We start from the raw sequence: 53,804 nt of genomic DNA, 5'->3' as shown, positions 1-53,804 counted from the left end.
TAGGCACGCCGCCAGCGTTCGTCCTGAGCCAGGATCAAACTCTCCGATAAATCGTCGAAGTTTGAACTTCTGACATCGCGAAGCAGGATGCTTCGCTTGCAAAACGGAATCTGGCTAAAGATTCTTTTTAAAAAAATTGACAGAGAATGATTCATTCTCTTTTTCCTTCACAATCGTCTTTTGTTTAGTTTTCAAAGGGCAAATCATCGCGCCGCCGTTTTTGGCGACTTAATTAATATAGCATTTACTGCTTTTGCAGTCAATAACTTTTTATAAAAAGTTTTAAATGCTTTTTTCAGCCGGCCGCTGTGTCTCTTGCGGCGACAGATAATAATATAGCACGCTCAATCCTGTACGCGCAAGTATTTTTAGAATTAATTTTTATATTTTTTATCCGCTGTATTCTCATCTCTGTATGTTGTTAAAAATCTTAATGAACACTCTATATGTAGATACACCGATTGATTAATGCCAAATATTTTCTCACTGCATTTCCGTTAAAAAACTTCCGCCTTTAGTAAAAATAGTTCTCTCAGTATTTAATATTGTTATTCAGGAATACTGCGGCAGAAAAAGAATTCGGTTTTTCTTACGTCCGGGAGGGACTTTACACCTTTTTCTCCTCGTATTAATAAATGGATGCAGAAGTTTGTCGAGTTGAAGCTGAGTCTCCTTCAACAACCAACAATAACCTTTTACACAGATATTGAAATAAATGAAATCTTTACTCTGAGCGAAAACTCGCCTCCACTGAATACTCTTTACAGAAATAAGAAGCTGCCCTGCAATCAGGACAGCTTCATTCAATACATTATTCTTCTGTTGATTCCTGACCATGGGCTCTGTCACGCATCTGTGGGAAAAGAAGCACGTCGCGGATAGAGTGGGAATCCGTCAGCAGCATCACAAGCCGGTCGATTCCAATTCCGAGTCCCCCGGTTGGAGGCAGGCCGTATTCCAGCGACTCGAGGAAATCTTCATCCATCATATGAGCTTCTTCATCTCCCTGCTCCCGCTCCAGAAGCTGCGCTTCGAAACGCTCCCGCTGGTCGACTGGGTCGTTCAGCTCGGTAAAGGCATTCGCATGTTCCCTTCCGACGATAAACAGCTCGAAACGGTCTGTAAAGCGGCCGTCTTCTGGATTTTTCTTTGCAAGCGGGGAAATATCCAATGGATGACCGTATACAAATGTCGGCTGAACGAGTTTTTCTTCTACAAATTCTTCGAAGAATTCGTTAACGACGTGTCCGAACTTCATCGTTTCTTTTACCGGCACGTTATGCTCTTTAGCAAGTGCCCGGGCTTCCTCATCAGTCATTTCCTGCCAGAAGTCCACCCCGGTATATTCTTTAACGATATCAACCATGTGTACCCTCTTCCACTCCGGTTCCAGATCAATGTCTGTACCATCGTAAGTTACTTTCGTTGTTCCAAGCACTTCGCGGGCAATATGTGCTACTAAATTTTCTGTCAGACTCATAACATCCTTGTAGTCAGCGTATGCTTCGTACAGTTCGATCATTGTAAATTCCGGATTGTGTCTTGTAGAAATACCTTCATTACGGAATACCCGGCCGATTTCGTATACTTTTTCCAATCCGCCGACGATCAGACGCTTTAAGTGCAGCTCGATCGCAATCCGCATATACAATGTCATATCAAGCGCGTTGTGATGTGTAACGAACGGCTTGGCAGTTGCCCCGCCCGGAATAGCATGCATCATTGGTGTTTCAACTTCCAGATAGCCGCGGTCATCGAGGTAACGGCGCATAGACTGAAGAATCCGGCTTCTTGTAACAAACGTTTCCCGGACTTCCGGATTCACAATAAGATCCAGATAACGCTGGCGGTAGCGCTGCTCTACGTCTTTCAGTCCGTGGTATTTATCAGGAAGCGGGCGCAGGGATTTAGACAGAAACTCCAGCTCCTGAGCTTTAATAGAAAGCTCTCCTACTTTCGTTTTAAAAATAACACCTTTGATTCCCAGAATGTCACCGATATCTGCTTTTGTAAAAAGGTCGTACTGATCTTCCCCAACTTCATCTTTCCGCACATAAATCTGGATCTGTCCGGACAGATCCTGAATGTGGGCAAACCCGGCTTTACCTTTTCCGCGCTTCGTCATCATACGTCCGGCAATCGTCACCGGCACTTCTTCCTCTGCCAGTTCTTCTTTTGAAAGGCTGTCGTACTGGGAAGTAATCCCGTCAGCATCATGTGTACGTTCAAATTTGCTGCCGAACGGGTCAATTCCCAGATCAAGCATGTTCTTTAATTTTTCGCGCCGGACTTCTATCTGATCGGTAGTTTCGATTTCCTGGCTCACGTTCATCATCTCCTGATAAATAAAATTTGAGGGCTTATATAGGCAGTTAAGTACTTAAGCATGAAGAAAAACTGCCGGCACGCCGGCAGTTTTATTGTCTCCACGTATTATAGGCAACTATCCCGGCTGTGTCAACCTGACAGTCGGCCGGAAGATCCTGCAGGATATAAGCTGCGGAAGTGTTTCCCTTCATCACCGCAGCACCCGTTCACAGCCCATTCAATTTTCAGCAGACGGGACCTTGTCAGTCGATTCTGCGGACGTCCTTTGCGTCCTCCAGCTCTCCAGTGATTTCTTTCAGCGGACGGCCGGCGATTTCAAGCTGCGGAGCAATTTCCTCGAGCGGTACAAGCACAAACGCCCGTTCCTGAAGGCGCGGATGGGGGACAATAAGTGACGCCAGGTTTATTTGCTCCTCGGCATAAAGAAGAATATCAATGTCTATTGTTCTCGGTCCCCATTTCTCTTTTCGCTGCCGGCCGAGCTTTTTCTCAATCGACTGGGTGACGTGAAGAAGGTTTTCCGGGGAGAGAGACGTACGGATGGCAGCGGCCATGTTCAAAAAATCCGGCTGATCCGTCACGCCGACCGGTTTTGTTTCATAAAAAGAAGAGACGTGGAGAAGTTCAATACTCTCCTCGTCCTCCAGAAAGTGCAGCGCTTTTTCCAGCTGGGCTTTTCGTTCACCAATATTGGAACCGAGACTCAGATAGGCAGTTACCGTCACTTTTTTTCAAACCCCCGCTCGCGGCGGATTTCCACTGCCACCCCGTCATAGTGCCCGGGGATCGGCGGATCGGGTTTTTTCACTTTAACTGTTACCGCATCAACGATAGCAAAGCGCTCCAGTATGAGGCTGGCGGTGCGGGCTGTTAATGTTTCCACGAGCTTGACCGGTTCACCTTCCAGCACTTCCTTCGCTGCTTCATACACTTCCGCATAATTGACGGTGTCATCGAGGTCGTCGGTGTTTCCTGCCTGCTCTGTATCAATCTCCATCACGACGTCGGCGTAAAAACGCTGGCCGAGCTTTGTTTCCTCTTGAAAAGCACCGTGATAACCGTAAAAACGCATACCTTCCACATAAACTTTATCCATCTATTCCGCCTCCTGACATTCCATAAGCTCCCTTGCCGATCATGGCATCCATCATTTTTGTCATCCGGCTGATCTCCTTCACGTCATGCACCCGTACAATTTCACACCCTTCATCGATCCCCCGGCAGACCGTCGCTCCCGTCCCTTCCACCCGCTCATTTACGGGCAGATCGAGCGTTTTTGCTACAAGCGACTTGCGGGAGGTGCCGATAAGTACAGGGTACCCGAGCGTCGTAAATTTTCTCAGATGACGCATGACAAGCAGGTTTTCTTCGTAGGATTTTGCAAAGCCTACTCCCGGATCAAGGATTATCCGCTCCGGCTTAACACCGGCCTGGAGACAAATGTCTACGGATTCCTGAAGGTCTTTCTTCACATCTTCAAGGAAGTTATTATACTCCGCCTTTTCCCTGTTATGCATTAAAATAATCGGCACATCGTACGCTGCTGCGGTTGCAGCCATGAGCGGATCGGCCTTTGCCCCCCACACGTCGTTAATCATATCCGCTCCGGCCTCCAGCGCCTGCTCGGCAACGGAGGCTTTGTATGTGTCGATGGAAATAGGAACGTCCACTGCTTTCCGGACCGAACGAACGGCCGGGACAGCACGGGCCGCCTCTTCTTCTGCTTCGACTTTCACGGCTCCCGGACGGGTGGATTCACCACCGATATCAATAATGTGCGCTCCTTCTTCCACCATTTTCCGGGCTCTCGACTGCGCTGCCTCCAGCTCGTTAAAACTGCCTCCGTCTGAAAAAGAATCCGGTGTTACATTTAAAATGCCCATCACGTAGGTTTTGCTGCAGAAATCCAGTTCCTTTCCGTTCCAGGTCATTTTCTGTATTTTATTCATTGCTGCCTTCCCCCTGCTTTCCCGGCTGCTTTTTAACTAACTGTACAGCCTCTCTGTAGGCAGACTGAAGCTCCCGGGTGATCTTTCCTTCTTTTCCTGGAAACGGCCGGTCGTCCCATGAAAAAACGGACACGATTTCCTGGATGGAGTTGGTTACAAATATTTCATCCGCATTCCACATATGTTTTGGATAGAAGCTTCCTTCCTTTACCGTATACCCGAGTGCGGAGGCAAGCTCCCGTACGAAACGGGATGTCACTCCAGGAAGACAGCTGCAGGAAGTGTCCGGCGTATGAATTGTTTTCTGCTTTACGAAAAACAAATTCGAGACGGTTCCTTCCGACAGCCGGTTTTTTTCCGTAAGAAACAGGCCTTCCACATTTCCTGAAGCCCCTGTTTCCCGCTTGGCAAGAATATTATTCATATAATGATGTGACTTTCTCCGTACGCTGCCTTCCGGGGTGTTTCTTCTAATCTTCAGCGTCTGCAGCTTTTTTTCCTGCATCTGTACCGGCGGGAGCGGCTTCACGTATATGATGATACGCGGGTTTTCATAGACTCCCGCCGTCAGACCGATACCTTCTGCTCCCCCGGACACGTTGAGCCGAAAATACCCATCCTCAAGCTCATTGGTATGCAGCAGCTCTGCCACTGCCCGGTGAACTTCCTCTTCCAGGTCTTCAGGAAGACACAGGCCGTACTCTTCGGCCCCTTCCTGAAGACGGGTGAGATGATCCTTCAGCAGAAAAGGCCTGCCGCCATAAGTCCGGAACGTTTCAAAAAGTCCCGCCCCGTAAAGAAAACCGTGTTCATACGGAGAAATGACGGCGGCACGATCCGGCACAATTTCCCCATCTACGTAGAGATACATGCCTGCTCATCCTTTTTATAATGATCCAGAAAATTACGAAGCATGATTTTACCGGTATCTGTCATGATCGATTCCGGGTGGAACTGTACTCCTTCGACCGCGAGCTCTTTGTGACGGATACCCATAATCTCCCCTTCGTCCGTTTCTGCGGTAATGTCGAAACAGTCCGGCAGGGTTTCTCTTTTGACGATCAGGGAATGATAGCGCGTCGCGGTAAACGGGTGCGGCAGAGTCTCAAAAACAGTTTTACCATCGTGGTTAATTTCCGAGGTTTTACCGTGCATCAGCCGCTCCGCCCGGACAACGTCCCCGCCGAAAATCTGGGCGATGGACTGATGACCGAGACACACGCCAAACACTGGAATCTTTCCGGCAAAGCGCCGGATTGCCTCCATGGAAATTCCTGCTTCATCCGGTGAGCACGGCCCCGGGGATATCATCAAGTAGTCAGGATTCATTTCTTCTATTTCCTCCAGCGTAATCTGGTCGTTGCGGCGGACGACGAGCTCCTGTCCCATCTCCCCCAGATACTGCACGAGGTTATACGTAAAGGAATCGTAGTTATCAATCATTAAAATCATTTCAGCATCCTCCTCTGCTCTGTCTCTTCTTCACTCTGCTCTTTTGCTTTCCATAATGCCCGTGCTTTTTTCAAACATTCGCGGTATTCCGCACGCGGCTCGGAATCGATGACGATACCGGCTCCGGCCTGTACATGGGCCGTCCCGTCTTTCGCAATCATCGTCCGGATCGTAATATTCAGTTCCATGTCACCGTTAAAACCGATCCAGCCCATCGAGCCGGTATAGGCGCCCCGGCGGACTGGTTCGAGTTCTTCAATAATTTCCATCGTCCGTATTTTCGGTGCCCCGGTAATTGTCCCTCCCGGGAAAGCAGCAGCAATGACATCGAGTGTATCACAGCCGGGTGCTTTTTTCCCTTTCACATTGGAAACGATATGCTGGACGTGGGAATATTTTTCAATAACCATCAGTTCGTCCACTTCGACGGTACCGTAGGCGCAGACCCGGCCGAGATCATTTCTTTCCAGGTCCACGAGCATAATATGCTCTGCCCGCTCCTTTTCGTTGTTTAAAAGCGTATCTGCAAGTTCACGGTCTTCAGTGTCCGTTTTTCCCCGGGAGCGCGTGCCGGCAATCGGTCTCGTACTCACTTCCTCCCCGGCCACTTTTACAAGTAGCTCCGGGGAGGCCCCGATATACTGGAGTTCCGGTGTATGCATATAGCTCATGTACGGAGAGGGGTTGATTTTCCGGAGACAGCTGTATATATGCAGCGGGCTCGTCCTTAAAGGGCGTGATTCCCGGACGGAAAGATTCACCTGAAAAACGTCCCCGCCGGCGATATAGTCTTTTGTTTTTGTAACTGCTTCAGTGAACGCCTCTTCTGATAAAGAACGGACGGGGGTTTCCTCAGACATAGCTTCCCCCTCCGGCGTGGGAGGGTCCTGCTCTTCCGCTTCCATCCACTGCCTGTTCATTTTTTCCAGCTTCCGCTCCACTCCTGCTGTATCTGTATCGATGACGATGTCCCACCGGATATCCTTTTCATGGTCAATGACATACAGCTCGTCGAAAGCAAGCAGAAAAACATCCTCTGTATCCAGGTCATCCGCAGCATGTTCCGGAAGTTTCTCAAATTCCCGGACAAGGTCATAGCTGAACTGCCCCGCTATTCCCCCCTGAAAGTCCGGAAGAGAGGCGTCTTTTTCCGCTTTATAGTGATTCAGCCAGCTTCGTATCGACTCGAGAAGCGGTCCTTCGTAAACAGTTATTTTCCCATTTTCCTCCGCCGTAAGCCGTCCGTTTTTCCCAAGCAGCCTCGCAAATGGACGCAGGCCGATAATGGAGTATTTCCCGCCTCTTCCGCTTTCAAGAAGCAGGTGGTCTGTTTCAAGCTGAGATAAAATCCGATAGGTGTCAAACCAGTGCTGTCTGCTTTCCTTAAGCGAATGCTGGACAGCATACGGCCTGCGTATATCTTCCATGTTCCCCACTCCCGACTGTAGATGAGCGCTTATTTTTTCTCCCATCATTATAAGGCCCAGACACGGGAGGTGCAAATAATGTTTCCCGGGGCATAACCGCTGTGATTATATGAAATGTGTTCAGAGCAGAAGAAGATATCTGCCGTCCACCCGGCTTACATACAATGTTTTCCCAATGTACAGCCCTCGTTTTTTCTTGGTCGTTCCGGCAGCTGCAGCAGCGTTTTTCTTAACAGTACCTATTTTGGATCAAAAAAGCTTCGAGAGGCGGCTGCACCGTTCTCGAAGCTTCGATTATTAATCTTCAAACTGGTAAAGCGGCGTGCTGAGGTAGCGTTCCCCATTACTTGGGATCACTGCAACGACTTTTTTACCGCTGCCGAGCTTTTCCGCCTGCTGGATGGCAGCATAGATTGCTGCACCGGAAGATACTCCTCCGAGAATACCTTCTTCCCGGGCGGCACGGCGGGCATATTCGTACGATTTTTCTGTGGAAATTTCCATTACTTCGTCGAAAATGTCCGTGTTCAGAATTTCCGGCACAAAGCCGGCACCGATCCCTTGAATTTTATGCGGACCGGGGCTTCCTCCGGAAAGAATCGGAGAATCTGCCGGCTCGAGGGCCACGATATGAAGATCAGGAAATTTCTCTTTCAGTACTTCCCCGGCACCGGTGATTGTACCGCCCGTTCCAATACCGGAAACGAAGGCATCAAGCTGATCTCCAACCTGCTCGAGAAGTTCTTTCCCTGTCGTTTCCCGGTGTACTTTCGGGTTGGCTTCGTTTTCAAACTGCTGCGGCATAAAGTAGCCGTGCTCCTTCTGCAGTTCTTCCGCTCTCGCGATAGCCCCTTTCATCCCCTTTTCTCCTGGGGTAAGAACGAGTTCCGCTCCGTAGGCTTTTAAAAGGTTGCGGCGCTCCATGCTCATCGTGTCCGGCATAACGAGAATACTTTTATATCCTTTTGCCGCCGCGACCATAGCGAGGCCGATACCGGTGTTACCGCTCGTAGGCTCGAGAATCGTATCACCCGGTTTCAGGTTGCCTTTTTCTTCTGCTGCTTCGATCATGGAAAGCGCGATCCGATCTTTTACACTTGCTCCCGGGTTCTGGAATTCCAATTTAAGATAAACGTCTGCATATCCTTCCGGCACCATACGCTGCAGTTTCACGAGTGGTGTATCCCCGATAAGTTCTGTAATGGAGTTAACTACTTTTGCCATTCAAAAACGCCTCCTTTTTAATCCTGAGTATTTTAATTGGTTTAGTTATATTTAGATAGTAGCAGAGCCTTTTCTAAAAAGCAACTCCGAGCTTTAATTCATTTTTTCCGTTTCATAAATTTCCTGAAGCTCCTCTTTCGTGATCCAGTACTGCTCATTACAGAAGTGGCACGTTGTTTCTGCTCCTCCGTCCTCATGGATCATGGCGTAAATTTCATTTTTATCAATGCTGTACAGCGCATTAATAATCCTTTCCTTGGAACACTGGCATTCAAACGCTGTTTCTTTCTTCTCCAGAATGCGGTAGTTATCCGTTCCGGCGAGCTGTTCGATAATCTGCTCCGGTGTATCACCGCGCTTAATTAAAGAAGAGACCGGCGGAATGGTCTGAAGGCGCGCTTCCACTTCGTCCAGAATTTCGTCGGAAGCCCCGGGCATAATCTGCAGGATGAATCCTCCGGCTCCTTCCACTTCATCTTCGGCACCGACAACTACACCGAGTCCTACGGAAGATGGCGTCTGTTCGGATGTAGCAAAATAATACGTAAAGTCTTCCGCCAGTTCTCCGGACACAAGCGGGACGCTGCCTGTAAAATGATCCCGCATCCCAAGATCTTTTACGACAGAAAGAGAACCTTCTGTTCCAACTGCTGCCGCAACGTCCAGCTTTCCGTTTTCCTTTCGTTCCGGATCGACCTGGCTTTCGCTGATATAGCCTCTTGCCGTACCTTTTCCGGTAGCGTCGATAATAATCGGCGCAGCGGGACCATTTCCTTCAATTTTTATCGTGAGTTTCTCTTCTCCTTTGAGCATGCTTCCCATCATTACTCCGGCAGTCAGGGAACGGCCGAGTACAGCCGTTGCCGTGCGCCATGTTTTATGGCGGCGGGAGGCCTCCCGGACCATTTCTGTGGAACGGACGGCGTAAATACGGATTTTGTCGTCGTAGGCGAGTGCCTTTGCTAAATAATCAGTCATTTGATATTCCTCCTCAGGAAAATAATTCATTGTTTTTATTATAAATAATCTGAAGTCCTTCAAGTGTTAAATAAGGGTCTGTACTTTGAATCAGGGATGTTTCTTCTGCTATCCATTCTGCAGCGGGACCGGTCGCAGCCACTGCTGCTTTTTGTCCCGCCTCCTTTTGAATGCGGCGGATCATTCCTTCCACTTCACTGACAAAGCCGTAGCGGAATCCGGACTGCAGGGCTTCCACCGTGCTTCTTCCAATCACCCGGCTCGCTCGCCGGGTTTCTACACGCGGAAGCTTGGAGGCTTTATGTGCCAGTGCCTCAGCTGCAAGCTCCATACCCGGGCTGATCGCCCCGCCGAGGTAACGGTTTTTTTCATCAATATAACAGTAGGTGGTAGCTGTTCCAAAGTCTATAATGATCAGCGGTCCTCCGTATTTTTCTTTTCCCGCTACGGCATTTGTTATGCGGTCTGCTCCAACTTCCCGGGGGTTTTCATACAATATGTTCAGACCGGTTTTTACTCCCGGACCGACAAACTGCACCGGCAGATGAAAATGCTCCTTCAGTGCTTCCGAAAGGAAACTGTCTGCTTCAGGAACAACCGAGCAGACCATTACCCCCCCGCAGTCTTCCGGGGAGATACCGTGCATATCCATCATCTGATAAAGCAGCAGGGCATATTCGTCCGCCGTTCGTTTCGAGTCTGTTTTTACTTTCCACTGGGAAAGCAGTGTCTCTTCTTCAAACACGCCGAACGCAGTGTTCGAGTTGCCTGCGTTGATCACAAGATTCATCAGCCCGCTCCCCTTTCTGCTTTCAGGTAAAAAAGAGGAGCCTCCATGTGCCGCAGCTTTTCTGCCGTGCACATGAAGCGCCCCTCCATCTACTATTCGTCTCTGCGTCGTTCTGTTTCTTCGCTTTCGGGAGGTGCTTCTGCTGGCTCATGTTCTGATTCAGCTGTTTCGTCCGGTGTTACAGCATCTGCTGCATCCTCTGCCGGCTGTTCCTCCCCATTTCTTGTTGCATAGTGGTCGTCCGGAAGCTTCCCTTGATTAACAAGAGATTCGATCTGCTTGGCATCGAGCGTTTCGTATTCAAGCAGCGTTTCTGCAACGAGCTGCAGGCTGTCTTTGTTTTCTGTAAGAATCTGCTTACACGTTGCATAAGCCTCTTTGAGAATACGCTGAACTTCCAGGTCGATTTCGTGGGCAATCGCATCACTGTAGTTCTGCTCGTTATTAATGTCGCGTCCAAGGAAAACTTCTCCCTGGGAGCTGCCGAACTGGACCGGGCCGAGCTTTTCACTCATGCCGTATTCCATAACCATTTTCCGGGCAATTGCTGTTGCCCGCTGGAAGTCGTTGTGAGCACCGGTGCTCACTTCGTTAAACATAACTTCCTCTGCTACACGACCGCCGAGAAGTCCGATAATCTTATCGATCAGCTCCGGCTTCGTCATGAAGTAGCGGTCTTCTTTTGGAAGCATCATGGCATATCCGCCGGCCTGGCCGCGCGGTACAATCGTCACTTTATGCACAATATCAGCATTTTCAAGCTTCACGCCGACCACCGTGTGTCCTGCTTCGTGGTGGGCCACAATGTTACGTTCCTTCATCGAAATAACACGGTTTTTCTTCGACGGACCGGCGATAGTCCGGTCAATCGCTTCATCAATCGAAGCCATGTCAATTTTCTTCTTATCCGACCGGGCCGCAACGAGTGCCGCTTCGTTCAGAAGGTTTTCCAGATCTGCCCCGGCAAATCCAGGTGTTCTCTGGGCAATAGCCTTCAGATCGACATCGTCTGCAAGCGGTTTGTTCTTAGCGTGTACACCAAGTACCGCTTCCCGTCCTTTAACATCCGGACGGCCGACAGTGATCTGACGGTCAAATCGTCCCGGACGAAGGAGGGCAGGGTCAAGAATATCTGCACGGTTTGTTGCCGCGATCAGGATAATTCCTTCGTTGACGCCGAACCCGTCCATTTCTACGAGCAGCTGGTTCAACGTCTGTTCACGCTCATCGTGACCGCCGCCGACTCCGGCTCCCCGACGTCTGCCGACTGCATCAATCTCATCGATAAAGATGATACACGGAGAATTTTTCTTCGCGTTTTCGAACAGGTCCCGTACCCTGGAGGCACCGACACCAACAAACATCTCTACGAAATCCGAACCACTGATAGAGAAGAACGGTACTCCGGCTTCCCCTGCCACCGCGCGGGCGATCAGCGTTTTACCAGTACCAGGAGGCCCTACAAGGAGCACCCCTTTTGGAATACGGGCACCGATTTCGGCGAATTTGCGCGGATCCTTCAGGAAGTCAACGACCTCTTCCAGCTCCTGCTTTTCTTCATCCGCACCGGCTACATCTTTAAAGCGGGCTTTTTTGTTGTCCTCACTGACAAGCTTCGCTTTACTCTTTCCGAAGTTCATCATTTTTCCGCCGCCGCCGCCCTGAGCCTGGCTCAGAAGGAAGAAAAACAGAATAAAGATAATAACAAATGGAATGATGGCTACCATGAAGTTGACCCATCCGCTCGGCTCGTCCGCCTCTTCCACCATTAACTCATTTATGCCTTCTTCTCCAGTCGCTGCGACTACATCTTCGAGAAACACCTGCAGATCAGGTATATTCACCGTAAAAAACTCGTCTTCTTCTGCTCCACGGAGCTGACCTCTTGCTGAATATACTTCTAAATTCGGCTGAATCGTCAAGGATTCAATATTATCGTTTTCAAGTTCCTGCTGGAACTCGTTGAACGAAATCTGGGTTGTGTCATCCGTATCCGCCTGAAAAACACTGACGATACCAATGATTACCAGAAAAATCAGTAAATAAAATATCGTATTACGAAATATCCGGTTCATCCTGAACCTCCTTCCACATCAAATACACTTTTTTCATAGTACCATAACCCATGTTTTATGCACAACGAATTTACTTTTGGTAAACTTCCGGTTTTAATACTCCGATGTAGGGCAGATTCCGGTAGCGTTCAATGTAATCGAGACCGTATCCGACAACGAATTTATCCGGAACGACAAAACCGGCCAGATCCGGGTAGATATCAACTTGCCGCCCGTCCGGCTTATCGAGAAGCGTCACGATCTTGACTGACTTTGCTTTCCGGTATCGGAAAAGGTCCGTTAAGTATTTCAGCGTATTTCCGCTGTCGATAATATCTTCTACAATAATAACGTCCCGGCCTTCAATGGAAGTGTTCAGGTCTTTTTCGATTTTCACTTCCCCGGACGTCACGAAACCGTGGCCGTAGCTTGATACATCCATTACATCATATTCAAGGTGGGCATCGATCTTTTTCATCAGATCTCCCATAAAAGGCAGGGAGCCTTTTAATATTCCGACTACGAGTGGAAAGCGCTCAGCGTACTCGTCTGTAAGCTGGGCACCGAGATCGGCAATTTTTTTCTGAAGCTCTTCCTCCGAAATAAGTACTTCCAGAATGTCGTCTCTCATATTTGTCTGATTCCTCCTAGTGATATCACCGGTTTTCATGCTTTTTTATGTAAGCAAGCTGGACCGTTTGTTTGTTTGTTTGACCGAAGTCCGTAGTTCCTTCTGCTCTATAAAGAAAAGGAACCCATAATATTGTACCATGTCTGTTTGTAATAATGGGCCATCGTTCCCGTTCTTTTGCCGGAATTTTTTCATCAATGAAGATTTTTTTCAGCTTTTTAGTTCCGGCTGACGTCCGAATCCGGTCCCCTGGTTTACGCGGACGTACAATAAGCGGCAGCTCCTCTGTCGAAACGGCGATAGAGGTGGAAACATCTGCGTCCGCCGGTGCTTCAGCACCGGCAAAAAGCACCCCCCATGGAAGTTCTGTCCGGGATGGTACATCGGCTTCCCGGGCTGTCCACGGCTGTTCTGATTCAGGAGACCCCTTTTGAAGAAGCACCGTTTCGTACGCTGTTTCTGCATGAAGATCATGTGCGGTAAACGCAGCATGAGGCCTTTTTTCCGATATGAAAAGATCCTGTACAGCCTGGACGTGAGAACGTGTCCACAGCGCCTCCGGCCGAAGATATGTCAATAGTAGATGAACCGCTCTTTTTTGTAAAGCAGCAGGCACAGCTGCGAATGATTTCTTTTGAATCAAAACAGTTCCGTCTTTTTTTTCGAGGATGACGGAGGCAAGGGCCGCTTCTGCCTGCTCATTCAAATAGCTTTCTTCCTCCGCCCGTATTTCCGCCTGCCACTGAGCTGCTTCGTGAAGCCGGGGGTTTTCCTTTTTCAGCACCGGAACGATTTCGTGCCGGATCCGGCTGCGCATGTACTTTTTGTTCTCATTGGAAATATCCATTCTGTAGGGAATCCGGTGTTCTGCACAATAGGCTTCAATAGCGTCTTTTGTTACTCCAAGCATCGGCCGGATCACTTCTCCGGCGCCAAGCGGACGCCTTACCGGAATTCCCTTCATTCCCTGTATGCTCCCGCGGGTAAAACGCATAAGCATCGTTTCAATTTGATCATCCCCGTGGTGGGCCGTTGCCGTTTTCCGGGAGCCGGTTTCCTCCATTACTTCCTGAAACAGCCGGTACCGCTCTGTCCGGGCTGTCTGCTGGAGCCCCGTCCCGGATTCTTTCATCATATCTTTAACGTTCACACGCCGCAGAAAAAATGGAAGGTCCAGTGCTTCTGCTGTTTTTTTTACCAGCTCTGCCTCTTCTTCCGCTTCCTCACGCAGCAGATGGTGCACGTGAAGCACCGAAAGTTCTATAGGCTGCCGGCTCAAATAGTGAAGCATCGCCATGCTGTCCGGCCCTCCGGAAACGGCCGCCACAAGTTTTTCTCCTTTTTTTAAGAGATCATGACGGGCAGTAAACTGATCAATTTCCTGTTTCATAGCGGTTGCCTATCCCTTTTCCGAATGAAAACAAGGAGAGAGCGAGAACCATTCCCGCAGCAATCGCTCCAGCCTGAAGCATCGTCTGCACCCCGTTTTCCAACCCGGTAATATATTCCCCTTCCACAAATGCAAGCATCGTAAAATAAGCAAGACTTCCCGGTACGAGCGGAAGGATACCCGGAATGGAAATCGTTGTTGCCGGGATATGCAGTTTTTTTGCAAGAAAGTGGGCCATAGCTGCAGCGGTAAACGAAGCGATAACCGTCGCGACGACGTTGGTGATACCCATCTGAAGACTCATCTGCAGCGCAAACCAGGTCCATCCCCCGACAGCTCCTCCAATAAACAGCACCCGCTTCGGCACACTGAAAATAACACCGAAGCCGAGAATAGCGAAAAAAGTAATAACAACTTCCAGCAGAAGATCCATCAGCGTCCTCCTTAGTAAAAATAGTATACAACGGTCTGTTATTTAATTAACGGCATCCGCTGCAGAAATTTCTCTTCCCCCTTCTGATAAAGAGGACTTTCCTTCCCAAATTGCTTCTACAGGAAAATAGAAATAGAAAGTGCTACTCCACTTGCAATGGAGAGAGAGGTCAGAAGCGCCTCAACCCCACGGCTCATCCCGGCAAGCAGATCTCCGGAAAGAAGATCCCGCACCGCGTTCGTCAGAGGAACACCCGGCACGAGCGGCATGAGGGAACCGATAATAATCTGGTCAATGTTGTTGCCCAGTCCGAGCATAACAAAAGCGATCGCGGAGGCACTTCCGATAAAAGCCGCCGCAAGCTCTGACGCAAAACGGACTTTTAAATATCCTTCGATCTCCACGAGAGCGAAACTGGAAATAAACGCCGCAAAAAAGGCCGGGATCAGGTCAAACAGCCCGCCGCCGAAAAGGTAGGAAAAACCGGAACCCGCTACCCCGGCTGCGATATGAATAACCCAGATCGGGTACTGGATTTTTGCTTCGTATATTTCTTCCAGGCGGCGTTCCGCCTCCTGTACAGTCAGCATGCCGCTCGTAAATTCCCTGGACACCTGATTGACTTCTGTTACTTTGTTCAAATCCTGCATCCGGTCATCGACCCGGACCATCTGCATCAGATCCCCGCGGCCCTTTCTCTCTTCAAAAGAAAGAAAAATCCCGGTGGTTGTTGTGAAACAATGAACATTCGTAAACCCGGCGGCGCGGGCCATTCGTTCAAGTGTTTCTTCTACCCGGTAAGTCTCTGCTCCATATGTAAGCATGATTTCTCCCGCCCGCAGGCATACGTCCATAACTTTATCCGCTTTTGCTCCCATCCGGTTTTCTCCTTTCTTCTGTCTTCTGACCATAAGAAAAGATGTGCCTCCCTGACAGAAAGGGCTGGTCACATCTTTTGCCGGTACTGCTTTTTATGCTTTCCTATTGCTTTATTTTCGTCTGCCTTCTGTTTTTTTGTTCAGTGCGTTCAGCCGTTCTTCACTGTCCTGAAGAAACTGCTTCATTTTATTCTCAAACGAGACGGGACTTTCCTGTTTCCTGCCCGCCTGCCTCGTTTTTTCTTCTCCATTGTGTGCTTTCCGGATCGACAGAGCAATTTTTCCGTCTTCCTGGATTTGAAGCACTTTTACGGTTACTTCATCTCCTGTACTGACGTGGTCTCCCACCTGCTTTACATAACCCTCTGCGATTTCACTGATGTGTACCAGGCCGGTTTTATTTTCCGAAAGCTCTACGAAAGCTCCGAATTTTGTGATACCCGTTACCTTTCCCTGGCAGATGTTTCCCACTTCAATGGCCATGTCAGCTGACGTTCCTCCTTCAGTATTATATCGGAATAGCAGCCCATCCGAAAGCGGATTATACAGCCGCTATTCTTCCACTTCCTGGCTGCGTGGCAGCTGGAAAAGTGTTTCGCCGGGCTTCGACATAAAGAAATCCCGTCTGGCAAGCTCTGCAATGTAATCCGGGTCATGGAGGGCCTCTACTTTTTCTTCCAGCGACTCTTCCTCATCTTTCATATCGGCCAGCTGCAGCTCCAGCTGGGAGTTTTCCTGCTGCTGATCCTGAATCGCACTATGCTGCTGGAACAGCGTTATAACTGCAAAAATAATAAAAGCTCCCAGGAACCCTCCGAAAACACTGAGTCTTCGTTTAACGCCTTTCATACGGCGTTCGCGTTCTTCCTTCTGGCGTTCCTGGTGCTCAATATATTCTGAAGTCAATCTGCGTACCTGCGGACTTCGCTTTTCCTTCATAGGCCGGCCCTCCTTCTCCCTTTTCTCCTATCATATGACAGGAAGCGTTCGGGTACAAGGGGGAAAAGCTTGTTTTATCAGCTTTCCGGGCGTTCTTCCGAAATAATTTCGTAAAAGGAGGCTGCTTCTGCTTTTTTTGCACTGTCGTCGGTGCGTTCCACTTTTACTTTGACCGTTTTCTGACCGTAGCGGATCGTCAGCTCGTCTCCCGGATTCACATCTGTGCCGGCTTTCGCTTTATTTCCATTCACTTCCACTCTTCCCTGGTCTGCTACTTCCTTCGCCATCGTCCGGCGTTTAATGAGACGGGACACTTTTAAAAATTTATCGAGCCTCATGCTCTCACCTTCTTTCTTCGGATTTTGCTTCTTCCCACAATACGTCCAGATCTTTCAGTGATTCTTTTTGAATGTCGCGGTTTTCTTCCTGGAGGCGTTCTTCGATATAACGAAAGCGCCGGGCGAACTTCCGGTTTGTCTGCTGAAGCGCCTCTTCCGGGTCAATTTTATGGAAGCGGGCAGCGTTGACGATCGCAAACAGGACATCTCCCAGTTCTTCTGCGGAAGCTTCCTGATTACCTGCTTTCAGTTCTTCTTTCCATTCATCAATTTCCTCTTCTACTTTACCCCATATCGGTGCTGCTTCATCCCAGTCAAAACCGGTGCCGGCTGCTTTTTTCTGCAGCTTGGCCGCCCGCAGCAGTCCGGGAAGGGCCGCCGGAATACCGTCAAGCGCTGACTCCCGTGCACTGCCCTGCTTTTCTTCCTTCTTGATTTCTTCCCAGTTTCGGAGTACCTCTTCAGCATCTTCTGCTTTTGTTTCACCAAATACGTGTGGATGCCTTCGGATCATTTTTTCCGTGACGTGTTCAATCACATCCGAAGCGTCAAAATAACCTTCATCTTCACCTATCTGCGCATGAAGCATTACTTGAAGAAGCACGTCTCCGAGTTCTTCCACAATGTGATCGTCGTCTTTCTCGTCGATCGCTTCAAGCAGCTCGTATACTTCCTCCACGGCGTACCGCTTCAGCGATTCATGGGTCTGTTTTTTATCCCACGGGCAGCCGTCCGGTCCGCGCAGCGTGCGGATCACTGTCCGGAGTGTGGAGAATTCCCGGTACAGCATCCGTTCCTCTGTCACGGGCGGAACGTAAAAAGCCGTAAGATTACTGACACCGCTCATCCGGTCCGTTTCGAACAAAGGAACGGTCAAAAGCGACTCTTCCTTTGTTCCGGCAGCTGTAACGACAGTGATCGGATAATCATCCGGGTAACGTTCCATCAGCGCAATTTTCACCTCGGAAGCACTCCGCTCGTCAAACACTTGACTGATGATAATATGCTGGGTCATTACGAGTTCCTCCGGACGAAGATCGGTGCCGTCCACGAGCTGAAAGCCGTCGTTCGGGTCAATCTCCAGTGCTGTAAACATCGGATCAAGAAAACTCTGGCCGCCTTCGATTGTTACCGGTACTGCCGGCTGATTAAGAAGCAGCTGTACTGTCATTTCCGCAACGAGCGGATGTCCAGGCACGGCATAGATGATCGTCCCGTGCTGCTCTGCTTCATGCATCAGTGCTTCCGCGATCGCCGGGTACACTTCGTCGAATGATGACGTCTTTTCATACAGGCTGTCGAAGCTCTTAAACGTTACGCCTTCTGCTTCCAGCCCGGGTACGAGCGGATGATCCTTTGTACGGATCCACACGTTTTTCTGCTCAAGCAGCAGTTTGTACAATCCGAGCGGAAGCTGGTCGAGATCCCCGGCCCCGAGGCCGACGATTCGTATATGTGATTCCTGCATTCTTTTTTCCTCCTTGAATTACCGGCGGTGCGGCAGAAGTTTATGAAGCTTCGGAAGCTCTTCCCATTCTTCTTTTGAAAATAAAGACATCCGCCATATAAAGATGATGAATAATACCGCTCCAAAAGCGGAGGCGGAAAGTAAAATCCCCGCAGAAGCTGTCCGGGTATCCGGGAGCAGCACCCCCGCCTTCTGGAACAGAAGAACGCCCGGCACCATTACGGCAGCCGCGGCGGCTGTTTTTGCCGTTACTGAAAAAGGAAGAAACGAAAACCCTCCCCTTTTTTTCAGACAGTAGAGCGCGCCGGCAGCCGCGGCTCCGGTACCTGTCAAAGAAGCCGCAGCAGCTCCGGCAGTCCCAAATTCTGGAACTAAAAGCACATTCATAACCATTTTAATCCCGGCGGCTCCAGCAAGAATGAGGGCTGCTTCCCCATCTTTCCCAATAGCGTGCAGAAGCGCTGCCGCTGTCATAAACAAACTGCCGAACAGCACCACAGGAGCAGCAAGCTGCAGAACAGCCGTACCTGACGTATCGGTAAACATCGCCGTATTAACTTCCGGCATTACAGCTGCCATTCCGGCAGCCGCTGCCGCTCCGAAAACGAAGCATATTTTAAGGGCTTTGGCAGCTTCCTCCGACGCCTCTCTTATCCGGCCGGCATTCCAGTACTTTGTGACGGACGGAAGCGCAGCGTAGGAAAAAACGGTCGTAACGACCGCTCCAAACTGAATCAACGGCCAGTTCCGGTCGTAAATACCTTTTAACACCGCCGCATCCGCTCCCTTATCCAGCCGCTGAACGATCGTAAAAGCATCCACTACTTGAAAAAGGACGAGAATCATGGCGCTCGCTGAAACGAACAATCCCTGTTTCAGAAGTTTCCCGAGCAGGGACAGCCAGTTCTCCGGAAGCCGGAAATCCATTTTCCACCATCCGTCATAACGCCGCACATAAAAGTAGAGCACCACCAGTCCGGCCGCTCCCCCGGCGAGTGCACCAATGCCGGCGGATATTCCAGCTTTATATACCCCGGCTGCCTGCATAGCCGCCCAGGCTGTAATTAAAATGGCTGCGACACGTACGAATTGTTCTGTCACCTGGGAAACGGCTGTCGGCAGTGTGTCATGCTTTCCTTGATAATATCCTCTCGCCAGTGCAAAAAATGGAACGAGAAAGAACGGTGCGCCCATCCAGCGGAGGGCCGCTGTCAGTTCCGGGTCTCCCATCAACCGGGCAGTCAGCGGGGCGGAAGCAGTCACTGCCGTGCCGAGAACAGCGAACAACAGGACAAGACTGAGCAGATAGAAGGAAAGATGCCGGCGGAGCGGTTCTTTTCCTTCGTGCTCCACCACTGCTTTTGCAATCACCAGCGGGAAGCCGTACGTCCCAAGAACAAGTGCCGCGCCGTAGAGCGGATATACCTGCTGGTAGACGTAAAAGCCTGTATCCCCGGTAATATTCTGATAGGGAATTTTATATAAAGCGCTCATCCCTTTCGCTGCCAGTGCCGCCATTGACAGATAAGCAGCGGCCTGAAACCACGACGTGCGTTCTCCCATGACTTTACGTCCTTTCCATCCGTCAGGCATTCACCCTGGAATCTTTCCGGACTTCGTCCAGCCTGGAGAGTATTTCTCTGAGAAGATAGAGATACTCTCCATCACTCAGCGATTTTGTTTTAAGATGGATCGCTATTTTGCTTCCTTCCATAGAGAGGGACATTTTGGAGGAAAGCTTGTTTACGAGTGTAAACAGCTTCGAGCCGTCAATATTGTTTGTCATTTCTCCACTGATCACAGCCCGGCATTCCCGGTTTTTCTCCGAAATAGATTCGATCTGGTGCTCCACCGCATACTGCTTGATTTTAGCTGCAGAAAACAAATAATCCACTTCCTCCGGGTAGTCTCCGAAACGGTCGATCATTTCGTCCTGCAGATCACTGATATCCTTCAGGGAACTGACTTCTTTAAATCGTTTATACATATCAATTTTCTGTCTGGAATCCGGGATGTAGCTTTCCGGAATGTAGGCATCTACCTTTACATCGAGCTCAATTTCCGGCTGTGGTTCCGGCTTCGGTGCTTTGCCTGCTTTCTGGTCCATTTCTTCCTTGCGCTCGTCGATCGCTTCCTTGAGCATCTGGGAATAAAGATCGAACCCGACAGAGGCAATAAATCCGTGCTGCTCGGCTCCGAGCAGATTTCCTGCTCCGCGGATGGAAAGATCCCGCATGGCAATTTTAAATCCGGACCCGAGCTCGGTAAATTCCTTAATGGCCTGAAGCCTCTGTTCCGCCACTTCCGTCAGCACTTTGTCCCGCTGATGGGTGAAATAGGCGTAGGCAATCCGGTTGGAACGGCCAACTCTTCCACGCAGCTGATAAAGCTGGGAAAGACCCATACGATCCGCATTATGAATAAGCAGGGTATTCACGTTTGGAATATCCACCCCGGTTTCAATGATCGTCGTTGTTACGAGTACATCCGCTTCCCCTTCGAGAAAATCAATCATTACCGATTCCAGTTCGGTTTCGGTCATCCGGCCGTGTGCAAAACGCACCGCAGCATCCGGGACGAGCATTTGTATTTTATCCGCCATCGATTCAATATCTTCCACACGGTTGTATAAGAAGTAGACCTGGCCGCCCCGGGCGAGCTCTCTTTCAATGGCTTCCCTTGTCAGCGCCTCATTGTATTCCACAACATACGTCTGAACAGGAAAACGATTTTCGGGCGGCGTTTCAATAACTGAAAGGTCCCGCACCCCGAGCATCGACATATGAAGAGTACGTGGAATAGGTGTGGCGGTAAGCGTAAGTACGTCTACATTCGCTTTCAGCTGCTTTATTTTTTCTTTATGAGTCACACCGAAGCGCTGTTCTTCATCCACGATGAGCAGACCGAGCTCCTTGAATTTCACGTCTTTGGAAAGCAGCCGGTGCGTTCCGACAACAATATCGATGCTGCCTTTCTGCAGAGATTCCGCTGCTTCTTTTACTTGTTTGCGGGACCGGAAACGGCTGAGAAGGGCTGTATTGACCGGAAAGTCCTGAAACCGCTCGCGGATCGTTTCATAATGCTGCTGGGCAAGGATCGTCGTCGGCACAAGAATGGCCACCTGCTTGTTGTCCATCAGTGCTTTGAATGCTGCACGGAGCGCTACTTCCGTTTTGCCGTAGCCTACATCTCCGCAGAGCAGCCGGTCCATCGGGCGTTCTTTTTCCATATCCACTTTAATTTCTTCAATAGCCTGCAGCTGATCGGGGGTTTCCGGATATGGGAAGGCTGCTTCAAATTCCTGCTGCTCCGGTCCGTCCGGGGAAAAGGCAAATCCTTTCGTCTGCTCCCGTTCGGCATAAAGTTTAATTAGATCGTCAGCAATGTCCTGCACGGAGGAACGGACTTTCCGCTTTACTTTTGTCCATTCGCTTCCACCGAGAGCGTAAAGCTTCGGCTCCTTTTCCTCTGAACCGATGTATTTCTGCACCTGATCAATCTGTTCCACCGGGACGTAAAGCTTGTCATTTCCCGCATAGGAAATATGCATATAGTCTTTATGAATATCCCCGACTTCGAGTGTTTCGATGCCGAGATATTTTCCTATCCCGTGGTTGATATGGACGACCCAGTCGCCGACCTTCAGTTCGGAATAGCTTTTGATCCGTTCCGCATTGGAAAGTTTCTGATTACGCTTTGGTTTTTTCGGTGCTTTTTTCGTAAACACTTCTTCTTCCGTAATAACAATCTGCTTATGAAACGGCAGTTCGAATCCGTTCTGCAGCGGTGCAGTAATAATCTGGGCCTGACCATAAACCGGAAGGGTTTCCGGCTCCACGATCGCTGCTTCCATTTCATAGTCCTGAAGCACCCGCTGAAGGCGTTCTGCCCGATCCCCGTCTTCACATGTGAACGTAACTGCATAGCCGGATTCCTTCCATCGGGCAAGCTCTGTTTTTAACAGGTTCAGCTGGCCGTGGAACTGCTGCATGGATTTTGTCTGCAGGTTGACGGTACTGCTCAAGGAAGCCCCGGGTATCTGCTTGGAAAACAAGCTGAAATATACTTTTCTGACTTTCGCATCCATCATTTCCGACCAGGACATCGACAGTTTCAGCTCTCTTGTAATCGATCCCTGGCCAAGCATCGTCGTGTACCAGTCAGCCTCCTCCCGGTCCAGAGATTCGACCGCGTCAACTACCCGGCTCGGTTCATCGATAACAACCGCCGCGCCTTTCGGCAGATAGTCGAGTATCGTCCACGTTTTATCATAAAAAATAGACATGTATTTGTACATGGAATCAAACGGTGTTCTCTCCCGAAGCTTTTCAATTTCTTCCCCGACGTAGGACGTCATCTTTTCTTTTACAGCCTGATCCTGTGATAAAGCAAGGCTCTTTTGAAGCTTCGCCTGGAGCGTTTCTGCCGCTCTTCCATAATCATCTTCATGAAGAAGAATTTCCCGGGCCGGACCAATATGGATTTTCTCCAGTTTCTCTACAGAGCGCTGGGATCCTACATCAAAGAAACGAAGCGAATCGATTTCGGTATCAAAAAGCTCCATTCTTACAGGGTAGGCCTCGGTCAGCGGGTAAAGATCAATGATTCCTCCGCGAACGCTGAATTCTCCCGGAGCGCCGACCATTTCCTGCCGTTGAAACCCGAGAGAAGTGAGCTGCTTTAAAAAATCGTCCATATCGATATCTGCACCGGTTTCCAGTGTAATCTGGCTTTCCTGCCATCTGGATGGCGGAGGAAGCAGGCGCCTTATCCCCGCAGCAGGCGTAATGATGATCCCTTTATGCCCGCCGGCCCAGTGGTTGAGAGCTTCCAGACGCTGTCCGCGGAGTTCCGGGCTTGCGACTGCGACTTCCGCAGAAATAAGCTCGTTGACAGGATAGAGAAAGACTTCTTCCTCTCCTACGAGCGTCGTTAAATCATCGTACAGCTTCTGAGCCTGAAGCAGATTATGGGCCACGACAAGCTGAGACTCCCCGCTCTGTCTGTACATAGAAGCCAGAAGCAGAGTACGGGCGGAGCCTGCCACTCCGGTTACCAGCTGATCCCCGGAACCTGAAACCGCCGTCTGGATATCTTCGGATGTATTTAATCGTTCGAGCAGACCTTTCAACACGTTCGCCACCTTTTTATTTATATTTATTCAAATTATTTCCGCCTCACGACGGCTTCAAGAGGGTCAGTCAACGCCCACTTTCGTGTGAACTGCTGACCCACCCTCTCGAATATCACAGCGGTAAAAGAGCCGGCAGCTCCTTTACCGCTTAATTAAATTTGTTCATCACCTGCAGAAAAGGTTCTTCTTTCCAGCAGTCCACGGCTTCTGCTGCCTGCTCTGCTGCCTCGTCCATTTTTTTCTGATCATCCGGCGAAAATCGGCCGAGCACGTAGTCCGGGACAGCCTGCCCCGGATCCGGACGGCCGATGCCGACCCGGATCCGGTTGAACTGATCCGTTCCGAGGTGCTGAATGATCGATTTGATACCGTTGTGCCCTCCATGGCTGCCCTTCTGACGAAGTCGTATTTTCCCCGGCGGAAGGTCGAGGTCGTCATAAATAACGACGAGATCCTCCACGCTGATCTGAAAATACTTCATCAGCTGACCGACAGATTCCCCGGACAAATTCATGTACGTGAGCGGCTTCAGCACAAAAATCTTTTCCGTGCCGTTTCTTTCCACTCCGTAAATGCCTTTAAACTTCTGTTCGGAAAGGTCGATCATCCACTTCTGCTGCACTCTGTCTATCACGTCAAACCCGATGTTGTGCCGGGTGCGTTCATATTTCTTTCCCGGGTTTCCCAGGCCGACCACCAGCTTCATTTTTTCCGCTCCCTCGTGCTCGTTCTTCCGGCGCCGGAACAGCTTATTCAGCATGCCTCTGTTCCTCCCTGTGCCGTTTTTTGCGTAAGCGTAAAACCCCACTACGGACGTAGTGGGGATCCACGGGCAGGATATACCTGCTTCCAGCCGGAAGCAGGGCTGTGTTAAAGTACCTGCGTTATTCTTTGTCCTGTTCCTCGTCTCCGCTTTCTTCCTCTGCGCCTACAAGTTCAGGCTCTTCTTCTTCAGATGGTTCTTCTTCTTCCGGCTCTTCGTCCGGTGGTGTTACAGAAACAACGACTTCTTCCGGTTCGTTGTTGAACGCGTAGTTGTCGCCTGCTTTAAGATCTTTAACAAGCAGGGCATCGTTAACGTCCAGCTCTTCTACGTTTACTTCGATCTGGTCCGGAAGCTCCTGTGGAAGGGCACGTACAGAAAGCTCATATACTGCCTGCTGAAGCACGCCGCCTTCTTTCACGCCTTTGGACTCCCCAACAACAGATACAGGTACGTCAGCATCCATTTCCACGTTCATGTCTGCTGCGTAGAAATCTACGTGAATTACTTTGTTTTTGATCGTGTCATACTGCAGGTCATAAATCATGACGTCAGTCTTTGTGCCGTCAATATCCAGCTTGAATACGCCGGTCTTTCCTTCGGCACGCATCGTCTTAATAAAGTCTACTTCTTCTACCGCGATCGCGCGGCTTCCGAATTTTTTACCATAAACAACAGCCGGGATGTTACCCTGCTGACGAATTTTTGATATCCGGGAACCTCGAAGGTCCTCTCGAACAGCTGCTTTCAACACTGTAGCCATAGCTAAAATCACCTCATAATTTATTTCAGATCCTAAATGCATCTTCCCTGAGTATAATCCATTTAAACTACTTTTTCAAAGTTTCCTTTAAAAAAAGTCCCAATTAATCAAACAGCCGGCTCACGGAGCGCTGCTCGTGCACATGTACAATCGCCTTTGCGATCAGTGGCGCAACAGAAAGCTGCTTAATTTTGGATATTTTCTTTTCTTCCGGAAGTGGAATGGAGTTTGTTACTACGAGTTCCTCAATCTGTGAATTCTGGATCCGGTCAATAGCCGGTCCGGAAAGTACAGGATGGGTGCTGCAGGCATAGACAGCTTTTGCTCCATTTTCAATCATTGCGTTGGCGGCAAGCGTCATCGTACCGGCTGTATCGATAATGTCATCTATAATGATAGCTGTTTTACCTTCAATATTACCAACGATATTCATTACTTCCGACATGTTCGGTTTAGGACGGCGCTTGTCGATTATCGCAATCGGCGCTTTCAGACGATCAGCCATTTTCCGCGCCCGTACTACACCGCCGTGATCGGGGGAGACAATGACTACGTCCTCAAAATTTTTCTGCTCAAAGTAATTGGCAAGAATCGGTACACCAACAAGCTGATCCACCGGAATGTCAAAGAATCCCTGAATCTGCGTCGCGTGAAGATCCAGCGTAATGATACGCGTCGCGCCGGCCGTTTCGAGAAGATTCGCTACGAGCTTCGCTGTGATAGGCTCCCTGGAACGGGCTTTTCTGTCCTGGCGGGCGTACCCGTAATACGGCAGTACAACGTTGATCGTTTTTGCCGAGGCACGCTTCAATGCATCAATCATAATCAAAAGCTCCATAATATGCTCATTGGCCGGGGAGGAGGTCGACTGGACTACATAAATATCACAGCCGCGGATACTTTCCTCGATGTTAATCTGAATTTCTCCGTCGCTGAAACGCTGCACCGAACTCTTGCCCATCGGCACTCCAATTTTTTTTGTTATTTCGTCTGCTAAATCCGGGTTGGAGCTTAAAGTAAATACTTTCAAATTGCTGTCTGTATATTCAGCCATGCGAATGCCCTCCAGTATTATTGAGAAATCGTAGTATTTAAAACACCCTGTAAGCTGACAAAGCGGGAAGTTCCACTTCCATGTCAGACACTTCCCTGCTTTACAGGCAGCCTCAGGCTTTGATCAGAGCTTATTTTTTAATGTAGCCTTCTTTGTTTGTCTGGCGTTCCCTGGCAATGGCGAGAGAGTCGCCGGGCACATCTTCTGTAATCGTGGAACCGGCCGCCACGTAGGAACCGGATCCGACTGTGACAGGCGCGATTAGGTTGGAATTACACCCGATAAACGCTCCGTCTTCTACTTTCGTTAAATGTTTGTTTTTACCGTCGTAATTAACAGTAATCGATCCGCATCCGATATTGACGCTGCTGCCGATCTCCGCATCTCCGAGATAGCTCAGGTGAGAAGCTTTGCTTCCCCGTCCCATTTTCATTTTCTTCAGCTCGACAAAATTACCGACTTTAACGTCATCATCCAGAACCGTCTCCGGCCGGAGATGAGTATACGGCCCGATATTCACCCGGCTGCCGATATCACTCTGGTGGACAACAGACTGCTTAATAACAGTGTGGTCGGCGATGCGGCTGTTTTTAATTTCACTGTGCGGACCGATGACGCACCCTGTTCCGACAGCGACTTCGCCTTCCAGGACTGTGCCGGGGTGAAGCACCGTATCCCGGCCGATTGTTACGTCAGCACCGATATAAGTCTGAAGCGGATCGATGATGGTTACACCTTCGCGCATCCAGTACTCATTTGTACGCTTTTTCATCCACTTTTCTGCTTCACTCAAAGCAACCCGGTCGTTCACTCCCATTGTTTCATAAAAATCGGAGCTCTGATAGGCAAAAACAGCTTCTCCCTGCTCCTGAAGAATTTCAATAACATCCGGAAGATAATATTCTCCCTGGGAATTATCATTGCCGACCTGCTTCAGCGTTTCGAAAAGCGCTTTGTTATCGAAGCAGTAGGTGCCGGTGTTAATTTCCTGTACTTTTTTTTCATTCTCGGAAGCATCCTTCTGCTCCACAATTTTTACGACCTTGCCTGCCTCATCTCTGAGAACACGTCCGTACCCGGCCGGATCGTCAGCGTGGGCAGTAAGAATTGTTGCTTTTGCGTTCTGGTCCTCATGAAATTCAAAGACCTTTTTCATCGTTTCTCCTGTGAGCAGCGGCGTATCTCCGCACACCACAAGCGTCGTTCCTTCCCGGTCCAGAAGCTGTTCTTCCGCCTGCATGACAGCATGACCGGTGCCTAACTGCTCTTCCTGAAGAGCATACCCGATACTGCCACCGAGCTGTTCTTTCACTGTTTCTGCTCCATGTCCGACGATCGTGACGATTTTTTCCACACGGCATGGCTCCAGCTGATCAACGACATGCTGGACCATTGGTTTTCCTGCAACAGGATGCAGAACTTTATACAAATTTGACTTCATACGGGTGCCCTTGCCGGCAGCAAGAACGACTGCAAATCGATTTGTCATGTATTTACCCTCCACGGCCTCATTTTCCATTATGAATATATCTTATATCCTCCCTGATTTCAAGGGAACGGAGGAGAGCTCCCGGAAATAAGATGAATCCTTTTCATGAATTACCTGCCGGCGTTCTGATACTCAGCAGGTCATAGAAAAAAAGCTGTACGAAAAATCTCGTACAGCTTCTCAGAGTGCTGATTAAGTCTTAATTTCACAATAATGATTCTTCTGAACGTACAGCTTTCTCCTGCACTCCCCGGCGGAAGCTTGCCGTGGGGCTCGTCTTCAGCTATTTTCAATGCCTCCCGGCTTTGAAAAGGATCTTCCGACTTCGCTTTATCCCACCGGCGTCCCCGCCGGACGTTTCGGAGGAAAAAGCCTCTTTTGAATGGAAGAAAGGGCGGAATCAACACGTTTTTTCGAAAAGAAAACTTCTTTTTATGTTTCTGCTGGAGCTGAAGCCGGCCCGCCCGGAAAGCGTCCTGTGGAGGCGAAAGCAGGGAGATGTCTACGCCTGTATAAAAAATACTCTATAAACAGCCTGAAAAGCTGTACGAAAAATCTCGTACAGCTTCTCAAAGTGCTGATAAGTTCTTTTTAAAAATCTTTTTTCCATCACGCAGGACTCTTCTGCACCCCGGCGAATGCAGGGGATCGTCTGCCTGTGCGTAAAAACATTATATATTTATGAATATCAGGAAGTGCCTGCCGCTTCTTCAACTATCTGCGGCACTTCTTCAGCACCTTCATAAGCTTTCAATACTGCTGTCTGAATCTTTTCTCTTGCACTCGAAGAAATCGGATGAGCTATGTCGCGGAACTCCCCGTCCGGAGTACGCTTGCTCGGCATTGCTACGAACATTCCATTGTTCCCATCGATGACACGGATATCATGTACTACAAACTCCTCATCCATCGTAATAGATGCAATTGCACGCATCCGCCCCTCTGTGTTCACGCGCCTGAGCCGTACATCAGTTACTTCCATGTCTCCCACCACCTTTTCTCTAAAGTTTAATTCCTCTGTCCTTGCCTACTTCTGGACAGGACACAGAACTCCTTTTTTTCATTGCAAAAAAACTGGCCGACAAATAATCTGCACCCCACGCAGATATTAACAAGCAATTCTTAGTATACCATATTTTAGGTAATTATAAAAAGCGTTTTTTAAGAGAAAAGCCGGATGAAATTAGTCTATTTCATCCGGCTTTCGTTAATATGCATCTGTCATGCCACCGTCTGCAAGAATGTGCTGACCGGTTACATACGTATTCAGAGGAGAAGCGAGAAAAACAACGAGTGAGGCAAATTCATCCGGCCGGCCGTAGCGCCCGAGCGGTATGGCAGCCTCGCTTGCTGCTTTGACTTCTTCTGCCGTTTTTCCCTGCTTTTCTGCTTTTTTCTTATCCATTTCTTCCACCCGGTCTGTGGCAATTCTGCCGGGTCCGGCTGTGTTAATGAGAATATGATCTTCCGCAAGCTCCTTGGAAAGAGATTTTGTCATACCTAGAATCCCCATCCGGAACGTATTGCTCAGAACAAGATCATCAATCGGCTGCTTGATGGAAGAGGAAGTGACATTAACTATCCTTCCCCCGTTTTCTTTCATATAAGGCAGCGCACTGCGGATGGAAGTCACAAAGCTCCGAAGCGTTAAATAATACGCATCGTCCCAGTCAGTCAGCTCCATCTCCTGAAAACCACCAGCTTTCGGTCCTCCGGTATTGTTAATCAGAATATCAATTCTTTCTTCGTCCCCTGCCGCACTTTTGATCATTTCCTTGATGCTTTCGGGATCCTTCAGGTCCACAAGAAGCGGGCGGACTTTTTTTCCAGTCCGTTCATAAATTTTGTCCGCACGCGCATTCAGTGTTTCCTCGGTGCGTGCTGTAATGACAACTTCCGCGCCTTCTGCTGCAAGCATCTCGGCGGCTGCAGCGCCAAGTCCTCTGCTCGAAGCAAGCACGACAGCCTTTTTTCCTTCAACCTGTAAATTCATGGATTATTCCTCCTTATGATTTGGTTTTCCTGAAGAAGCAGCAGGGAACGATGCCGTGAGACCCAGGGAGGGGCGGCGGTTCTTTCAGATTGGAATTACCTGCGCCCAAGCCCTCCGGAAACCTCCCTTAAAGCCAAAGACAATTTATCCTGCACTTTAACTATTTTGACCGCTTATGGCATCATCTTATCATCTTTTGCTGCAGAGCCGCAGAAAGCAGTCTTTTCGCTCTGCAGCGAACAAGCGGGGAACCACCTTTCAGGATAGTTCCCCGCTTTGTATTAATGTCGTTTTAACAAAAAGACTCTTCCTTCTTTCAATCGTGCAGGCTCAGACGCTTTGTTAGATGGCTTTCAAATAGTTCATACCTACCCGCTTCGCAAGCACCCACTGAATGCCAAGACAGATGACGATTACTGCGATGGCCGCAGCGTCGTACAATAAGTTCGGTGTCATCAGCAGAATCGCTCCGCCTGCAAGAACCAGTCTGAGAACGGCAGGCATTTTAGTCATGAGGAATCCTTCTGCGGCTACACCAAGCATCACTACCCCTATAACAGAAGTCGTGACTACGAGAATTCCTTCCCCGAGCGTGGTGTTCGTAAGCAGAAGCGAATTGTTGTAAACAAACAAGTACGGTACGATGAAGCCTGCTATTGCAAGTTTCATGGACACGAAGCCTGTCCGCATCTGATTTCCTCCGGCTATTCCGGCAGCAGCAAAGGATGCCAGAGCCACTGGCGGCGTAATATTGGCAAAAATACCAAAGTAAAAGACGAACAGATGAGCAACGAGTGCTTCAATGCCAAGTTCAATCAAAGCAGGTGCTGCCATCGTTGAAGTAATAATATAGGTTGGAATACTCGGCAGCCCCATTCCGAGTACAATACAGGCTACCATCGTAAACATCAGCGTCAGCAGCAGACTTTCCCCGCCGAGTGTAATGATGCCGTTGGCAAGACTGAGACCAAAACCGGTTAAAGAAGCGATACCAACAATCAGACCAACGGCCGCACACGCTACGGCGACTCCTACCGCTGTCCGCGCTCCGTTTTCGAGAGCGTCAAAAATGTCGCGTACTGTCATACGGGTCGTGTGACGGAGCATCGCAATGATAACAGTCACAAGGATCGTAAGGAACGCGGAGAAGATGATCGTTCTGCCGCTGAAGAAAAGCATGTACATAAGGAAAATCAGCGGAATAAGCAGGTGTCCGCGCTCCATCAGCACCTGCTTGACAGCCGGGAGATTTTCTTTGGAAATTCCCTGGAGCCCTTCCTTCGAAGCACGCAGGTGGATCTGCGTAATAACACCGATATAGAAAAGAAGTGCCGGGAGAAGTGCTGCCAGCGCTATTTCGCTGTACGGCATACCGAGAATTTCGGCCATAATAAATGCTGCAGCCCCCATGATCGGCGGCAGAATCTGCCCGCCCACTGAAGCCGATGCTTCAACTGCTCCGGCGAAATCCCGTTTGTAGCCGATTTTTTTCATAAGCGGGATCGTAAAGGAACCGGTCGTAACAACGTTTGCTACTGCCGCTCCATTGATGCTTCCAAGAAACCCGCTCGCAATAACAGAAACTTTGGCCGGTCCTCCGCGCGTCTGACCGGCAATAGCCAGCGCCAGATCGTTAAAAAACTGGCCCATACCTGATTTCTGAAGGAAAGCCCCAAAAAGAATAAATAGGAAAATGTATGTAGCAGAAACCCCGATGGCCGTACTGTAGACCCCTTCGGTCGTCTGATACATGTACCCTACAATTTCGCTCCATTCGTATCCCCGGTGACGGAAAATCCCGCCGAGCTCCCGGCCGAAAAGACCGTACACGAGAAACAGGGAAGCAAGTACCGGCAGTCCCCAGCCGGTTACCCGCCTTGCAGCTTCCAGTACGAGCAGGACGAGAATCCCGCCGAATAAAAGATCCCAGTTATTCGGAATGCCTCCCCGCTGGATAATCCCTTCGTATTCCACAAATATATAGACAGTAGTTGAAAGTGCCATTAATGCCAGGAGGGCATCGTACCATGGCAGAACATTCCGCTTCGCTGTTTTCAGCGGCGGGTAAAGGAAAAACACGAGCATAAGTATGACTGCTACGTGCAGCGAACGGTGCTGCAGCGTAACAGGTGTGCCAAAATAGGACGTGTAAAGGTGGTAAAGAGACAGCGCCACCGCAGTAAGAGATACGAGCCAGGCTGTTCTGCGGCTGCGGAAAATCCGAAATCGGGATTCATTGTCGTACTTTTCAAGAACTTTTTGTTGTGCTTCTGTGTCAGGCTCTTCTTCCAGGTTCACTTTTTCCCTGGAATCTTTTTGAGAGCTCATAACATCACCTCTCTTCAATCGTAATCCGCAGCGGTTCATGATGTGGAAGAGACGCTGTATCTACTTCCTCCACCCGGTTAATGGTTACAGTGTGCTCTGCATCGTGGGAATGAATCCAGTTAACAGAGTCATGACACTCGTTCAATCCACGGGCAGTGTACGTTCCGTCCTCATGGCTGATGTCTTCATATTGATGTTCTACTCCGGCTCCGAACGACTGGAACCTCGTTTCCGTCAAAAGCAGCCGACAGTTTTCTGTAATAGTAAAAACGTCCGTCCAGGGGGTCTGTTCCACAGAGTGGACCCAGGAGAGAGCCACTTCATCATTCGTTTCTGCCGGAAATTCCTCCAGCACGCTTCCGGTTTCTCCGTGCTGAATTTGTATAACCTGCTCTTTTTCTCCGCACCCGGTGATAAAAAAGACTGAAAAAACATAAGCTATATAACGGTTCATCATCTTGTAGAAGGGAGAGCCCCCTTCTATCCTCCTTTATTCATCCAGAGCCCCTTCTTCTTCCAGGTAGCGCTCTGCTCCCGGATGGAATGGTACAGGCATACCTTCTGTGGCCGTATCCAGGTCGATTTCCTGCGCAGCGTTATGGGAGCCCTGGATCGAATCAATATTTTCAAACATCGTTTTCGTCAGGTCGTATACTTCTTCTTCGCTCAAGCTTTCATTTACGAGCATGACGTTCATAATAGTAGCTGTCTGTACGTCTTCTTCTGTGTCATAAACGTCTGCCGGAATGGTTCCTTCGCCGAAGAAGTCATACTGCTCCTGCAGGGACTCGAGCTCTTCCCCGTCAATCGGAACGATATGCACATCATTCTGCGTAGAAAGGTCAATTACTGTAGAGTTCGGGAGGCCGCTCGTTACAAACGCTGCATCGACCATTTCGTTCTGCATCTGGTCAATCGCTTCACTGTAGGACAAAAAGTCTTCGTTAATATCTTCGTAATCCATCCCGTGGGCTTCAAGAATCATGCGGGCATTCAGTTCCACACCGGAGTTCGGAGCTCCGACTCCCACATCCATTCCTTCAAGATCCTCTACGGATTCGATGCCGGAATCAGCTGTCGTAACGAGCTGGACGTAGTTCGGATAAAGGGAAGTCATTCCACGGAGCCCTTCATTCGGCTCTTCATCTTCAAAGGGGCCTGTGCCTTCGTAAGCCTGGGAAACTGCATCCGACATCGTAATAGCGAGCTCCGCACGATCCTCCCCTAGCAGATTGATGTTTTCGACGGATGCACCCGTCGACTGAACAGAACTGTCCGCCCCGAGTTCTTCTTCAAACAGGTTGGACAGCGCCCCGCCGATTGGATAGTACACGCCGGATGTTCCCCCGGTGGCTATCGTCAGAAACATGTCATCTTCCACGCCGCCATCGTTATTATTTCCTTCGGCAGCATTGCCACCGTCGTCGTTGCCACCGCATGCTGTAAGTACGAGCGCGGAACCGCCCAGAATCGTCATGAATTTTTTCATTACTTATTCCTCCTCATGTATGTTTGCTGTTTTATTAATGCAAAGTCCATGCCAAAATAAAAAAGCCCGCAGGAACGGGCTTTTTTGAAAACGCATACATTTAAATCAGTTTTCCAGACCGGCATATTATTCCCCACCGGCAGATTCTGCCGGTTTTTGTGGAGTAAGTTCGTACAGTTTAATTTTGTCGCGCAGGCTTCTTTCGCTGACGCCGAGCATTTCAGCTGTCCGTCTGCGGTGCCAGCTGTTGTGCTCGAGCGTCCGGAGAATATGATTTTTTTCGACTTCTTTTAAACTCCAGCCGATGTTTTCCCTGGAATAAACATGTTGATCCTTCCCCCCGGTTACCGTTTCCGGCAGATCACCCTCGTCAATTTTACTTCCTTCCGCAATGACCATCGAGGATTCCATGATGTTCCGGAGCTCACGGATATTGCCGGGAAAAGCATAGTTTCGAAGAGCTGCTTCCGCCTTTTTCGTCAGCCCTTCGATATGCAGGCCGAGTTCTTCATTAAGTGTTTGGATAAAATGACGGGCAAGCAGCGGCACATCATCCATCCGCTCCCGGAGCGGCGGCAGATGAATTTGTATGACGTTCAGCCGGAAATACAGGTCCTCCCGGAAGTTGCCTTTACTTACTTCTTCTTTCAAATCTTTGTTCGTCGCTGCAATCACCCGTACGTCCAGGTGGAGCGTTTCATTGGAACCAAGCCGCGTTACTTCCTTGCGCTGCAGGACACGAAGCAGCTTCACCTGAACACTCAGCGGCATATCCCCGATTTCATCCAGGAAAATTGTTCCTTTGTGGGCCGCTTCAAATTTCCCCTTCTTAGCCTGAACCGCCCCCGTAAAAGCTCCTTTTTCATACCCGAAAAGTTCACTCTCCAGAAGCTGCTCCGGAATCGCGGCACAGTTGACGACTTCAAAGTGTTCCCGGGAGCGCACGCCGGAAAAGTGCAGCGAGCGGGCGACAAGTTCTTTTCCAGTTCCGCTTTCCCCGGTAATAAGCACGTTTGTATTTACCTGTTTTACTTTTTCCATCAGTTTAAACACTTTATTCATCGCTTCGCTTCTCGCGAAAAATCCGTCCCTGTCGTATTTTTTCTCCAGCTCGCTCGTTAAATAGTCTACTTTTTTATGCAGCTGCTGATACTGAAAGGCGCGTTCAATCACCGCGGACAGTTCGTCCATGTTGAGCGGTTTCGTCAAATAGGAATACGCGCCTTTCTGCAGAGCTTCCACCGATGAGGAAATCGTTCCATAGGCTGTAATCATTACAACTGCGGTCTGAGGATGGGAAGCTTTAATTTTTTCCAGCACGTTGATTCCACTTTCCCGCCCTATTTTCAGATCGACAAGGCACAGATCAACTGCTTCTTTCTCCAGAATGTCATACCCTTTTTCCGGATCGGTCGCACTCCAGACTTCGTAGTCATTTTCCAGTGCAAACTCCAAAGAGGCACAGATGGACGGTTCATCGTCAATGATTAAAACAGTGCCTTTCATCATCTTCCCTCCTCATTACTTTCCTTCCAGTTTTCCGGATGAAACGAAGGAAACCGGAGCTGAATGCGCGTCCCGTCTCCTGCGCCGCTTTCCACATGAAAGCTTCCGTTGTTTTCTTCTACGTGCTGTTTCGCAATAGCAAGACCAAGCCCCGTACCGTCCGGCTTTGTAGTATAGAAAGGTTCGAATGCCTGCTTCTGCACCTTTCTGCTCATTCCCGGCCCGTTGTCTTCCACTACCAGACGCACTTCATCACCGCAGACATAATTTTTCAGGACGATCCACTTGTCCTCTATATCTTCCGCTTCTGCCAGAGCATCGATCGCATTAATAATTAAGTTGATAACCGCCTGCTTCAGCTGCTGGCGGTCTGCAAGAATCACGAGATTTTTTTCGATCGCTGTTGTGAGAGAGACCCCTTTGTTTTCCGCTGTTCTCTCAAAAAGAATAAAGCAGCTTTCCAAAAGGTCTGAAGTATCGAGCATTTCTTTTTTTGCCGGACGGGATTTGCTGTAATCCATAAGACCTTCTATTAATTCGTTCAGCCGTTCTATTTCCTGTGGAACGAGTGTGGAGATTTTCTCCCGGAAACGTGGGCTTTCAAATTTAAGCGGAATCAGCTCCGCGAACGTTTTAATCGAGGTGAGGGGATTGCGTATTTCATGGGCAATTCCTGCAACGACACGGCTCAGCGCCTGATTTTTTTCGTTTTCAAACGCCTGGTAGCGAACCCTCACTTCTTCGCTTATATCCTCAAATGTAAACATAACACCAACAATTTTCTGTTCAAAATCATACAGTGGATAGATATAGGCCCGGAGACGAAGCTGGATGCCATCATCCCTCGTCCAATCCCTCTCCTCCCCGAGAAACTGCCGGCCGTGCTGCAGAACATCCTCCAGTTTATCTTTTAAGTAATATTGCAGCAGCGGATTTTCATAATAATATTTTCCGGTTTTGTTTCCTTCTGTGTTCAGCATAAAGGAAGCCTTCGGACTCCAGGAGGTGATTTTCCCTTCTTTATCCAGCGTCATCATTCCACGGGGGCTGGACTGGAGAATCTGTTTCTGAAATTCATTACTGTTTTTTGTTGCCTCAATCTGCTCTTTCAGTGAAAGGTTTGCTTCATGAAGGCTGTATGTTTTTTTCTCCACTTCCTTCTGCAGACGGCGGTTAATTCTCAGTCCGGCAGCCAGTACAATCAGTGCCAGAAGAAGGGTGCCTCCTAAAATCTGCATGACCAGAACAAGGTTTTCCCCGGGGCCGCTTTCTTCCGGGAACCACTCCTGAAAGATCTCCTGATACCTTCCGTTATTCTGTAACGTGCGCATCCCATTATTTAAGGCGCGCAGCACCTCATAATTTTCTGCCGCTGCAGCAAAGGAATATTCCACCGGTACCATATAGCTGTCCACGAGCTGAAAGTCTTCTTCCACCCCGAGATTATCAAGCAGATGACCGACAGAAGTAATTTCTCCTGCCAGTGCATCAGCACGTTCAGCAGATGCGAGTTTAACTGCCTGCTCCAGGGTGCTTGTTTCGTTGAACTGGACCCCGCGGATATTTTCCAGATAGCTCTGCTCAAGGCTTCCTGCTTTCACAGCCGCTGTATTTCCGGCCAGCCTTGTCACCCCGTCGATTTCTCCGGCTTCTTCCTCCCGTACGAACAAACCGATGGACGTGGAATAATACGCATTTGAAAATTCCATGCTTTCTGCCCGGTCCTGGTTGTAGCTCATTCCTATAATAAGATCGATTTCTTCGTTCTCCAGAGCAGCTGCTGCTTCATAGTCTGCCATCGGTTCGTAAATAACGTGGAAATTTTCCTCTTCTGCAATCTCCTCCAGCAGATCCACTGCGAATCCCTGCGGCCCTCCATTTTCACTGTAATGAAATGGTGGGAGCTCCGGCTCATAAGCGGCTCTCCATACGTTTTCTTCCTCCGCCGCCGCGGAAGGGGACAGAAAAAGTCCGCTGATCATAAAAACTGCTGCTGTCCGTATATGTTTCATTGCCATGCCCCGCTCCCTGCCTGTTCTATGCGTTATAAACATATCAGACTTTTCTGACGCTGACAATTCCCTTACCAGCTGAAAAAAACCGTAAAGTAAGCATCCAGCCCTGCCTGGACATGTTTTTTTAAATGGCTCTGTTAACAGAAGTACGTTTCTTTCATGGTAAAAAACGAAGCGTAAACCGGCAGAAGCCTGTGGAAAGCTGGAGATCTCCTCCAAGACAAGTATGCCGAGTGCTGTGTAACGAAGGCGGGGACACCCAGAGGATCAGCGCTGTTCGAGAATCCATTTTGACGGACTGTTTTCCCGCCAAAATCAGCCGGGAACAAGCCCTCGGGTAAGCCTTGCCGGGAGTGCAGCAGCGTTATGTCCACCTCTTGAACGGGCTGTTTTCAAGGCAGCTTTTAAAATAGTAAACAAAGCACGTCAGTAATACATACGAAAAAGACCCTTTCGCCGAAAGATCAGCGGAAGAGCCTCTGTATGCAATGCTTTTGTTTTTAACTGTGGTCTCCGGAAAACATCGTGCCTTTTTCCACCTGGATTTTCCGCCCTTTTGCATCCACGCTGGAAAGCTTCGTTAATGAAACGTAGTTGTCGACGAGCTTTTCTTTTTCATGCACCGCTTCCATCAGTACGCCGGCTCCGGCTACGGTACACTGAAACTCCTCCGTCAGATCCATCATGCCGCGTATTGTTCCCCCGGCTTTCATAAAGTCATCGATGATCAGTACGTTGGATCCCGGCTTTAGGCTTCTTTTGGCAAGCGACATCGTCTGAATGCGCTGGGACGATCCCGAAACGTAGTTAATGCTTATAATAGAGCCTTCGGTAACACGCTGCTCATGCCGGACAATGCTGACCGGAGCGTTCAAGTGGGAAGCAACAGCATACGCGAGGGGGATTCCCTTTGTTGCCATCGTCATCACTGTGTCCACTCCGGCTTCTTTATAAAAAGAGGCAAAAATGCGTCCCAGCTCCTGCATCCGCTGGGGATCGCCGATAATATCCATCATATACAAGTAGCCGCCCGGCAGAAGACGGGTGGAATCTTCGAGACTGTGGATGAGTTTCTCCACCGTTTCCAATGCTTCTTTTTCATGAATCATTGGTACAAATGTAACGCCGCCGCTCACCCCGGCAGAGGTAGCAAGCCGGCCGATTCCTTTTGATTCAAAAACTTCTTTTACGATGCCGATATCCTCACTGATGGACGATTTCGCTGACCCGTACCGGTCGGAAAAGAAAGTCAGCGAAACCGAACGGTGCGGATGGCGCAGTAAATATTCCGTCATATCCACCAGACGGCCGCTTCGACGATATTTCATTTTAACACCTCCTGTGATTCCCGAATGTTCAAACAGTAATATACCATTTTTGTACGGGTTTCACAACCTCTGTATTACAAAGGCTTATGGGGGGTGCCTATCATTCTTACGACATGTACTTCCTCCATAAATCCTTTCAGGCCGTTGCACAGACGGTCAGCTCTCGACTGTCCGCTGGCGAGCGCAAAGACAGTCGGTCCGCTTCCGCTCATGACGGCTCCTTCTGCACCGTACTGCTGCAGGCGGTCCTTAATCATTTTTACGTCACTGTTCAAAGAAAAAGTCGCCTCTTCCATTACGTTTTCCAGTGAGAGGCATATTGTATGAAAATCCTTCTCCTCAATTGCCCGGACCATCCGTCCCGTATCCGGATGTTTCATCGTTTCCAGATTCAGCCGGCTGTAAATGTCTTTCGTTGAAACCCCCTGAGCGGGTTTAGCGAGTACGACCCAGCACGGCGGCGGGGCCGGAAGAAACGTCAGTTTTTCTCCTCTCCCTCTCGCTACTGCCGTACCGCCGTGAACGCAAAAGGGAACATCCGAACCGATTTCCGCCCCTATTTCTGCAAGTGCTTCTGTGGAAAGCTGCAGGTTCCATATTTTATTTAATCCCCGGAGTACTGCTGCTGCATCTGTACTTCCTCCAGCGAGACCAGCAGACACAGGAATCTTTTTATCAATATATATTTTCACCCCGGTTTTCGGCGCGTAACGCTCCTGCAGAATACGGGCCGCCTGCCAGGCAAGATTGGATTTATCCGTGGGAAGGAAGCCGTTATTCGACTCCACCTGAATTTTCCGCGAATTCAGAGGCTGGAGATGGACTCTGTCTGCCAGGTCCACAGTTGTCATTACCATCTCTACTTCGTGGTAGCCGTCATTTCTTTTATGAAGTACGTCCAGCGTTAAATTTATTTTTGCGGGAGCTTTTACAATTATACTGTCCAACATCGTCACCTTCTTTATTAAATGCCTCTGTTACGGTTCGTCCTGTTTCTTTTGAGAATACTATTTCTTTACGGAAGAAATGAGCTTCATCCCCAAAAGCACTTCCCTTAACAGAGCCTTCTTAATACATCGCTTCCGCTATTTTATCATTAGTTTCTTTCAAAAAGAACATAAAATACCTTCTGTTGAAGCGTAAGACCGTTTTACTCCCGCCTGCATTCCGTATAAAAAAGCCTCTATATTCCCTTTACAGGAACACTTTGGAAAATTTCTGCATAAAGAAAAGCCTGCCGGGAAAAAATTTCCCCGGCAGGCTTTTGCTTATGTGTAATTACGGCTGTGGTTCTTCCACCACATCTCCCGGCACAGAGAGTTTCACTGTTTCGGTAAGTACATCGGTGTAACTGTAAGACAGACGTTCAATTGAATACTCATCCTTATCAAGCTTTACGGTAAAGACAGAAGGATAGATTCCTTCAAGCAGCCCGGAACGTTCCACGATCTTCTTGCGACCGCCGTTCGCCTGGACCGTCACTTTCTTCCCAACATTGGCTTCTAGTGCTTGTTTGATCTCTGCTAAAGTTTTCGCCATGTACGACACCTCACTTAAACCTTAGTATACTAAATTTTAAGCAGGAAGTCAAATAAAATTTAAATTATAGCAAGGCAGTGTGTGGGTGTCAATCAATTAATTCGCTTAGTGAACACTTTTTTCAGCGCGGATGTCCCGTATAGCGGTAAAATGCACTCGTCAGAGCGGCAAATTCTGTCATTGTTAATGTTTCTGCCCGCCGCTTTCCGTCTATTCCTATTTCCTGAAGTCGTTCAGCTGTTTCTCCTTTGGAAAGAGTGTCCTCGAAAAGCTTGGACAGATTGTTAAGAAGTGTTTTGCGGCGCTGGACGAAAGCTCCCCGTACAATGTGGAAAAACAGCGCTTCATTCACTACATCGACCGGGGGCTTTTCCCTTCTCGTCAGCCGCAGAATCGAAGAATCGACATTCGGCTGCGGCATAAAGACCGTACGCGGCACCTGAAAAACCGTTTCGGCATGCGCATAATACTGGGCCGCAATCGAAAGGGAACCATACGCTTTGGAGCCGGGTTTTGCCGAAATTCTTTCCGCCACTTCCGTCTGCATCATCACAACCATCACCCGGACCGGGAGCTTTTCCTCCAGCAGTTTCATCAGGATCGGTGTGGTGACGTAGTAAGGAAGATTGGCTACGACAGCGAGGTCCTGGCCTTCTTCAAAGTGACTGTTTATAAAGGTGTGCAGATCTGCTTTTAACACATCTTCATTGATGACTTCGACATGTGGATACGGGGCCATCGTTTCCTTCAGTATCGGCAGAAGGCGCTGATCGATTTCAAAAGCGAGTACTTTTCCTGCCTGACGGGCCGACTGTTCAGTCAGCGCACCGATGCCCGGACCGATCTCAATGATGCCGGATTCTTTTGTTACTGAAGCCGCGTTGACGATATTCGTGAGTACATTCGGATCGATTAAAAAATTCTGCCCAAGGCTCTTCTTAAAGCGGAATCCGTGCTTTTTGAGTATTTCCTGCGTGCGTTTTGGTGTCGCAATATCTTTTGTCATGCTTCTTCCTCCATCTTCTGTACGGCCTCATAAAATTCTTCCCGGGTAACCTGGAACTGTTCAAGCCGCTTGACGAGCTGTTTACCGTTCGCATAGCCGATATGGAGAAGATTGCCGAGCTTTTCCCGGTTTTTTTTAGCTCCCGGTCCCGCGAGCAGGCCTGCCTGATGAAGCTCCAGCCAGCTTGGCGGGGCCTCTCTTTCTTCTTGGGGCATCGACGTTTTGACTGAATCAAGCGCTGTTATAACAGCCTCCCTGTCTGCATGCTCAATGCCTACTTTTCCTTTCTGTACATCGACCGCTTCATGTTTCGGCAGAAAGGCGTGGCGGCATCCAGGAACAGACTGATCAATAATATGACGGATTTTTTGACCGGGAAAATCCGGATCGGTAAATATAATGACTCCCCGGCGTTTTTGAGCGAGCCGTATTTTCTCGATTGTTTCAGCTGTGATACCGGAACCGCTCGTTTCGATCGTATCGCAATTCACGTAGCGCCGGAGCGTCTGGGTGTCGTTTTTTCCTTCGACAATAATAATTTCTTTTATTTGCTGCAAAGCTTTCGTTCCCTTCTTCTAAATAAACTGCTTCTCCTATCATACCGAAAAAAAAGCTGTACGGAAAAGAGGATTTTGCCCCCTTTCCATACAGCTGCCGTCACTTGACCAGCCTTGTACCACGTTCTTTTTTCAGGAAAGCTTTGTTTGTTCGCTGACGGTTGCAGAAACATTTCGCTTTCAACCGGCCTGCCGTGGAGGAGATTTTCGGGTGGGCTGCGCCCTATCCTCCAACCTCCTTCTTTCACGGGCCGGTTACCGCTTCGTTTTACATAGAAAAAAATGTTCTGCTTTTCATAAACGCTGCTCTTTATTCCGTAAAACTGATGCCCGTGCAGAGGCGCCTGCGGCAGATGTGAAGAACCGCAGGCAACCTTCAAATACAACCCGGAGCTTTAAAAGAGAAACTCATGCAAAATTGTTGCATCATAATGGATGAAAACACTTGTCTCTATCGTTCATTTTTACATTTCCTGATTTTTCCTTCAAAAGGTGATAGAACGTGGTCGTTTTACCGGGAGCTGTAGTGGACATGGAGGGACTCCGGAGCGATGAAGGCCGAGCCGAAGATCCATTCCATCCGACGGAAGAAGGATGGAATTAGCTGAGGCCGGCCCGCTCGGAAAGCCTCTCCATGGAAACGAAAGCGGACGTTCATTTTTTTATTTTCAAGGTAGCCTTCAGGAAAACCGCTGCTTTCTGACAGCGCCGGATGCCGGCTATATTTTAAAAAGCCTGCGTGCGTTTTCCGTTGTTAAAGCGGCTGTTTCCTCATAGGATTCTCCGCGCAGCTCTGCAAGCTGCTCAGCTACGAGCTTTACATAGGCCGGTTCGTTCCGCTTTCCCCGGTAGGGATGGGGAGCAAGAAACGGGGCATCCGTTTCGACGAGAAGACGATCCCTCGGGATAGTTTTGGCCACTTCTTTAGGAAGTTTCGCATTTTTGAAAGTCACAGGGCCTCCAAAAGAAATATAAAAATTCATATCAAGGCAGGCTTCCGCCATTTCGATATCTCCCTGAAAGCAGTGCATAATTCCTCCGATTTCTTCTGCTTTTTCCTCCCGGAGAACTTCCACGATGTCCTCGTGCGCCTCCCGGTCATGAATAATAACAGGCAGACCGACTTTTTTTGCAAGTGCAATCTGCTTCCGGAAAACTTCCTTCTGTACATCCCGCGGGGACTTGTCCCAATGGTAGTCCAGTCCGGTTTCACCAATGGCTACCACTTTCGGGTGGGCGGCGAGCTCTTCAATCCATGCCAGTTTTTCATCATCGCAGTCCACTGCGTCCACCGGATGCCATCCGACCGCTGCGTAAAGAAAATCGTACTTTTCCACGAGTTTCATCGCAATGTTGATCGTCTTCGTATCGAATCCAACCACGACCATTTCCTGGACTCCCGACTCCCGGGCCCGTTCTATCACTTCATCGACATCTTCTTCGAACTGGTCCGCGTTCAAATGTACGTGTGTATCGATCAGCATAACATGCTCCTTTCCGGCATGGAGTGCCTTTCAGGAAGCGTTCTTCCAGGCGCATGCTCCATGCTGCTTTTTTAAATATCTCCCCGGCAGAACAAGTCCTGCCGAAAAAAATTTTATTAACTTAACATTTCGGGCTTACTTAACCTGTGAACCGTTCGGAAGAGCATCAGAGACCGTAGCAAGTGTCAGCTTCTTCTCATAGGACCCAGCAAGGATCATCCCCTGGGAAAGCTCTCCCCGAAGCTTGACCGGCTTCAGATTCGTCACACAGATCACTTTTCTTCCGGGAAGCTCGTCCGGAGAATAATGCTTCGCGATACCGGAAACTACCTGCCGCTTCTCATAGCCGAGATCAAGCTGAATTTTCAAAAGCTTGTCCGCTTTTTTCACTTTCTCCGCACTGATGATTTCTGCTACGCGCAGATCGACCTTGGAAAAGTCTTCGATCGTAATCTCTTCCACTTCCGGTGCGTCGACCGCTTCTGCCTGTTTCTCTTTCTCTTCCTTTTTCACCGTACCACCCATCATCTCGACAATTGCTTTTACTTCTTCTTCCGTATCAAGCCGTGGGAAAAGCGGTTCACCTTTTTCTATAATCTTCGTTCCTTCAGGAAGGCTTCCAAATTTCTTCAGCGTTTCCCACTCCATCAGCTCTTCTGGAATATGAAGCTGACGCTGGATTTTCGCTGGTGTTTCTGTAAGAAACGGGCGCATCATAACAGCAGTCTCGCGGATGGATTCCATGAGATGATGCAGCACGGATCCAAGCTGTTCCCGGGCCGTTTCGTCTTTAGCAAGAATCCACGGCTGTGTTTCATCAATATATTTGTTCGTGCGGCTGATCAGCTGCCCGACAGCAGAGAGTGCTACGGAAAACTGCATATCCTCCATCGCATTTTCCACTTTATCGACTGTTGCATTGACGAGCTCTACAAGTGACTCATCGTAAGGGGTCGCATCTTTAACGTATGCGGGAATTTTCCCATCGAAATATTTATTGCCCATGGCAATCGTACGGTTAACAAGATTTCCGAGATCATTGGCAAGGTCATAATTAATCCTGTCTACAAATGCTTCCGGTGTGAATACTCCGTCCGAACCGAACGGTACTTCCCGAAGAAGGTAGTAGCGGACAGCGTCCAGGCCGTAGCGGTCGATCAATGGCACCGGGTCCACGACGTTTCCTTTTGATTTGGACATTTTTCCGTCTTTCATCAGCAGCCATCCGTGGCCGAAAACTTTTTTCGGCAGTGGCAGGTCGAGAGCCATCAGCATGATCGGCCAGTAAATCGTATGAAAGCGGACAATTTCCTTTCCGACAAGGTGGACGTCAGCCGGCCAGTGGGACTGGTACAGACGGTCGTCCTCCGACCCGTATCCAAGCGCTGTAATATAGTTGGAAAGCGCATCGATCCATACATAGACGACGTGTTCAGGGTTACTGTTTACTTTCACTCCCCAGTCAAAGGAAGTACGGGAGACAGCAAGATCCTCCAGTCCGGGTTTAATGAAATTGTTAACCATTTCGTTTTTACGGGATTCCGGCTGAATAAACTCCGGATTTTCCTCATAATACTTCAACAGGCGGTCAGCATAGCGGCTCATCCGGAAAAAGTAGGATTCCTCCCGTACTTTTTCGACCGGATGCCCGCTGTCCGGACTCTTTCCAGCAATTACATTTCCTGCTTCATCATATTCCTTATCTTCCAGCTGCAGTTCGGTGTAGAAAGTTTCGTCGGAAATCGAATACCATCCTTCGTATTCATCAAGGTAGATATCTCCCTGCTCCAGAAGCTGGTCAAAGATTTTCGCTACGATTTTTTTATGCCGCTCTTCTGTTGTACGGATAAAGTCGTCATAGGAAATATCGAGCTTCTGCCAAAGGCCTTTTATGTCCTGCACGATATCGTCCACAAATTCCTGGGGTGATACTCCTTTTTCCTGGGCTTTCGTTTCGATTTTCTGGCCGTGTTCATCCGTCCCGGTCAGGTAGCGGACATCGTAGCCCCGAAGGCGTTTGTACCGTGCCATGGCGTCTCCGGCCACCGTAGTATAGGCGTGTCCGATGTGAAGCTTGGCACTTGGATAGTAGATAGGGGTCGTAATGTAAAATGTTTTCTTGTCTTCCATAATGTATTTCCTCCTCTAAAAATGCGATTTGTCCGCTTTCACCGGAAAATTCCTTCAAAACAGAAAAAACCCCCGTCCTCTACTGGGACGAGAGCTGGAACTCACGCGGTACCACCCGGCTTCACTGACAAAACTGTCAGCCTTGCTGTGTGCAGCTTTAAAAAGCTGCCCGCTGCTTAACGCGCAGGTACGCAGCTTCCCTTACCTGGTACAGGCTCGAAAAACCGGCTTCTCCCGGGACCATTTTCAAAAGGGCCTCCATCCCGGTTTCCAGCTTTTCCCCGGTTCTCTGTTATGGATTTTCCTTCCTACTTATCCCTTCATTGAAGGACTTTTATTCACTCTGGACACATACTCTCCTTGAAAATATACCGGAGACAGGCAGAAGTGTCAACTGAATTACTTCTGTTTATTTTCCTCATTTTCATAAAAAGAGCCGAAAGCAGGAAAACAATGTTTTACTCATATAAAACCCATATTATCCCTTTTAAATTCACATTTTTTACATTTATATATAATAATGATTATTATTGTATTAATTTATGGATTTTTGTTACATTTATGGTTTTTCTGGGTATAGAATAGAGTCGTAACGTCTTTGTCGCAAGATGTCGAATAAATTTCCTGTTGAATAGAGAGAAAATGACAGGAAATGAAGGCTTTTTTGGACAAAATAACGGCTGCTTTCCCTTCTGTTGAGATATTTGTTAATATTATCTTATTTTGAGGTAGTTTTTATTGACTTCATTTGAAAGTATTGGTATTATACTCTTAACAGGATTTTGTCGAAAATTGACGTTTCGTGCAGCTTCTGAGAAATAAAATTCATCAAGAGGATAAGAGAGGAGAAATTAATAATGAAATCTACAGGTATTGTAAGAAAAGTTGATGAACTGGGCCGGGTGGTAATTCCTATCGAACTACGCCGCACATTGGATATTGCAGAGAAGGACGCTCTGGAAATCTATGTGGATGACGACCGCATCGTTCTTAAAAAATATAAGCCGAACATGACTTGCCAGGTAACAGGTGAAGTTTCCGACGACAACCTTTCCCTTGCAAACGGCAAAATCATCTTGAGCCCGATGGGTGCGAAGGAAATCGTAAAAGAGCTGGAAGAGTATATTTCCAAGCAGGAAAATTAATTGAAAGACGGCCTCCGGGTCGTTTTTTTTTGTTCTTTAAAAGTTTTACTTTGACCTGCCGGGAAAAGCTGCAGATCTCCCACGTCAGGGCCGGAGCCAAGTTTTCTCAGCCGTCTTTAATATAGTTTTTTCAGTCTTCGGCTATTTCCCGGGAAATGCAGCGGCCATCTCCCGGTTCTTCAGTCAAAAAAGTTCCAGTAACCGGCTTATCAAAGATGGAAAATACGCGTTCGAAATTTCCGGCACCGGCTACTCTTCCACGTGGTAGGCCTGATACACTTCCCTTTTTGGAAGTCTGCGGTCCACAGCAGCATCTTTCACTGCCTGTTTCGCCGGTTTTCCCTTTTCCACATACACTTCCACGTGCTCTTTAATCGTAAGCTCCTGCCACCAGCTTTCCTCTGCTGCTTCGTGCTGTTCTTCCGCAGAAGCACCGGCTACAAGCACCACGCATTCCCCTTTCAGCTCCTCCGCTTCTGCCCACGCCTGCAGTTCCGACAATGTCCCGGTAATAATCGTTTCGTACTGTTTTGTTATTTCTCTTGCTACAGCTGCACGACGGTCTCCGAAAATGTCGAATGCCGCTTTAAGAAACTCATTCACCCGGTGAGGTGATTCATAAAAGATGAGTGTGGAAGGAACAAGACGCCACGAATCGAGAATTTCTTTCCGCTGCTTCTTTTTCCGCTCGACAAAACCAACGAATGTAAATGCTTCCGTTGAAAGACCAGAGCTTATTAGTGCCGTCAGGGCAGCGTTTGCCCCCGGCAGAGCAACAACCGTAAGTCCTTCTTTTTTCGCTTCTGCAGCGAGATCCGCTCCAGGGTCGGAAACAGCCGGCATCCCGGCATCGCTGACAAGAGCAACCTTCTCCCCGTTTCTAATTCGTTTGAGCAGCTCCTCTCCTCTGACCCGCTTGTTGTGTTCGTGGTAGCTGACGAGAGGTACAGTAATATCAAACACGTGGCACAGTTTCTTCGTATGCCTCGTATCCTCCGCGGCAATCACATCTGCTTCCTTAAGCGTTTTGACAGCCCGGTACGTCATATCATCCAGATTGCCGATCGGTGTCGGAACGAGAAAAAGTTTCCCCTTATTCTCGAGATCTTTCGAAAAGCTTTTTTGTTCATGCATATGATTTTCCCCCCTTAAAGTAATGCTCGTAAAACTCCGGCGTGTAATTTCCTTCTTTATCATATACAATCCAGGGCGGTTCGGTAGTCATACCCGGGTTGCCGTCCTTGACCGCTTCGATCAGAAGAATGTTTGCCGGACGATCCTCTCTCGGATGAACAAAACAGAGGCGTTTCGGTTCCAGCTTTCGCTTCTGCATCGTCGTAATAATATCGCCAAGCCTTTCCGGACGGTGGACAAAAGCAGCTCTCCCTTTAGACTTTACAAGCGCCGCCGCCGCTTTGACTGCATCATCGAGCGTACAGGACACTTCATGACGGGCAAGAGTTTTCGATGTATTCACGTTAACCCCTTTTTCTGCTGTAACCGGAAAGTACGGTGGATTGCATGTTACGAGATCGTACTTCCCGAGCGCAAAACCGGAGAGATCCCGAAGATCCCGCTCCATCACACGGACCTGCTTCTCCAGGTTATTCGTTTTGATGGATCGTTCCGTCAGTTCACAGAGCAGCGGTTGGAGCTCCAGCGCATCGATCACTGCCTCTGTTCTCAGGCTCATAACGAGCGGTACGGCTCCTGTTCCGCTGCATAGATCAGCTGCTTTTTCTGCCCCGCTGACACGGACGAACCTGGCCAGAAGCACTGCATCCATAGAATACGTAAATATATCACTGCGCTGATGAATCACCCGCTCATTCCCCGGCAGGTAGTCTTGTCTTTCTTCTGCCTGTTTCACTTTTTTCCCTCCAAAAGAAAACGCCCCAGAGCAGGTCTGTGGACGTTTCCGCATTGATATTCGTTATTCCTGATCGGACCGGTTGAGAAAGGAGAGGCAGAAAAGGCAGTCGCCTTCTTTGCGGATGCTTCCATAATGAAGGTTGCATATGTGGAAGCCTTCCTGATAAAGTCTCGCCAGATTATCATACCCTTCCCCAAATCCTGCTTTAATCCGTTTTCCCGACGCACGTTCCTTCTGCTCTCCTGCTTCTGACTCCCGGTTCATCCGCTCCCGGAGATGATCATTTTCCATTTGCAGATGGGTGTTCTCCTCCAGCAGTTCCGCCAGCTGGTCCTTCAGCTCCCCGAGCTCCTCGTGAAGCCCGCCGATGCGTTCTTCCATCTGGCTGACGCGGGAAAAGAGTTCATTTTTGTTCACGATGCCTACACCTCATTATTTCGTGGTTTCTGCGGCGATCGCTCCTTCTTCCAGGAGTTCATCCAGCGTATATTCAATCACCTGTCCGGATTCGTAAATTTCCACCTGGACAAGCCGTTCCAGCATGTTGAGCCCCGTTACTTTTCCTTTTCCGTAGCTTGTATTCAGCTTTTGGTACAAGTCCGGAAGCTCTTTTTTAGCCGATTCATACATGTCGTTCTCATATTTTAAACAGCACATAAGTCTTCCACACAGTCCCGAAATTTTTGTCGGATTAAGTGACAGGTTCTGATCCTTCGCCATTTTAATGGATACGGGCTCAAAATCTCCGAGAAATGTCGAACAGCAGAGCATTCTGCCGCACGGACCGATTCCGCCGAGCATTTTGGCTTCGTCTCTTACCCCGATCTGGCGGAGTTCGATTCTTGTGCGGAAAATGGAAGCAAGATCCTTTACCAGTGTCCGGAAGTCGATCCTTCCATCTGCTGTAAAATAAAATAAAATTTTGTTGCGATCAAACGTGAACTCTACGTCCACCAGCTTCATATCAAGGTTATGCTCTGTAATTTTCTTCAGGCAGACATCAAATGCCTTCTCAGCTTCCTTCTTATTCTGCTGAATAGTCATTTTGTCTTTGTCTGTAGCGAGCCGGAGCACTTTCTTCAGTGGAAGAACAACATCCTGTTCCTCTACTTCTTTCATTCCGATAACCGTCTTGCCGAATTCCATCCCGCGGGCCGTTTCGACAATCACATAGTCATCTTTCTCTATCTCGAGATCCCCGGGAGAAAAATAATAAATCTTACCGGTTTTCTTAAATCGTACGCCAATTACTCGATGCACATTTATCCCTCCTGTAAACGAAGAAGCAGCTGCTCCATTAACAGCTGCGGAGACACGTTCGCATGTACGCGACGTTTTGCATCCATGACTGCCTGGAGGTTGTTACCGAGTTTTCCTTGAGAAAGCTGAAACGCCTGTTTGGCGAGCGTTTCTTCCTGATCTATATAAACAATCGCTTCCGACTGGCCGACCTGCATACGCAGCACATCCCTGTACCACAGCATCATCAGATCCAGTGCCGTCTGCACCGTTTCGCGTTCATTGAAAAAAGGTATGACTTTTTCATGAAGCGTAATGAACGCCTCGGCAGGACGCCGGATTTGATCATCAATTAATTGTATCACTTTCTCCCTTGCCTGTGAAATCCAATCTTCTTCAAACAGCTTCTCTGCCTCCGACAAATCGGAAGTCAGCCTCGCAGCAAGAGCTGCTTCTTTTTCCTGGAAACCTGCTTCTGCCAGTGCCCGCGTGACCCGTTCCGGAGAAAGCGGGGAAAATGTCATTACCTGTGCCCGGGAAAGAATAGTCGGAAGCATCTGATAGGAATTTCCTGTAAGCAGCACGGCCAGTGCTTCGCCGTCCGGTTCTTCCAGGAACTTCAGCAGGCTGTTCGCTGCACTTGCAGACATTTTATCTGCTTCCTCCACTACATACACTTTTTTCTGGGATTCCATTCCCCGCATGCTGAATTCTTTTTTCAGCCCGCGGATCTGGTCTACCTTAATGGAAGCACCTTCCGGCCGGATGACGTGCATATCCGGGTGGTTTCCTGATTCCGCACGCCGGCATTCCCGGCAGACGAGGCAGGGATCGGCCCCCTTCACTGCTTCACAGAAAAACGCTTTTGCAAGAAGTGTTGCGGCGGCTCTCTTTCCGGTGCCTCTTCCGCCTTCGAAAACATAGGCGTGAGCCAGCCGGTCTCTTATCAGACTGTTCTGCAGAACCCGGGCAATTGTAGGCTGCGTATCTTCCAATTCATGCCATTTATCCATGCTTATTACCTCTTCCGCTAAAACTTCTCGAACTGATCGACTGGAAGAATAAAGACAGTTGCTCCCCCGACCTGCACTTCCACCGGGTAGGGAACGTAGGAATCTGCATTGCCTCCCATTGGAGAAATCGGTGCCACAAGCTGTTCTCTCGCCTGGCAGTTTTCCTTAATGATTTCCAGCACACGCTCTACTTCCTCGTTTTGTACACCGATCATAAAGGTGGTATTGCCTGCTTTAAGAAAGCCGCCGGTGCTGGCAAGTTTCGTAGCCTGAAAATCTTTTTCCACAAGGGCATCCGACAGGCGGTTGCTGTCTTTATCCTGAATTACTGCCACGATCAGCTTCATAGTCATCTCCTCCATTAAAATAGGGGTTATACATATTATAACAAGAATCTGCTCCGGACACCCGGTCCCTGCAGGTATTTTGTCTTAAATTCTATATTTTCTCCTGCAGCAGGTTCCACGCAGCGTCTGTTACTTTCTCCAGCGTCTGCCCTGCATCGACGAGACGGATGCGCTCCGGTTCCTGATGCTGCAGCTGCAGGTACATTTCGCGCACAGATTCATGAAACGACAGCGACTCCTGATCGAGACGGTTGATTTCCCTGCCTTTATTGGCAGCAATTCGCTCCAGCCCCTCTTTCGGGTCAATGTCAAAATAGAGCGTGATATCCGGAAGTCTTCCTTCTGTTGCAAACATGTTCAGCTCACGCACGGCTTCCACACCAATTTTTCTTGCAAACCCCTGATACACGAGGCTGCTGTCCACAAACCGGTCACAGAGAACGACCCCTCCCCGTTCCAGATGCGGAATTACTTTCTCCACAAGGTGCTGTCTTCTCGCAGCAGCATAAAGCAGCGCTTCTGTTCTCGCATCCATTTCCGTATGCCTTGGATCGAGAATAACTTCCCTGATTTTTTCTGCAATGTAACTGCCTCCGGGCTCCCTCGTTGCAAGCACCGGACGGCCGGTCTTTTCCAGCTTTTTTTGAATTTCTTTCAGTACAGTCGTTTTACCGGCACCTTCTCCGCCTTCAAACGTTACGAATAATCCACTCACGATTTATTGTCCTCCCCCGGATCAAAAACTTTCAATTTTTCTCTACCACCTTTAATACGTACACCTTTTTTTCTGAGCCTGTTTCTTTCCTCCACATGTGTGGAATGGATTCTCTCCCCCCGCAGCAATAGAGGAATACCGGGAGGATACGGGATAACTGTTTCTGCCGCCGTCATCCCCTCACTTTCCTCCCAGGAAACTTCGTGCGTTTTTTTCGTGAACATTTCCCCGTACGTATAGACAAGTGAAGTCAACCCTTTTCCCGGCACGGGATAATGCGTTTTTTCAATAAATGTTTCACGTGAAAAAACAGGTGCCAGCTTCTTTATTGTTTCTGAAATATCCTCTTTGTCCAACGACAGTACGACCAGCAGGTGTACCGGTGAAATCAGCTCCGGAAACAATCTCTCACGTTTCATCTGCTCCTGCCATTTTTCCGGCCGACCTTCCTCCTCCGTATAAAGATTTATTTTCAACGGATCGAGCCGGTAGGGACCGATGCTTTCCGGAAGCAGTCTTATTTTCGTTTCCAGCATTTTTTTATGTAAAGAAATCACTTCCACCGTTTCTTTCCAGTCGTTTTTTCTTGCAGCATACGCTCTTGCCGCGTCGAGTGAACCCATTATCGGATACGACGGGCTGCTCGATTGAATCATACTCAGCCGGCGTTTCACTTCCGTTTTGTCCATGCTTACTCCAAGATGCAGCCACGCCCCCATCGTCATTGCCGGGAGCGTTTTATGAGCCGACTGTACGACAGCGTCGGCACCGGCACTCAATGCACTTTCCGGAAACCACGGGCTGCTCCCGGGAAGAAAATGTGCCCCGTGTGCTTCATCTACAAACAGGAGAGTATCGTATGCCCGGCACACTTCCACATGCTCTTTGAGCGGCAAAGTATAGCCTTCGTACGTAGGGTTCGTTAAAAATACAGCCTTCGTATCCGGGTGGCTCCTGAGCGCCTTTTCAAGCTGCCTGGAAGAAACGCCGAGGCCGAGACCGGAAACGCTGTCTGTTTCCGGAGCAAGAAAAACCGGCTGCTGGTCTGCAAGTTCCAGACCGTGGAAAACAGACTGGTGGCTGTTTCTCTGCACGATAATTTTTTCTCCAGGGCCCGCTGCCAGGAGCAATGCAAGATTGCCGGACGTCGATCCCCCTGTTAAAAAGAAGCTCGAATCCGAGTCATACAGGGCGCTGAGAAGTTCTTCTGCTTCTCTGATAACCCCTTCCGGCTCGTGCAGATCATCGAGTCCTTCAATTTCTGTAGCGTCCAGTCGAAGAATCTTTCTGTAATACGGTGAAGCCTCTTCCAAAAAAACACGCCCGTTTTTATGACCCGGAACATGGCAGGAGACTGTTTCATTTTTATGCTTTAAAGCAGTGAAAAGTGGTGTTAACGACTGGTTCATCCCCTGCCTCCTATCTTTTCTCCATTATAACGAAAATGATTGTTTTTTGCTTTTTTTCTGTATATCTGCTTCACTAAAGTTATCCTTCCATATAATAGAAAGGAGAATCAGATGAAACGATATGCTGCTGTTTTTATCCTTCTTGTATTTTACGCTGTTTTTCTTGCCCCCGGTTCGGACAATGGAGACGAAATCCTCGGTCACCTGCTTTCCGGACGCTTTGAAGAAGTCGATCCTCTCGTGACAGCAGTATTTTCTCTGCTCGGTATTTACCCGATTATTTTTCTGCTGCTTTTAATTCCTAAAGACATGAACCGGATACCTGCCTGGCCTTTCGCGCTTTTATCTTTTGGTCTTGGAGCTTTTGCAGTCCTACCATATCTTATCATTCAAGGCCGGAAAATAAAAAAGAGACCCCGCGGGCCGGTATTTCTTCACAGGACGTTAAGAAGCCGATTTTTTCTTCTGATCCCCGGGGCCCTTTCTGTTATTGTGTTTGTCACTGCCGTGAATGGAAGCTTTGCAGGTTACATTGAGGCCTTCTTTTCCTCCCACCTTGTCAGTGTTATGACAGTGGATCTTCTCGTCGTGATCTGGCTGACGTATGATCTGCTTAAATACAAATGGAAAGCAGACCAGCCGTGGCTCAGCTTTATCCCTGCCTTCGGACCTCTTTTTCTCCTGTATAGAGTACACAGGCAGGAAAAAGACGGAAGCAGCTAATCCAGTGTTTTCCTTTAAAGTTTATTAAAATAACGCAATGTTGGCTGTCGATGACTGGAGAAAAACGTATTCCTCTTCTTACGTAAGTACCCTGAGCTTTAACAGAGACGTCCGCACCATAATGGATGAAAATGTCCTTCTATCAGAACCAAACTTTCTTATTTTCAAAAAAGCTGAAAAAATCGACAAAAAAGCACGCTGCCATGGGCAGCGTGCGGGTAGTGACCCAGCGACGTCCTACTTTTGCAGGGGGAGAGCCCCCAACTATCATTGGCGCTGGAGAGCTTAACTTCCGTGTTCGGCATGGGAACGGGTGTGACCTCTCCGCTTTCGTCACTGGATTCGGTTTTTGAGAGATCTGTCCTCTCAAAACTGGATAACGCGTGTAAGAATTGATTCACGGTCTGTTGATACGCCGGTTGTTTGTTGGTTAAGCCCTCGATCGATTAGTATCTCTCAGCTTCACGTGTCGCCACGCTTCCA

General features: G+C 48.9%; 50 protein-coding genes and 1 rRNA gene. 2 read left to right on the top strand and 49 right to left on the bottom strand.

Annotation, left to right across the window (positions count from 1 at the left end; translation table 11 throughout):
- Window positions 1-811 precede the first annotated feature (811 nt).
- From lysS to metG, 40 genes are all read right to left on the bottom strand, one after another.
- Window positions 812-2,326, bottom strand: a complete 1,515-nt coding sequence (gene lysS / locus C6Y45_RS12880) for a lysine--tRNA ligase (RefSeq protein ID WP_107585637.1) — start codon at window positions 2,324-2,326, stop codon at window positions 812-814.
- Window positions 2,327-2,570: 244 nt separating this feature from the next.
- Window positions 2,571-3,053, bottom strand: coding sequence for a 2-amino-4-hydroxy-6-hydroxymethyldihydropteridine diphosphokinase (gene folK / locus C6Y45_RS12875; protein ID WP_107585636.1), 483 nt, complete (start codon window positions 3,051-3,053; stop codon window positions 2,571-2,573).
- Window positions 3,050-3,424, bottom strand: coding sequence for a dihydroneopterin aldolase (folB, locus tag C6Y45_RS12870; RefSeq protein ID WP_107585635.1), 375 nt, complete (start codon window positions 3,422-3,424; stop codon window positions 3,050-3,052). Before folB ends, folK begins: the two co-directional genes overlap by 4 nt.
- A complete protein-coding gene (gene folP / locus C6Y45_RS12865; protein WP_107585634.1) occupies window positions 3,417-4,277 on the bottom strand; it encodes a dihydropteroate synthase in 861 nt (286 codons plus the stop codon). Before folP ends, folB begins: the two co-directional genes overlap by 8 nt.
- Window positions 4,270-5,148, bottom strand: a complete 879-nt coding sequence (gene pabC, locus C6Y45_RS12860) for an aminodeoxychorismate lyase (protein ID WP_107585633.1) — start codon at window positions 5,146-5,148, stop codon at window positions 4,270-4,272. Before pabC ends, folP begins: the two co-directional genes overlap by 8 nt.
- Window positions 5,133-5,729, bottom strand: a complete 597-nt coding sequence (pabA, locus tag C6Y45_RS12855) for an aminodeoxychorismate/anthranilate synthase component II (RefSeq protein ID WP_107585632.1) — start codon at window positions 5,727-5,729, stop codon at window positions 5,133-5,135. The genes pabC and pabA overlap by 16 nt, the downstream gene beginning before the upstream one ends.
- Window positions 5,726-7,156 (bottom strand): anthranilate synthase component I family protein, encoded by a 1,431-nt coding sequence (locus tag C6Y45_RS12850; protein WP_107585631.1) that lies wholly within the window; start codon window positions 7,154-7,156, stop codon window positions 5,726-5,728. The genes pabA and C6Y45_RS12850 overlap by 4 nt, the downstream gene beginning before the upstream one ends.
- A 297-nt stretch (window positions 7,157-7,453) precedes the next feature.
- A complete protein-coding gene (gene cysK / locus C6Y45_RS12845) occupies window positions 7,454-8,380 on the bottom strand; it encodes a cysteine synthase A (protein ID WP_107585630.1) in 927 nt (308 codons plus the stop codon).
- A gap of 93 nt (window positions 8,381-8,473) precedes the next feature.
- A complete protein-coding gene (gene hslO, locus C6Y45_RS12840) occupies window positions 8,474-9,358 on the bottom strand; it encodes an Hsp33 family molecular chaperone HslO (protein WP_107585629.1) in 885 nt (294 codons plus the stop codon).
- A gap of 13 nt (window positions 9,359-9,371) precedes the next feature.
- Window positions 9,372-10,148 carry a type III pantothenate kinase gene (locus C6Y45_RS12835; RefSeq protein ID WP_107585642.1) on the bottom strand — a complete coding sequence of 259 codons (777 nt, stop codon included), beginning with the start codon at window positions 10,146-10,148 and terminating at the stop codon, window positions 9,372-9,374.
- 92 nt (window positions 10,149-10,240) lie between these two features.
- Entirely contained in the window at window positions 10,241-12,223 is a 1,983-nt protein-coding gene (gene ftsH / locus C6Y45_RS12830; RefSeq protein WP_107585628.1) for an ATP-dependent zinc metalloprotease FtsH, read from the bottom strand.
- A 70-nt stretch (window positions 12,224-12,293) separates the two neighbouring features.
- Window positions 12,294-12,833, bottom strand: coding sequence for a hypoxanthine phosphoribosyltransferase (hpt, locus tag C6Y45_RS12825; protein WP_107585627.1), 540 nt, complete (start codon window positions 12,831-12,833; stop codon window positions 12,294-12,296).
- Window positions 12,834-12,858: 25 nt separating this feature from the next.
- Complete coding sequence (gene tilS / locus C6Y45_RS12820) at window positions 12,859-14,223, bottom strand: tRNA lysidine(34) synthetase TilS (RefSeq protein ID WP_107585626.1); 1,365 nt, start codon at window positions 14,221-14,223, stop codon at window positions 12,859-12,861.
- The gene (locus C6Y45_RS12815) at window positions 14,207-14,656 is read right to left on the bottom strand and encodes a threonine/serine exporter family protein (protein WP_107585625.1); all 450 of its coding nucleotides are present in this window, start codon (window positions 14,654-14,656) and stop codon (window positions 14,207-14,209) included. Before C6Y45_RS12815 ends, tilS begins: the two co-directional genes overlap by 17 nt.
- Window positions 14,657-14,772: 116 nt before the next feature.
- Window positions 14,773-15,567 carry a threonine/serine exporter family protein gene (locus tag C6Y45_RS12810; protein ID WP_245922655.1) on the bottom strand — a complete coding sequence of 265 codons (795 nt, stop codon included), beginning with the start codon at window positions 15,565-15,567 and terminating at the stop codon, window positions 14,773-14,775.
- 78 nt (window positions 15,568-15,645) lie between these two features.
- Window positions 15,646-16,017: a S1 RNA-binding domain-containing protein gene (locus C6Y45_RS12805; protein WP_107585624.1), complete on the bottom strand. Its 372-nt coding sequence runs from the start codon at window positions 16,015-16,017 to the stop codon at window positions 15,646-15,648.
- A gap of 69 nt (window positions 16,018-16,086) precedes the next feature.
- Window positions 16,087-16,473, bottom strand: a complete 387-nt coding sequence (locus C6Y45_RS12800; RefSeq protein WP_107585623.1) for an FtsB family cell division protein — start codon at window positions 16,471-16,473, stop codon at window positions 16,087-16,089.
- A gap of 77 nt (window positions 16,474-16,550) precedes the next feature.
- On the bottom strand, window positions 16,551-16,811 hold the full coding sequence (locus C6Y45_RS12795; RefSeq protein ID WP_107585622.1) for an RNA-binding S4 domain-containing protein: 261 nt from the start codon (window positions 16,809-16,811) through the stop codon (window positions 16,551-16,553).
- Between the two features lie 4 nt (window positions 16,812-16,815).
- Entirely contained in the window at window positions 16,816-18,279 is a 1,464-nt protein-coding gene (gene yabN / locus C6Y45_RS12790; protein WP_107585621.1) for a bifunctional methyltransferase/pyrophosphohydrolase YabN, read from the bottom strand.
- An 18-nt stretch (window positions 18,280-18,297) separates the two neighbouring features.
- Window positions 18,298-19,842 (bottom strand): polysaccharide biosynthesis protein, encoded by a 1,545-nt coding sequence (locus C6Y45_RS12785; protein WP_160058364.1) that lies wholly within the window; start codon window positions 19,840-19,842, stop codon window positions 18,298-18,300.
- Between the two features lie 22 nt (window positions 19,843-19,864).
- Window positions 19,865-23,410 carry a transcription-repair coupling factor gene (gene mfd, locus C6Y45_RS12780; protein ID WP_107585619.1) on the bottom strand — a complete coding sequence of 1,182 codons (3,546 nt, stop codon included), beginning with the start codon at window positions 23,408-23,410 and terminating at the stop codon, window positions 19,865-19,867.
- Window positions 23,411-23,561: 151 nt separating this feature from the next.
- Entirely contained in the window at window positions 23,562-24,119 is a 558-nt protein-coding gene (pth, locus tag C6Y45_RS12775) for an aminoacyl-tRNA hydrolase (RefSeq protein ID WP_107585640.1), read from the bottom strand.
- Between the two features lie 178 nt (window positions 24,120-24,297).
- On the bottom strand, window positions 24,298-24,939 hold the full coding sequence (locus C6Y45_RS12770; protein ID WP_107585618.1) for a 50S ribosomal protein L25/general stress protein Ctc: 642 nt from the start codon (window positions 24,937-24,939) through the stop codon (window positions 24,298-24,300).
- Window positions 24,940-25,042: 103 nt separating this feature from the next.
- Window positions 25,043-25,993, bottom strand: a complete 951-nt coding sequence (locus C6Y45_RS12765) for a ribose-phosphate diphosphokinase (RefSeq protein ID WP_107585617.1) — start codon at window positions 25,991-25,993, stop codon at window positions 25,043-25,045.
- Window positions 25,994-26,123: 130 nt separating this feature from the next.
- Window positions 26,124-27,482: a bifunctional UDP-N-acetylglucosamine diphosphorylase/glucosamine-1-phosphate N-acetyltransferase GlmU gene (gene glmU, locus C6Y45_RS12760; protein WP_107585616.1), complete on the bottom strand. Its 1,359-nt coding sequence runs from the start codon at window positions 27,480-27,482 to the stop codon at window positions 26,124-26,126.
- 140 nt (window positions 27,483-27,622) lie between these two features.
- On the bottom strand, window positions 27,623-27,889 hold the full coding sequence (locus tag C6Y45_RS17620) for a hypothetical protein (protein ID WP_160058362.1): 267 nt from the start codon (window positions 27,887-27,889) through the stop codon (window positions 27,623-27,625).
- Window positions 27,890-28,170: 281 nt separating this feature from the next.
- Window positions 28,171-28,464: a septation regulator SpoVG gene (gene spoVG, locus C6Y45_RS12745; RefSeq protein ID WP_107585613.1), complete on the bottom strand. Its 294-nt coding sequence runs from the start codon at window positions 28,462-28,464 to the stop codon at window positions 28,171-28,173.
- A 225-nt stretch (window positions 28,465-28,689) separates the two neighbouring features.
- Window positions 28,690-29,475, bottom strand: coding sequence for an SDR family oxidoreductase (locus C6Y45_RS12740; protein ID WP_107585612.1), 786 nt, complete (start codon window positions 29,473-29,475; stop codon window positions 28,690-28,692).
- A 342-nt stretch (window positions 29,476-29,817) separates the two neighbouring features.
- A complete protein-coding gene (locus C6Y45_RS12735; RefSeq protein ID WP_107585611.1) occupies window positions 29,818-31,803 on the bottom strand; it encodes a TRAP transporter permease in 1,986 nt (661 codons plus the stop codon).
- Between the two features lie 4 nt (window positions 31,804-31,807).
- On the bottom strand, window positions 31,808-32,260 hold the full coding sequence (locus C6Y45_RS12730) for a DUF1850 domain-containing protein (protein ID WP_107585610.1): 453 nt from the start codon (window positions 32,258-32,260) through the stop codon (window positions 31,808-31,810).
- A 33-nt stretch (window positions 32,261-32,293) separates the two neighbouring features.
- Window positions 32,294-33,292: a TAXI family TRAP transporter solute-binding subunit gene (locus C6Y45_RS12725; protein ID WP_107585609.1), complete on the bottom strand. Its 999-nt coding sequence runs from the start codon at window positions 33,290-33,292 to the stop codon at window positions 32,294-32,296.
- Between the two features lie 126 nt (window positions 33,293-33,418).
- Window positions 33,419-34,798 (bottom strand): sigma-54-dependent transcriptional regulator, encoded by a 1,380-nt coding sequence (locus C6Y45_RS12720; RefSeq protein ID WP_107585608.1) that lies wholly within the window; start codon window positions 34,796-34,798, stop codon window positions 33,419-33,421.
- Complete coding sequence (locus C6Y45_RS12715; RefSeq protein WP_160058359.1) at window positions 34,798-36,816, bottom strand: transporter substrate-binding domain-containing protein; 2,019 nt, start codon at window positions 36,814-36,816, stop codon at window positions 34,798-34,800. Before C6Y45_RS12715 ends, C6Y45_RS12720 begins: the two co-directional genes overlap by 1 nt.
- 497 nt (window positions 36,817-37,313) lie before the next feature.
- The gene (purR, locus tag C6Y45_RS12710) at window positions 37,314-38,141 is read right to left on the bottom strand and encodes a pur operon repressor (protein WP_107585606.1); all 828 of its coding nucleotides are present in this window, start codon (window positions 38,139-38,141) and stop codon (window positions 37,314-37,316) included.
- Window positions 38,142-38,215: 74 nt separating this feature from the next.
- Window positions 38,216-39,091 (bottom strand): 4-(cytidine 5'-diphospho)-2-C-methyl-D-erythritol kinase, encoded by an 876-nt coding sequence (gene ispE / locus C6Y45_RS12705; protein WP_107585605.1) that lies wholly within the window; start codon window positions 39,089-39,091, stop codon window positions 38,216-38,218.
- A gap of 328 nt (window positions 39,092-39,419) precedes the next feature.
- Window positions 39,420-39,680: a Veg family protein gene (locus tag C6Y45_RS12700; RefSeq protein ID WP_107585604.1), complete on the bottom strand. Its 261-nt coding sequence runs from the start codon at window positions 39,678-39,680 to the stop codon at window positions 39,420-39,422.
- 121 nt (window positions 39,681-39,801) lie between these two features.
- Entirely contained in the window at window positions 39,802-40,686 is an 885-nt protein-coding gene (rsmA, locus tag C6Y45_RS12695; protein WP_107585603.1) for a 16S rRNA (adenine(1518)-N(6)/adenine(1519)-N(6))-dimethyltransferase RsmA, read from the bottom strand.
- A complete protein-coding gene (rnmV, locus tag C6Y45_RS12690) occupies window positions 40,683-41,243 on the bottom strand; it encodes a ribonuclease M5 (protein ID WP_107585602.1) in 561 nt (186 codons plus the stop codon). The genes rsmA and rnmV overlap by 4 nt, the downstream gene beginning before the upstream one ends.
- Before the next feature lie 719 nt (window positions 41,244-41,962).
- On the bottom strand, window positions 41,963-42,727 hold the full coding sequence (locus tag C6Y45_RS12675; RefSeq protein ID WP_107585599.1) for a TatD family hydrolase: 765 nt from the start codon (window positions 42,725-42,727) through the stop codon (window positions 41,963-41,965).
- Between the two features lie 135 nt (window positions 42,728-42,862).
- Window positions 42,863-44,857, bottom strand: coding sequence for a methionine--tRNA ligase (gene metG, locus C6Y45_RS12670; RefSeq protein ID WP_281260616.1), 1,995 nt, complete (start codon window positions 44,855-44,857; stop codon window positions 42,863-42,865).
- A gap of 857 nt (window positions 44,858-45,714) precedes the next feature.
- Between metG and C6Y45_RS12660 the strand changes: the two genes are divergently transcribed.
- On the top strand, window positions 45,715-46,002 hold the full coding sequence (locus C6Y45_RS12660) for a transition state genes transcriptional regulator AbrB (RefSeq protein ID WP_026698405.1): 288 nt from the start codon (window positions 45,715-45,717) through the stop codon (window positions 46,000-46,002).
- Window positions 46,003-46,251: 249 nt separating this feature from the next.
- Here C6Y45_RS12660 and rsmI read toward each other — a convergent pair whose 3' ends face one another.
- The 8 genes from rsmI to C6Y45_RS12620 all read right to left on the bottom strand — a co-directional run bounded on the left by rsmI (window position 46,252) and on the right by C6Y45_RS12620 (window position 52,598).
- Complete coding sequence (gene rsmI / locus C6Y45_RS12655) at window positions 46,252-47,136, bottom strand: 16S rRNA (cytidine(1402)-2'-O)-methyltransferase (protein ID WP_107585596.1); 885 nt, start codon at window positions 47,134-47,136, stop codon at window positions 46,252-46,254.
- Window positions 47,129-47,872 (bottom strand): tRNA1(Val) (adenine(37)-N6)-methyltransferase, encoded by a 744-nt coding sequence (locus C6Y45_RS12650; RefSeq protein WP_245922653.1) that lies wholly within the window; start codon window positions 47,870-47,872, stop codon window positions 47,129-47,131. Before C6Y45_RS12650 ends, rsmI begins: the two co-directional genes overlap by 8 nt.
- Window positions 47,873-47,935: 63 nt before the next feature.
- Complete coding sequence (gene yabA / locus C6Y45_RS12645) at window positions 47,936-48,256, bottom strand: DNA replication initiation control protein YabA (protein WP_107585639.1); 321 nt, start codon at window positions 48,254-48,256, stop codon at window positions 47,936-47,938.
- Window positions 48,257-48,307: 51 nt separating this feature from the next.
- The gene (locus C6Y45_RS12640) at window positions 48,308-49,135 is read right to left on the bottom strand and encodes a PSP1 domain-containing protein (protein WP_107585594.1); all 828 of its coding nucleotides are present in this window, start codon (window positions 49,133-49,135) and stop codon (window positions 48,308-48,310) included.
- A 2-nt stretch (window positions 49,136-49,137) separates the two neighbouring features.
- Window positions 49,138-50,127 carry a DNA polymerase III subunit delta' gene (gene holB, locus C6Y45_RS12635; protein WP_107585593.1) on the bottom strand — a complete coding sequence of 330 codons (990 nt, stop codon included), beginning with the start codon at window positions 50,125-50,127 and terminating at the stop codon, window positions 49,138-49,140.
- Window positions 50,128-50,144: 17 nt separating this feature from the next.
- A complete protein-coding gene (locus tag C6Y45_RS12630) occupies window positions 50,145-50,474 on the bottom strand; it encodes a cyclic-di-AMP receptor (RefSeq protein ID WP_107585592.1) in 330 nt (109 codons plus the stop codon).
- 91 nt (window positions 50,475-50,565) lie between these two features.
- Complete coding sequence (gene tmk, locus C6Y45_RS12625; protein ID WP_107585591.1) at window positions 50,566-51,189, bottom strand: dTMP kinase; 624 nt, start codon at window positions 51,187-51,189, stop codon at window positions 50,566-50,568.
- Window positions 51,186-52,598 (bottom strand): aminotransferase class I/II-fold pyridoxal phosphate-dependent enzyme, encoded by a 1,413-nt coding sequence (locus C6Y45_RS12620; RefSeq protein ID WP_107585590.1) that lies wholly within the window; start codon window positions 52,596-52,598, stop codon window positions 51,186-51,188. Before C6Y45_RS12620 ends, tmk begins: the two co-directional genes overlap by 4 nt.
- 111 nt (window positions 52,599-52,709) lie before the next feature.
- Here C6Y45_RS12620 and C6Y45_RS12615 point away from each other — a divergent pair, with 111 nt between their 5' ends.
- A complete protein-coding gene (locus C6Y45_RS12615; RefSeq protein ID WP_107585589.1) occupies window positions 52,710-53,321 on the top strand; it encodes a hypothetical protein in 612 nt (203 codons plus the stop codon).
- Between the two features lie 224 nt (window positions 53,322-53,545).
- Here the strand turns inward: C6Y45_RS12615 and rrf are convergent.
- Window positions 53,546-53,662, bottom strand: a 5S ribosomal RNA gene (gene rrf / locus C6Y45_RS12610).
- Between the last annotated feature and the right edge of the window lie 142 nt (window positions 53,663-53,804).

The organism is Alkalicoccus saliphilus (assembly GCF_003044065.1).
Lineage (GTDB): Bacteria > Bacillota > Bacilli > Bacillales > Salisediminibacteriaceae > Alkalicoccus > Alkalicoccus saliphilus.
The sequence above is the reverse complement of the archived record's forward strand: the minus strand, read 5'-3'. Positions and strand labels throughout refer to the sequence as shown.

Coding starts and splice junctions, on each gene's coding strand:
- folB (WP_107585635.1), bottom strand. CDS start 3,424: ATGGATAAAGTTTATGTGGAAGGTATGCGTTTTTACGGTTATCACGGT.
- folP (WP_107585634.1), bottom strand. CDS start 4,277: ATGAATAAAATACAGAAAATGACCTGGAACGGAAAGGAACTGGATTTC.
- pabC (WP_107585633.1), bottom strand. CDS start 5,148: ATGTATCTCTACGTAGATGGGGAAATTGTGCCGGATCGTGCCGCCGTC.
- pabA (WP_107585632.1), bottom strand. CDS start 5,729: ATGATTTTAATGATTGATAACTACGATTCCTTTACGTATAACCTCGTG.
- C6Y45_RS12850 (WP_107585631.1), bottom strand. CDS start 7,156: ATGGAAGATATACGCAGGCCGTATGCTGTCCAGCATTCGCTTAAGGAA.
- cysK (WP_107585630.1), bottom strand. CDS start 8,380: ATGGCAAAAGTAGTTAACTCCATTACAGAACTTATCGGGGATACACCA.
- hslO (WP_107585629.1), bottom strand. CDS start 9,358: ATGACTGATTATTTAGCAAAGGCACTCGCCTACGACGACAAAATCCGT.
- C6Y45_RS12835 (WP_107585642.1), bottom strand. CDS start 10,148: ATGAATCTTGTGATCAACGCAGGCAACTCGAACACTGCGTTCGGCGTG.
- ftsH (WP_107585628.1), bottom strand. CDS start 12,223: ATGAACCGGATATTTCGTAATACGATATTTTATTTACTGATTTTTCTG.
- hpt (WP_107585627.1), bottom strand. CDS start 12,833: ATGAGAGACGACATTCTGGAAGTACTTATTTCGGAGGAAGAGCTTCAG.
- tilS (WP_107585626.1), bottom strand. CDS start 14,223: ATGAAACAGGAAATTGATCAGTTTACTGCCCGTCATGATCTCTTAAAA.
- C6Y45_RS12815 (WP_107585625.1), bottom strand. CDS start 14,656: ATGGATCTTCTGCTGGAAGTTGTTATTACTTTTTTCGCTATTCTCGGC.
- C6Y45_RS12810 (WP_245922655.1), bottom strand. CDS start 15,567: ATGGTCAGAAGACAGAAGAAAGGAGAAAACCGGATGGGAGCAAAAGCG.
- C6Y45_RS12805 (WP_107585624.1), bottom strand. CDS start 16,017: ATGGCCATTGAAGTGGGAAACATCTGCCAGGGAAAGGTAACGGGTATC.
- C6Y45_RS12800 (WP_107585623.1), bottom strand. CDS start 16,473: ATGAAGGAAAAGCGAAGTCCGCAGGTACGCAGATTGACTTCAGAATAT.
- C6Y45_RS12795 (WP_107585622.1), bottom strand. CDS start 16,811: ATGAGGCTCGATAAATTTTTAAAAGTGTCCCGTCTCATTAAACGCCGG.
- yabN (WP_107585621.1), bottom strand. CDS start 18,279: ATGCAGGAATCACATATACGAATCGTCGGCCTCGGGGCCGGGGATCTC.
- C6Y45_RS12785 (WP_160058364.1), bottom strand. CDS start 19,842: ATGGGAGAACGCACGTCGTGGTTTCAGGCCGCTGCTTATCTGTCAATG.
- pth (WP_107585640.1), bottom strand. CDS start 24,119: ATGAAGCTGGTGGTCGGCCTGGGAAACCCGGGAAAGAAATATGAACGC.
- C6Y45_RS12770 (WP_107585618.1), bottom strand. CDS start 24,939: ATGGCTACAGTGTTGAAAGCAGCTGTTCGAGAGGACCTTCGAGGTTCC.
- C6Y45_RS12765 (WP_107585617.1), bottom strand. CDS start 25,993: ATGGCTGAATATACAGACAGCAATTTGAAAGTATTTACTTTAAGCTCC.
- glmU (WP_107585616.1), bottom strand. CDS start 27,482: ATGACAAATCGATTTGCAGTCGTTCTTGCTGCCGGCAAGGGCACCCGT.
- spoVG (WP_107585613.1), bottom strand. CDS start 28,464: ATGGAAGTAACTGATGTACGGCTCAGGCGCGTGAACACAGAGGGGCGG.
- C6Y45_RS12740 (WP_107585612.1), bottom strand. CDS start 29,475: ATGAATTTACAGGTTGAAGGAAAAAAGGCTGTCGTGCTTGCTTCGAGC.
- C6Y45_RS12735 (WP_107585611.1), bottom strand. CDS start 31,803: ATGAGCTCTCAAAAAGATTCCAGGGAAAAAGTGAACCTGGAAGAAGAG.
- C6Y45_RS12730 (WP_107585610.1), bottom strand. CDS start 32,260: ATGATGAACCGTTATATAGCTTATGTTTTTTCAGTCTTTTTTATCACC.
- C6Y45_RS12725 (WP_107585609.1), bottom strand. CDS start 33,292: ATGAAAAAATTCATGACGATTCTGGGCGGTTCCGCGCTCGTACTTACA.
- C6Y45_RS12720 (WP_107585608.1), bottom strand. CDS start 34,798: ATGAAAGGCACTGTTTTAATCATTGACGATGAACCGTCCATCTGTGCC.
- C6Y45_RS12715 (WP_160058359.1), bottom strand. CDS start 36,816: ATGGCAATGAAACATATACGGACAGCAGCAGTTTTTATGATCAGCGGA.
- purR (WP_107585606.1), bottom strand. CDS start 38,141: ATGAAATATCGTCGAAGCGGCCGTCTGGTGGATATGACGGAATATTTA.
- ispE (WP_107585605.1), bottom strand. CDS start 39,091: ATGTTGGACAGTATAATTGTAAAAGCTCCCGCAAAAATAAATTTAACG.
- C6Y45_RS12700 (WP_107585604.1), bottom strand. CDS start 39,680: ATGGCGAAAACTTTAGCAGAGATCAAACAAGCACTAGAAGCCAATGTT.
- rsmA (WP_107585603.1), bottom strand. CDS start 40,686: ATGACAAAAGATATTGCGACACCAAAACGCACGCAGGAAATACTCAAA.
- C6Y45_RS12675 (WP_107585599.1), bottom strand. CDS start 42,727: ATGCTGATCGATACACACGTACATTTGAACGCGGACCAGTTCGAAGAA.
- metG (WP_281260616.1), bottom strand. CDS start 44,857: ATGGAAGACAAGAAAACATTTTACATTACGACCCCTATCTACTATCCA.
- C6Y45_RS12660 (WP_026698405.1), top strand. CDS start 45,715: ATGAAATCTACAGGTATTGTAAGAAAAGTTGATGAACTGGGCCGGGTG.
- rsmI (WP_107585596.1), bottom strand. CDS start 47,136: ATGCATGAACAAAAAAGCTTTTCGAAAGATCTCGAGAATAAGGGGAAA.
- yabA (WP_107585639.1), bottom strand. CDS start 48,256: ATGGAAGAACGCATCGGCGGGCTTCACGAGGAGCTCGGGGAGCTGAAG.
- holB (WP_107585593.1), bottom strand. CDS start 50,127: ATGGATAAATGGCATGAATTGGAAGATACGCAGCCTACAATTGCCCGG.
- C6Y45_RS12630 (WP_107585592.1), bottom strand. CDS start 50,474: ATGAAGCTGATCGTGGCAGTAATTCAGGATAAAGACAGCAACCGCCTG.
- C6Y45_RS12620 (WP_107585590.1), bottom strand. CDS start 52,598: ATGAACCAGTCGTTAACACCACTTTTCACTGCTTTAAAGCATAAAAAT.
- C6Y45_RS12615 (WP_107585589.1), top strand. CDS start 52,710: ATGAAACGATATGCTGCTGTTTTTATCCTTCTTGTATTTTACGCTGTT.